This window comes from Bradyrhizobium sp. SRS-191, from assembly GCF_024586915.1.
GTDB lineage: Bacteria > Pseudomonadota > Alphaproteobacteria > Rhizobiales > Xanthobacteraceae > Bradyrhizobium.
Genome location: NZ_JANBVS010000008.1, coordinates 168,204 through 224,677, shown reverse-complemented (window position 1 = coordinate 224,677; position 56,474 = coordinate 168,204). Strand labels below are relative to the sequence as shown.

The 56,474-nt window shown below is 66.0% G+C and carries 50 protein-coding genes and 1 tRNA gene (2 of these 51 cut by a window edge); 24 read left to right on the top strand and 27 right to left on the bottom strand.

Going from position 1 to position 56,474, the window contains the following annotated elements:
• Positions 1-216, top strand: the 3' end of a protein-coding gene (locus NLR35_RS16960) for an SDR family oxidoreductase (RefSeq protein ID WP_257167668.1). It extends 564 nt beyond the left edge of the window; only the last 216 of its 780 coding nucleotides appear in the window; its start codon lies beyond the left edge, outside the window; it ends in the stop codon at positions 214-216.
• A gap of 255 nt (positions 217-471) precedes the next feature.
• Entirely contained in the window at positions 472-1,281 is an 810-nt protein-coding gene (locus NLR35_RS16955) for a glutamine amidotransferase (RefSeq protein WP_257167667.1), read from the top strand.
• Positions 1,282-1,402: 121 nt separating this feature from the next.
• Here NLR35_RS16955 and NLR35_RS16950 read toward each other — a convergent pair.
• A tRNA-Ala gene (locus NLR35_RS16950) sits at positions 1,403-1,478 on the bottom strand.
• A gap of 209 nt (positions 1,479-1,687) precedes the next feature.
• Here NLR35_RS16950 and NLR35_RS16945 point away from each other — a divergent pair.
• The 3 genes from NLR35_RS16945 to folD all read left to right on the top strand — a co-directional run bounded on the left by NLR35_RS16945 (position 1,688) and on the right by folD (position 3,500).
• Entirely contained in the window at positions 1,688-1,978 is a 291-nt protein-coding gene (locus NLR35_RS16945; protein WP_006615376.1) for a YggT family protein, read from the top strand.
• A 25-nt stretch (positions 1,979-2,003) separates the two neighbouring features.
• Complete coding sequence (locus NLR35_RS16940; protein ID WP_257167666.1) at positions 2,004-2,333, top strand: DUF167 domain-containing protein; 330 nt, start codon at positions 2,004-2,006, stop codon at positions 2,331-2,333.
• A gap of 282 nt (positions 2,334-2,615) precedes the next feature.
• Entirely contained in the window at positions 2,616-3,500 is an 885-nt protein-coding gene (gene folD / locus NLR35_RS16935) for a bifunctional methylenetetrahydrofolate dehydrogenase/methenyltetrahydrofolate cyclohydrolase FolD (protein ID WP_257167665.1), read from the top strand.
• A 140-nt stretch (positions 3,501-3,640) separates the two neighbouring features.
• Here folD and ppa read toward each other — a convergent pair whose 3' ends face one another.
• Positions 3,641-4,177 carry an inorganic diphosphatase gene (ppa, locus tag NLR35_RS16930; RefSeq protein ID WP_006611903.1) on the bottom strand — a complete coding sequence of 179 codons (537 nt, stop codon included), beginning with the start codon at positions 4,175-4,177 and terminating at the stop codon, positions 3,641-3,643.
• A gap of 183 nt (positions 4,178-4,360) precedes the next feature.
• On the bottom strand, positions 4,361-4,870 hold the full coding sequence (locus tag NLR35_RS16925; RefSeq protein ID WP_006611902.1) for a GNAT family N-acetyltransferase: 510 nt from the start codon (positions 4,868-4,870) through the stop codon (positions 4,361-4,363).
• Between the two features lie 241 nt (positions 4,871-5,111).
• Here NLR35_RS16925 and NLR35_RS16920 point away from each other — a divergent pair, with 241 nt between their 5' ends.
• From NLR35_RS16920 to NLR35_RS16895, 6 genes are all read left to right on the top strand, one after another.
• Positions 5,112-6,017, top strand: a complete 906-nt coding sequence (locus NLR35_RS16920) for a S9 family peptidase (protein ID WP_257167664.1) — start codon at positions 5,112-5,114, stop codon at positions 6,015-6,017.
• Between the two features lie 10 nt (positions 6,018-6,027).
• Positions 6,028-6,495 (top strand): DUF2269 domain-containing protein, encoded by a 468-nt coding sequence (locus tag NLR35_RS16915; RefSeq protein WP_257167768.1) that lies wholly within the window; start codon positions 6,028-6,030, stop codon positions 6,493-6,495.
• A gap of 10 nt (positions 6,496-6,505) precedes the next feature.
• Positions 6,506-7,834 carry an SDR family oxidoreductase gene (locus tag NLR35_RS16910; RefSeq protein ID WP_257167663.1) on the top strand — a complete coding sequence of 443 codons (1,329 nt, stop codon included), beginning with the start codon at positions 6,506-6,508 and terminating at the stop codon, positions 7,832-7,834.
• Positions 7,834-8,253: a thiol-disulfide oxidoreductase DCC family protein gene (locus NLR35_RS16905; RefSeq protein WP_257167662.1), complete on the top strand. Its 420-nt coding sequence runs from the start codon at positions 7,834-7,836 to the stop codon at positions 8,251-8,253. Before NLR35_RS16910 ends, NLR35_RS16905 begins: the two co-directional genes overlap by 1 nt.
• 222 nt (positions 8,254-8,475) lie before the next feature.
• Positions 8,476-9,450: a YeiH family protein gene (locus NLR35_RS16900; RefSeq protein WP_257167767.1), complete on the top strand. Its 975-nt coding sequence runs from the start codon at positions 8,476-8,478 to the stop codon at positions 9,448-9,450.
• 8 nt (positions 9,451-9,458) lie between these two features.
• Positions 9,459-10,346, top strand: a complete 888-nt coding sequence (locus NLR35_RS16895) for a LysR family transcriptional regulator (RefSeq protein ID WP_257167661.1) — start codon at positions 9,459-9,461, stop codon at positions 10,344-10,346.
• Positions 10,347-10,436: 90 nt separating this feature from the next.
• Here NLR35_RS16895 and NLR35_RS16890 read toward each other — a convergent pair whose 3' ends face one another.
• The 7 genes from NLR35_RS16890 to NLR35_RS16860 all read right to left on the bottom strand — a co-directional run bounded on the left by NLR35_RS16890 (position 10,437) and on the right by NLR35_RS16860 (position 17,438).
• Positions 10,437-11,681 carry an NAD(P)/FAD-dependent oxidoreductase gene (locus NLR35_RS16890; RefSeq protein ID WP_257167660.1) on the bottom strand — a complete coding sequence of 415 codons (1,245 nt, stop codon included), beginning with the start codon at positions 11,679-11,681 and terminating at the stop codon, positions 10,437-10,439.
• Between the two features lie 126 nt (positions 11,682-11,807).
• Entirely contained in the window at positions 11,808-13,634 is a 1,827-nt protein-coding gene (typA, locus tag NLR35_RS16885) for a translational GTPase TypA (protein WP_257167659.1), read from the bottom strand.
• A 287-nt stretch (positions 13,635-13,921) separates the two neighbouring features.
• Positions 13,922-14,107 (bottom strand): hypothetical protein, encoded by a 186-nt coding sequence (locus NLR35_RS16880; RefSeq protein ID WP_257167658.1) that lies wholly within the window; start codon positions 14,105-14,107, stop codon positions 13,922-13,924.
• Positions 14,108-14,240: 133 nt separating this feature from the next.
• On the bottom strand, positions 14,241-14,498 hold the full coding sequence (locus tag NLR35_RS16875) for a hypothetical protein (RefSeq protein WP_257167657.1): 258 nt from the start codon (positions 14,496-14,498) through the stop codon (positions 14,241-14,243).
• Positions 14,495-15,907 (bottom strand): radical SAM protein, encoded by a 1,413-nt coding sequence (locus tag NLR35_RS16870; RefSeq protein ID WP_257167656.1) that lies wholly within the window; start codon positions 15,905-15,907, stop codon positions 14,495-14,497. The genes NLR35_RS16875 and NLR35_RS16870 overlap by 4 nt, the downstream gene beginning before the upstream one ends.
• The gene (locus NLR35_RS16865) at positions 15,888-16,607 is read right to left on the bottom strand and encodes a prolipoprotein diacylglyceryl transferase (RefSeq protein ID WP_257167655.1); all 720 of its coding nucleotides are present in this window, start codon (positions 16,605-16,607) and stop codon (positions 15,888-15,890) included. The genes NLR35_RS16870 and NLR35_RS16865 overlap by 20 nt, the downstream gene beginning before the upstream one ends.
• Before the next feature lie 69 nt (positions 16,608-16,676).
• A complete protein-coding gene (locus NLR35_RS16860) occupies positions 16,677-17,438 on the bottom strand; it encodes a Crp/Fnr family transcriptional regulator (protein ID WP_257167654.1) in 762 nt (253 codons plus the stop codon).
• Positions 17,439-17,604: 166 nt separating this feature from the next.
• Between NLR35_RS16860 and NLR35_RS16855 the strand changes: the two genes are divergently transcribed.
• Positions 17,605-17,979: a response regulator gene (locus tag NLR35_RS16855; protein WP_257167653.1), complete on the top strand. Its 375-nt coding sequence runs from the start codon at positions 17,605-17,607 to the stop codon at positions 17,977-17,979.
• An 18-nt stretch (positions 17,980-17,997) separates the two neighbouring features.
• On the opposite strand, the gene NLR35_RS16850 is transcribed toward NLR35_RS16855, so the two are convergent.
• Together NLR35_RS16850 and NLR35_RS16845 are read right to left on the bottom strand one after the other, a co-directional pair.
• On the bottom strand, positions 17,998-19,569 hold the full coding sequence (locus tag NLR35_RS16850) for an alkaline phosphatase (RefSeq protein WP_257167652.1): 1,572 nt from the start codon (positions 19,567-19,569) through the stop codon (positions 17,998-18,000).
• 159 nt (positions 19,570-19,728) lie between these two features.
• Complete coding sequence (locus NLR35_RS16845; RefSeq protein ID WP_257167651.1) at positions 19,729-21,087, bottom strand: TAXI family TRAP transporter solute-binding subunit; 1,359 nt, start codon at positions 21,085-21,087, stop codon at positions 19,729-19,731.
• 365 nt (positions 21,088-21,452) lie between these two features.
• Here NLR35_RS16845 and NLR35_RS16840 point away from each other — a divergent pair, with 365 nt between their 5' ends.
• The gene (locus NLR35_RS16840; protein WP_257167649.1) at positions 21,453-21,755 is read left to right on the top strand and encodes a 4a-hydroxytetrahydrobiopterin dehydratase; all 303 of its coding nucleotides are present in this window, start codon (positions 21,453-21,455) and stop codon (positions 21,753-21,755) included.
• A 108-nt stretch (positions 21,756-21,863) separates the two neighbouring features.
• Positions 21,864-22,280, top strand: a complete 417-nt coding sequence (locus NLR35_RS16835; protein WP_257167648.1) for a YkvA family protein — start codon at positions 21,864-21,866, stop codon at positions 22,278-22,280.
• A 107-nt stretch (positions 22,281-22,387) separates the two neighbouring features.
• Here the strand turns inward: NLR35_RS16835 and NLR35_RS16830 are convergent, their stop codons facing one another.
• From NLR35_RS16830 to NLR35_RS16820, 3 genes are all read right to left on the bottom strand, one after another.
• Positions 22,388-23,563, bottom strand: coding sequence for a TAXI family TRAP transporter solute-binding subunit (locus tag NLR35_RS16830; protein ID WP_257167647.1), 1,176 nt, complete (start codon positions 23,561-23,563; stop codon positions 22,388-22,390).
• 145 nt (positions 23,564-23,708) lie between these two features.
• Positions 23,709-24,716, bottom strand: coding sequence for a hypothetical protein (locus tag NLR35_RS16825; RefSeq protein ID WP_257167646.1), 1,008 nt, complete (start codon positions 24,714-24,716; stop codon positions 23,709-23,711).
• Between the two features lie 500 nt (positions 24,717-25,216).
• Positions 25,217-26,191, bottom strand: a complete 975-nt coding sequence (locus NLR35_RS16820; RefSeq protein WP_257167645.1) for an NADPH:quinone oxidoreductase family protein — start codon at positions 26,189-26,191, stop codon at positions 25,217-25,219.
• Positions 26,192-26,485: 294 nt separating this feature from the next.
• Between NLR35_RS16820 and NLR35_RS16815 the strand changes: the two genes are divergently transcribed.
• The 5 genes from NLR35_RS16815 (at position 26,486) to argG (ending at position 31,358) form a co-directional block, all read left to right on the top strand.
• The gene (locus tag NLR35_RS16815) at positions 26,486-27,112 is read left to right on the top strand and encodes an invasion associated locus B family protein (protein ID WP_257167644.1); all 627 of its coding nucleotides are present in this window, start codon (positions 26,486-26,488) and stop codon (positions 27,110-27,112) included.
• Between the two features lie 111 nt (positions 27,113-27,223).
• On the top strand, positions 27,224-28,435 hold the full coding sequence (rlmN, locus tag NLR35_RS16810; RefSeq protein WP_257167643.1) for a 23S rRNA (adenine(2503)-C(2))-methyltransferase RlmN: 1,212 nt from the start codon (positions 27,224-27,226) through the stop codon (positions 28,433-28,435).
• A 164-nt stretch (positions 28,436-28,599) separates the two neighbouring features.
• On the top strand, positions 28,600-29,085 hold the full coding sequence (locus tag NLR35_RS16805; RefSeq protein WP_257167642.1) for a hypothetical protein: 486 nt from the start codon (positions 28,600-28,602) through the stop codon (positions 29,083-29,085).
• 39 nt (positions 29,086-29,124) lie between these two features.
• Complete coding sequence (locus NLR35_RS16800; protein ID WP_257167641.1) at positions 29,125-29,904, top strand: phosphatase PAP2 family protein; 780 nt, start codon at positions 29,125-29,127, stop codon at positions 29,902-29,904.
• A 116-nt stretch (positions 29,905-30,020) separates the two neighbouring features.
• Complete coding sequence (gene argG / locus NLR35_RS16795) at positions 30,021-31,358, top strand: argininosuccinate synthase (RefSeq protein ID WP_257167640.1); 1,338 nt, start codon at positions 30,021-30,023, stop codon at positions 31,356-31,358.
• Positions 31,359-31,598: 240 nt separating this feature from the next.
• Here argG and NLR35_RS16790 read toward each other — a convergent pair whose 3' ends face one another.
• From NLR35_RS16790 to sdhC, 10 genes are all read right to left on the bottom strand, one after another.
• Positions 31,599-33,734, bottom strand: coding sequence for an OmpA family protein (locus tag NLR35_RS16790; protein WP_257167639.1), 2,136 nt, complete (start codon positions 33,732-33,734; stop codon positions 31,599-31,601).
• Between the two features lie 244 nt (positions 33,735-33,978).
• Entirely contained in the window at positions 33,979-34,197 is a 219-nt protein-coding gene (locus NLR35_RS16785; RefSeq protein ID WP_257167638.1) for a hypothetical protein, read from the bottom strand.
• Positions 34,197-34,682: a pyridoxamine 5'-phosphate oxidase family protein gene (locus tag NLR35_RS16780; RefSeq protein ID WP_257167637.1), complete on the bottom strand. Its 486-nt coding sequence runs from the start codon at positions 34,680-34,682 to the stop codon at positions 34,197-34,199. Before NLR35_RS16780 ends, NLR35_RS16785 begins: the two co-directional genes overlap by 1 nt.
• Positions 34,683-34,769: 87 nt before the next feature.
• Entirely contained in the window at positions 34,770-35,597 is an 828-nt protein-coding gene (locus NLR35_RS16775) for an FkbM family methyltransferase (protein WP_257167636.1), read from the bottom strand.
• Positions 35,598-35,739: 142 nt separating this feature from the next.
• The gene (locus NLR35_RS16770; RefSeq protein WP_257167635.1) at positions 35,740-37,695 is read right to left on the bottom strand and encodes an ABC transporter ATP-binding protein/permease; all 1,956 of its coding nucleotides are present in this window, start codon (positions 37,693-37,695) and stop codon (positions 35,740-35,742) included.
• 63 nt (positions 37,696-37,758) lie between these two features.
• Complete coding sequence (locus tag NLR35_RS16765) at positions 37,759-39,909, bottom strand: hybrid sensor histidine kinase/response regulator (RefSeq protein ID WP_257167634.1); 2,151 nt, start codon at positions 39,907-39,909, stop codon at positions 37,759-37,761.
• A 113-nt stretch (positions 39,910-40,022) separates the two neighbouring features.
• Positions 40,023-40,805 carry a succinate dehydrogenase iron-sulfur subunit gene (locus NLR35_RS16760; protein WP_257167633.1) on the bottom strand — a complete coding sequence of 261 codons (783 nt, stop codon included), beginning with the start codon at positions 40,803-40,805 and terminating at the stop codon, positions 40,023-40,025.
• Positions 40,806-40,838: 33 nt separating this feature from the next.
• Positions 40,839-42,677: a succinate dehydrogenase flavoprotein subunit gene (sdhA, locus tag NLR35_RS16755; protein WP_257167632.1), complete on the bottom strand. Its 1,839-nt coding sequence runs from the start codon at positions 42,675-42,677 to the stop codon at positions 40,839-40,841.
• Positions 42,678-42,680: 3 nt separating this feature from the next.
• Complete coding sequence (sdhD, locus tag NLR35_RS16750) at positions 42,681-43,055, bottom strand: succinate dehydrogenase, hydrophobic membrane anchor protein (protein WP_008965546.1); 375 nt, start codon at positions 43,053-43,055, stop codon at positions 42,681-42,683.
• Between the two features lie 20 nt (positions 43,056-43,075).
• On the bottom strand, positions 43,076-43,474 hold the full coding sequence (sdhC, locus tag NLR35_RS16745; RefSeq protein WP_011923483.1) for a succinate dehydrogenase, cytochrome b556 subunit: 399 nt from the start codon (positions 43,472-43,474) through the stop codon (positions 43,076-43,078).
• Positions 43,475-44,033: 559 nt separating this feature from the next.
• Between sdhC and NLR35_RS16740 the strand changes: the two genes are divergently transcribed.
• Positions 44,034-44,291, top strand: coding sequence for a hypothetical protein (locus NLR35_RS16740; protein ID WP_257167631.1), 258 nt, complete (start codon positions 44,034-44,036; stop codon positions 44,289-44,291).
• A 7-nt stretch (positions 44,292-44,298) separates the two neighbouring features.
• Here the strand turns inward: NLR35_RS16740 and NLR35_RS16735 are convergent, their stop codons facing one another.
• On the bottom strand, positions 44,299-45,825 hold the full coding sequence (locus NLR35_RS16735; protein WP_257167630.1) for a malonyl-CoA synthase: 1,527 nt from the start codon (positions 45,823-45,825) through the stop codon (positions 44,299-44,301).
• Positions 45,826-46,004: 179 nt separating this feature from the next.
• On the opposite strand from NLR35_RS16735, the gene NLR35_RS16730 reads away from it, so the two are divergent.
• Together NLR35_RS16730 and NLR35_RS16725 are read left to right on the top strand one after the other, a co-directional pair.
• Positions 46,005-46,763 carry an SDR family oxidoreductase gene (locus NLR35_RS16730; protein ID WP_257167629.1) on the top strand — a complete coding sequence of 253 codons (759 nt, stop codon included), beginning with the start codon at positions 46,005-46,007 and terminating at the stop codon, positions 46,761-46,763.
• A gap of 1,435 nt (positions 46,764-48,198) precedes the next feature.
• Positions 48,199-48,741, top strand: a complete 543-nt coding sequence (locus NLR35_RS16725; protein ID WP_257167628.1) for a hypothetical protein — start codon at positions 48,199-48,201, stop codon at positions 48,739-48,741.
• Between the two features lie 736 nt (positions 48,742-49,477).
• Here the strand turns inward: NLR35_RS16725 and bamA are convergent.
• Positions 49,478-51,988, bottom strand: a complete 2,511-nt coding sequence (bamA, locus tag NLR35_RS16720) for an outer membrane protein assembly factor BamA (protein WP_257167627.1) — start codon at positions 51,986-51,988, stop codon at positions 49,478-49,480.
• Between the two features lie 887 nt (positions 51,989-52,875).
• On the opposite strand from bamA, the gene NLR35_RS16715 reads away from it, so the two are divergent.
• Positions 52,876-54,090: an aminotransferase class I/II-fold pyridoxal phosphate-dependent enzyme gene (locus tag NLR35_RS16715; protein WP_257167626.1), complete on the top strand. Its 1,215-nt coding sequence runs from the start codon at positions 52,876-52,878 to the stop codon at positions 54,088-54,090.
• Positions 54,091-54,101: 11 nt separating this feature from the next.
• Positions 54,102-56,474, top strand: the 5' portion of a protein-coding gene (locus NLR35_RS16710) for a DNA translocase FtsK (protein ID WP_257167625.1). 102 nt of this gene lie beyond the right edge of the window; only the first 2,373 of its 2,475 coding nucleotides appear in the window; the start codon lies at positions 54,102-54,104; its stop codon lies off the right edge, out of view.

The window sequence follows — 56,474 nt, the reverse complement described above, 5'->3', positions numbered from 1 at the left end:
TTCCAGGATCGCGCCGGCTTCAAGCCGGGGGTCGATTCAGTGATCCTCAACGTCTCGCCGAAGGCGGTCGCAGAGGCCGGCTATCGCGGCCTGATGGCCGACAAGCGGGTCGTGCTGCCGGGGATCGGCATCAAGATCGTGCCGTTCCTGCTGCGCTGGTTCCCGCGCGGATTCATCCTCGACGCCGTGGGCCGGCTGCAGCTGAAGCGGAGTTGATCGGCGCCGCGGTCGCGGATCCGACATTCCGCCCGCGCGATCCGGGCCTTGCCTCCGGGCCAGCATCGGGCCGGAAACCACACGAGATAATCGTTCTGCACTTTTTGCCCTGACCAGTAGCCTTCGGCTATTGCGAAACGGCTTGCAGATGCTTCCTTGCGCGCGCCGAATCGGCCCGTGCTGGCCCGGTGCTTGCTTGGAAACGTGGACTTGCTCACCCCCCGTTAACCTTCGCTTAGCTACGATTGCCAGGTGATGCTCAGGCCAGACCCTTCGCTTCCTTCGAACGGGACCGCCAATGCGGACGTTCGGCCCCTGTCCTCGAAGCCGGCTGCGGCAGCTGCGCCGCATCGGCCCGTCCTCATCATCCTGCACCAGGAAACCTCGAGCCCCGGCCGCATCGGCAATGCGCTGCGGGCGCGGGGCTACCGGCTCGATATCCGACGGCCGCGCTTCGGCGATCCCTTGCCGGAGACGCTCGATGGGCACTCCGGTGCCGTGATTTTCGGCGGTCCGATGAGCGCGAACGATCCCGATGATTTCGTCCGGCGCGAGATCGACTGGATCGAGGTGCCGCTGCGCGAGCAGCGCCCGTTCCTCGGGATCTGCCTGGGGGCGCAGATGCTGGCAATGCAGCTCGGCGCGCGCGTGGCGCCGCACCCGCAGGGCCGCGCCGAGATCGGCTATTACCCGATCCGCCCGACGCGCGCCGGCAAGAAGCTATGCCCGCATTGGCCTGACCATGTCTATCACTGGCACCGTGAAGGCTTCGACCTGCCCGCCGGCGCGGACCTGCTGGCCGAAGGCGGCGACTTCCCGGTTCAGGCCTATCAATACGAGAACGCCACCGGGCTGCAATTCCACCCCGACGTCACCTACGCGATGATGTGCCGCTGGACCACGCGCGGCCATGCCCGGCTGGACACGCCGGGCGCCTGCCCGCGCCAGCATCATTTCGAAGGCCGCGCGGTCCACGATGCCGCCGAGCGGGCGTGGCTCAAGCATTTCCTGGATGGGTGGCTGACGCGGCAGCCGGTGGCCGCCATGGCCGAGGCGGCGGAGTAAAGGCCGTGCTTTCAGATTACTGGGCTTTTGAGATCTAAGTCAGCCCGGCTTCGCCGGGCACCACGCTTCGCCCTTCAGGCTCTTGCGTGGCTGCGCCACGCGCAGCCCGAAGGGCGAAGCGTGGTGGAGCCAGGCGGGATCGAACCGCCGACCTCGTCATTGCGAACGACGCGCTCTCCCAGCTGAGCTATGGCCCCGAAACACGATCGCTTCGTCGCGGCCACACGAGATTGGGAAGGCGGCCGCCGGATCGGGCGCCATTTACAGTCGGTGCCCTGGTCAAGTCAAGAACACTCACATCGCCCGTTAGCCTTGACGGCCAGCTTCCCTTGTTTGGACGGGGGGGAACCGATATCTACCGAACAATCCAGGTCGAATCCGCGACCTCGCCCCCGAGTGGACCCGCATGCGTGCCGTTCTCGACATCGTTCTGATCGTTCTCGACCTCTATGTCTGGCTGCTCATCGCCTCGGCGATCCTGTCGTGGCTGATCGCCTTCAACGTCGTCAACACGCGCAATCAGTTCGTCTCCGCGGTCGCCGAATTCCTGTACCGAATCACCGAGCCGGTGCTGGCCCCGATCCGGCGCATGCTGCCCAATCTCGGCGGCCTCGACATCTCGCCGATCATCCTGATCCTGATCATCATGCTGATCCAGCGGGTCATCGGCTACTACATCTATCCCTACGTGTTCTGACGCGCTGCTCGCGATGGGACCCGCGATGGGACCCTGGCGTCCTGCCGCGGGCGGCCTGACGGTCGCACTCCGCGTGACGCCGCGCGGCGGCCGCGACGCCATCGACGGCATCGAGACCCTGTCCGACGGCCGCAGCGTGCTCAAGGTTCGAGTGCGCGCGGTCGCCGATGGCGGCGAGGCGAATCGCGCCGTCACCGAGCTCCTGGCCAAGGCCATCGGCGTGACCAAGAAGGCGGTGCGGATCACCTCCGGCACGACGTCCCGGCTGAAGCAGGTGGCGATCGACGGCGATGCGGCCAAGCTGGATCAGGCCTTGCGCGACCTCATCGCAGCCCATAAGCCGACCGATAAATAACGAGAGCAGATCAACGCCGACTTTCGGCAGAGCGACTCAATCCGTCCTCGCAATGCCGCCAGCCGGCGAGCTTTTGCTGCCCGTGACGAAGCTGCGGGCGTGGTGTTGAGCCGGACCTCAGGGTGAGGAGCGCGGAAAGCGCGTCTCGAACCATGAGGCCCGAGCTGGGGCCTCGCCCTTCGAGACGCCCGCCTTCGGCGGGCTCCTCAGGGTGGGGGGTGGAAGAAAGCCCGGGCGTCTTGCTCGAAACGACTTGGGTGAACAAAGAGGCAGGGACCAGCCATGACCGCACGCATCATCGACGGGAAACTCATCGCAGCCGATCTGCGCGCGCAGGTGGCGCGCGAGGTCGAGCGGGTCAGGCGCGACCACGGCCTGACGCCGGGCCTCGCGGTGGTGCTGGTCGGCAACGATCCGGCCTCCGAGGTCTATGTCCGCAGCAAGCATACCCAGACTCAGGCCGCCGGCATGGCCTCGTTCGAGCACAGGCTGCCGGCGGACGTCTCGCAGGCGGAGCTGCTGGCGCTGATCGGCAAGCTCAACCAGGATCCCGCCGTGCACGGCATCCTGGTGCAGCTGCCGCTGCCGAAGGGGCTGGAGACCGAAGTCGTCATCAACGCAATCGACCCCGCCAAGGACGTCGACGGGCTGCATCCGCACAATGCCGGCCGCCTCGCGGGCGGCCAGCCGGCGCTGGCGCCGTGCACGCCGCTCGGCTGCATCATTCTCAGCAAGACGGTGCATGGCTCACTGGAGGGCATGAATGCGATCGTGATCGGCCGCTCCAACCTGGTGGGACGTCCGCTGGTGCAGCTGCTGCTGAACGAGAACGCCACGGTGACGATCGCGCATTCGCGCTCGCGCGACTTGGCCGGGCTGACCGCGCGCGCCGATCTGGTCTACGCGGCCGTCGGCCGTCCGGAGATGGTGAAGCGCGACTGGATCAAGCCGGGCGCGACCGTGATCGATGTCGGCATCAACCGCATCCCCACGGCGGAGGGCAAGACGAAGCTGGTCGGCGATGTCGCCTATGCCGAGGTGGCTGAAGTGGCCGGCGCGATCACGCCGGTGCCGGGCGGCGTCGGCCAGATGACGGTGGCCTGCCTGCTGGTGAACACGCTGCGCGCCGCCTGCGCCATCGCCGGGCTGCCGAAGCCGGCGGTGTGATTTGCACAGTCATTCCGGGACAGCCGCGCAGCGGCTGAGCTCAGGTGCGCGGTTGCGCACCCGAGAATCTCGAGATTCCGGGTCTGCGCTTCGCGCATCCCGGAATGATCTTGTGCGCGTTGAACCCAACGCGCCCAAGATCACTTCTTCGCCGCCTTGGCGCGCGCGATGCCCTCGGCGATCAGCTGGTGGGCGTCGTCGGCATTGCCCCAGCGCAGCACCTTGACCCACTTGCCGGGCTCGAGATCCTTGTAGTGCTCGTAGAAGTGCTGGATCTGCTGCAGCGTGATGTCCGGCAGGTCGCTGTAGGTGCGGACCTTGTCGTAGCGCTGCGTCAGCTTCGACGAGGGCACCGCGATGATCTTTTCATCGCCGCCGGCCTCGTCCTCCATGATCAGCACGCCGACCGGGCGCACGCTCATGACCGCGCCGGGCACGATCGCGCGGGTGTTGGCCACCAGCACGTCGCACGGATCGCCATCGTTCGACAGCGTGTGCGGGATGAAGCCGTAATTGCCGGGGTAGCGCATCGCCGTATAGAGGAAGCGGTCGACGAACAGCGTGCCGGCTTCCTTGTCGAGTTCGTACTTGATCGGCTCGCCGCCGACCGGCACTTCGATGACGACGTTGACCTCGCGCGGCGGATCTTTCCCGATCGGGATGGCGTCGATGCGCATGGATGCTCCGTTGAACTTGAACGAACTTGAACGTTTGAGGGTCGGACGCTCGGCAGATGAGCGCTCGCATTCGCAGTCGCAAAAAAATCGCGGCTGCGCAACAGCTACCTCAAATCCAGACCTTCAGTTCAATTCACCGACGCGTTAACGCTTAACGCGTCTCAGAGCTCAGCCGGCCAGGACTCAGTTGGTCCAGGCAAAGGCGACCTTGTCGAGCGACTTCGGTCCGAAGCGCTCCGACGACCGCGCGACCATGCGGCCGCCCAACGCGCGGTAGAACTCGGTGGCGGGGTCGTTGTCTGACAACGCCCACACCACCATGCTCTTCAGGCCGCTCTGCGCGAGATCGCGCTTCGCGGACTGAAAGAGCCGGCGACCGAACCCCAGCCCCTGAAATTCCGGTCGCAGATAAAGCTCGTAGACTTCGCCGTCGAAGTGCAGGCTGCGGGCGCGGTTGCGGCCGTAATTCGCATAGCCGGCGACTTTGTCGTTGAACACCAGCACGCTGACGCGGCTGCCTTTGCGGATTGCGCTGTCCCACCATTGGGGGCCGCGCCGATTGATCAGCTTCTCCAGCTCTGCGCCGGGGATGATCCCCTGATAGGCAGAACGCCAAGCTTCATCGTGGGCTGACGCCACCGCAGCCGCATCTGCAGCCTTGGCCGGACGGACTTCGATCAGGGTTGTGCTCATGACCGGATCAAAGCAAGTCGGCGGTCCGCCTTCAAGGTGCCACGTTAAAGATCGGTTAACCTGTGGACTTTCGGCATCACAGTGGCGGAAACCTGTGCCGAAAAGGGACAAATTCGCAACATTGTTGGGAGGTAGCGGTGCCCTGTCACCGCAGGTTCACAGGCTGAACGAAAAACTGCAACTGACTCGCGCCGGCCTCGGCTAGTGTGGCGCCGGCTCAACAATCTTCCCGTCCGGCTGAATGGTGCTGCTTCGCTGCGTCTCATGGTTGATCGTGCTCGTCCTGACAGGGCCGAATGCATCGGCGCAGACGTTGGGCGCGGCCGCACCGGAAGGCGAGCCGGCCCGGCAGCAACGCTGGATCGTGCCGTCGACGGAGGCGGGATTCCCCGCCCATGCGCTGCTCTATCGCCCTGAAGGCGACGGGCCGTTTCCCTTGGCCTTGATCGCACACGCCTCGACGCAGAATCCGCTGCGCCGGGCGCAGATGCCGCAGCCGAGCTACACGGCGCTTGCGCGCGAGCTGGTCGCGCGCGGCTATGCGGTGCTGGTCCCGGAGCGTCTCGGGCATGGCCGCACAGGCGGGCCTTACGTCGAAGACCAAGGCGACTGCGCTGATCCAAACTACGAGAAGGCAGGACGCGCGACGGCGGCGCAGATCCTGCGCGCGCTCAACTACATGCGCGATCAGCCGTTCATTGCGAAAGTCGGCGCTGTCGTCATCGGCCATTCAGCCGGCGGCTGGGGCGCGCTCGCCCTCGCAGATCGGCCTGATCAGCTCATCTCGAGGGTCGTCGCCTTCGCGCCCGGCCGTGGCGGTCATGCCGACGACGTGCCGGGTCGCGTGTGCGCCGCGGACCGTCTGCACGCGGCAGCGAGCGCCTTCGGCCGCAGGGCGCGCGCTCCCGTCACCTGGCTGATCGCCGCAAACGATAGCTACTTTCCGCCCGCCTTGTCGCGGCAGCTTGCCGATGCCTTCCTATCAGCCGGCGGCCATGTCGAGTTCCATCTGCTGCCGCAATGTGGCACTGACGGACACTGGCTCATCGAGCACGACGACGGCGTCGAAGCGGTTTCAGACGCACTCGGGCGAGCGTCGACCAAGCCCCTGGCGCGGCGGTCGGCCCGGCCGATGCCAGCGAACTGACGGGACCATGATGGCGCTGTATTTCCTGGTCAAATATCTCCACGTGCTCGGCGCCATCGTGATCCTCGGCACCGGTACGGGAATCGCGTTCTTCATGCTGATGGCGCATCTCAGCGGCGAGGCGGCGTTCATCTCGCGCACGGCGGGCGTGGTGGTGATCGCGGACATGATCTTCACGCTCTCGGCGGTGCTGCTGCAGCCGGTCACCGGCGGCACCTTGATGTGGCTGTCGTCGACCGCGGTGACCGACGGCTGGCTGCTGACCTCGCTCGTGCTGTACGCCATCGCCGGGCTGTTCTGGGTGCCCGTGATCTTCATGCAGATCGAGCTGCGCGATCTCTCGCGCGCCGCCGATCGCGGCGGAGAGAAACTGCCGGCGCGCTACTTCACCGTCTTCCGCCGCTGGTTCCTGTGCGGCATCCCCGGCTTCGGCTCGGTCATGGCCATTCTCTGGCTGATGATCGCCAAGCCGTACTAACTGGATTTGCATGATCGCTTCTCCGACGTCACGCGTCCTCGTGCTCGGCGCCTCCGGACTGATCGGCCGCTTCGTCACCGACGACCTGCGCCGGCGCGGGTTTTCGACGATTGGCGTGGCGCGCGCGTTCTCGGCCTCACAACGGATCTCGTCGCTCGATATCGAGCTGCCGATCATGGCGCTCGATGCATCGGCATTGGCGGGGTTCATCCGTGCGCATCAGATCGACGTCGTGGTCAATTGCCTCGGCGTGCTGCAGGATGGACCGGGGAGCGACACCAAGGCCGTGCACCGCGAGTTCGTCGCGCGGCTGCTCGCCGCGATCCCGGCGAGCGGCCGCGGCGTGCGGCTGATTCACATCTCGATTCCCGGCACGGCGGACGAGGATCACACCGCTTTCGCCACGACCAAGCGCGAAGCGGAGCGGCTGATTGCAGCCTCAGGCATTCCGCATGCGATCCTGCGGCCGGGCTTCGTGATCGCACCATCGGCCTATGGCGGCAGCGCGATGCTGCGCGCGCTTGCGGCGTTTCCGGTCGATCTGCCGGCCAAGGATGCGGCGACACCGTTCCAGCCGGTGGACGTTGCCGACATTGCCGCGACCATCGCCTGGCTCGCCGCGCGGCGACTCGATGAGGACGCGACGCGGGCGGTGAGCTGGGATCTGATGCAGCCCGAGCCGGTGACGTTGGGGGACGTCATCGCGGCCTTCCGGCGCAGCTTCGGCACGACCAAATGGCCACGCATCACCGTTCCGGAGCCACTGGTCGATCTCGGCGCCGTCGCCGGTGACCTCTCCAGCCTGCTCGGCTGGATGCCGCCGATGCGCCGCACGGCGATCGCCGAGCTACGCCGCGGCGTGCGCGGCGATCCCGCGCCGTGGATCGCGGCCACCGGCATTGCGCCGACGCAGCTGTGCGAAGCCGTGAGCGCGCAGGGCGCCACGATCCAGGACAAATGGTTCGCGCGGCTGTTCCTGATCAAGGCGCTGATCATCGCGAGCCTCGTGCTGTTCTGGGTCGCCTCCGGCAGCATCGCGCTGTTCATCTCGTTCCCGGCGACCACGGCGATCCTGACCACGCGCGGCTGGCCGGAGGGATTTGCGATCTCGTTCGCGGCGATCACCAGCATGATGGACATCTCTGTCGGCGTGTTGATCGCATTCCGCAAAACGGCGGTTTTCGGCCTCGCTGCCGGCATCTTCGTCTCGCTCGGCTACATGCTGGGATGCGCGGTGCTGACGCCCGATCTCTGGCTCGAGCCGCTCGGCGCGCTGGTGAAGACGGGTCCTGCGATCGTCTTGATGCTGGTCGCGCTGATGATGATGGACAATCGCTGATGACGAAGGTGACGACGAGCTGGCCCGATGACGATGTGATCCTCTATGACGGCGTCTGCGTGTTCTGCTCGCGCTGGGTGCAGTTCGTGATTGCGCGCGACACCGCCAATCGCTTCCGCTTCACGCCGATCCAGTCGGCCTACGGCATCCGGCTGGCGCAGACGTTCGGGATCGATCCCGATGAGCCGGACACCAACGCCGTCGTGCATCGCGGCATGGTGCATCTGAAATCCGATGCGGCGCTGACCGTGCTGTCGAACCTGCCGGGCTGGAGTTGGACCCGCGCGCTGTTCGGAGTGCCCAAGCCGCTGCGCGACGCGGTTTACAGCGTGGTCGCGCGCAACCGCTATCGCATCTGCGGCAAATACGATTCGTGCTTCGTGCCGGACGCCGAATTGCGCCGACGGGTGCTGGAGTAGGATACCAGCGATTGATCGATTGAGGCGAATGGAATATCCGATATAATTCGTTAGATCGATTGATTTGAGCATGAAATTCTCTTCCAAACTGCTGGTTTGGGAGAGTTTTCCATGGCTGCCCCCTCGCACGATCTCACCGCCGATGCGCCCGTTGTCGCTCATCCTGTCCATGTCCACCCCGTTCATGTCCACGCGCCCGCGGCGGCCGGGCTGCCGGCGCTGCTGCCCGGACTGGCACTCTCGGCCGCCATTGCGGCCGGCGCCTTCGGACTGCGTCAGTTGCCGGGGCTTGGGATGTTCAGCCCGATGATCCTGGCGATCGTGGCAGGCATGGCGCTGCATAACGTCGTCGGCACACCATTGCGGGCGAAGCCCGGCGTGGCTTTCGCGATGCGCCGTGTGCTGCGGTTCGCGATCATCCTGCTCGGGCTGCAGCTGACGGCCACCCAGATCGTCGACGTCGGCGCGCGCGGCCTGCTCGTCATCGCCCTGAGCCTGACCGGCACCTTCCTGTTCACGGTGTGGATGGGCCGGCTGCTCGGCGTCGACCGCAAGCTGGCCGAGCTGATCGCCGCGGGCACTTCGATCTGCGGCGCCTCCGCCGCGATCGCGACCAACACGGTGACGCGCGCGCATGACGAGGACGTCGCCTATGCGGTTGCCTGCGTCACCGTGTTCGGCTCGATCGCGATGGTCGCCTATCCGCTGCTGCCCGGGCTGCTGCATCTCGATGCCCACGCCTTCGGGCTTTGGAGTGGCGCCTCGATCCACGAGATCGCCCAGGTGGTCGCGGCGGCCTTTCAGCAAGGGCAGCAGGCCGGCGAGTTCGGCACCATCGCCAAGCTGGCGCGGGTGATGCTGCTGGCCCCGGTGGTGCTCACGCTCGGCCTGCTGGCGACGCGCCGCGCCCGCCATGGCGACCACGGTCATGCCGGCGCGCAGCCGCCGCTGCCCTGGTTCGTGTTCGGCTTCATCGCGATGGTCGGGATCAACAGCGTCATCACGGTGCCGGCCGAGGCGAAGACGGTCATCGTCACCGCGACGACGTTCCTGTTGTCGATGGCGCTCGCCGCGATGGGACTGGAGACGGATTTCACCAAGCTCAAGGCCAAGGGCCTGCGGCCGGCGGCGCTGGGCTTCGCAGCCTTCCTGTTCATCGCGAGCTTCAGCCTGGCGCTGGTGAAGCTGACCACCTAGGAGACGACGTGACGCTCGAGCAGCTCCGGATCTTCGTGGCCGTCGCGACGCGCGAGCACGTCACCCAGGCGGCGCGCGAGCTCAATCTGACGCAGTCGGCGACATCGGCGGCCGTCGCCGCGCTCGAGGCGCGCTACCAGACCAAATTGTTCGACCGGGTTGGCCGCCGCATCGTGCTCACGGCGGCCGGCCGCGCGTTTCTGGTCGAAGCCCGCGCGGTGCTCGCGCGTGCGGCTGCCGCGGAGACCGTGCTCGATGATCTCGCCGGGCTGAAGCGGGGCCAGCTCGCGCTGGCGGCGAGCCAGACCATCTCGGGCTATTGGCTGCCGGCCTTCATTCACCGCTTCAACGCGGCGCATCCGGCGATCAGGCTGGAGCTGTCGATTGGCAATACCGAGCAGGTCGCCGAACGGGTGCGGGAGGGCTCCGCCGATCTCGGCTTCGTCGAAGGCGACGTCGACGACCCCGTGCTCGCGGCGCAGCCGGTCGCGGAGGACGAGATGGTGCTGGTCGGGCCGGTCGGTCACCCGCTGTGCGGGGGAGCAGCGGTGAAGGTCGGGGATCTCAAGGCGGCGCGCTGGGTGTTGCGCGAGCAAGGCTCGGGAACGCGCGCCGTTCTCGAAGCGGCGGTAGGTCGGTTCGGCATCTCTCCCTCCGAACTCGACGTGGTGTTCGATCTGCCCTCCAACGAGGCCGTGCGCGGCGCGGTGGAGGCCGGCGCGGGGGTCACGGTGCTGTCGCGGCTGGTGGTGATGCGGGCGGTGAAGGCGGGACTGCTCGCCGTTGCCAATCTCGAACTCCCGAAGCGGCAGTTCTACAGCCTGCGGCACCGGGAGCATCACCAGACGCAGGCGGCGCGCGAGTTCTTGCGGATGGTGGGAGAGAGCCGGGGTTAGTTTGGGGCTCGTCACTCCGGGGCGGCCTCATCTCGGGATTCCGGGTTCGATGCTTGCGCATCGCCCCGGAATGACGGCGGAGGGGCTAAGTCAGTGCGGATCTAGTGCCGCCAACGCCTCCTTTGCCGCCCGCTCACCTGAGTCGCGAGCGCCGTGAGCCGTCGAGAAGAAATCCGGTGGCGTCGCCTCTCCCGCAAAGAACAGCCGCCCATCGACCGGGGCGGCCAGCACGGCGCGCTTGTCGGCGTGGCCAGGCAGCGCATGCGAATAGGCGCCGCGCGCGAACGGGTCGGCGCCCCAGCGCGACTCGGCGAGCGGCTTGAGGCTCTTGCGGATGTCGCTGCCGAGCAGCGCCACGACATCGTCGATCGCCTGCGCCGTGAGTGCCCCCTCGCCCGCCGCCTCGATTTCGCGGGCGAAGCTGCCGCCGTAAAAGCCCTCGATGCAGGGCTGGCCGAACGGGCGCAGCTGAAAACTGCCGACGCGGGCGGTGCTGCTGCGGCCGCGCATGCCGGAATCCCTAGGCAGATGCGCCCAGCCCTCGAGCGCCAGCGTCACCTTGTTGTCGAGGCCGAGCGGCAGGCCGGCAGCGGCATCGACCTTCTCGGGCAGAGCCGGCGTGAAGCGGAGCGCTTCGTCGGCGATGAGATTGGTGGGGACGGTGATGATGACCTTGTCGGCGGTCAATGTGCCTTGCGATGTCGTGAGCCCGATGCGCTTGCCACTGTGATCGATCAGCGTGACATTGCAGCTGAGCGCGACCGGCAGTTCCGCGCCGTAGGCCGAGACCAGCGCGCCATAACCACGGCGGACGCGCCAGTTCAGCTCGGTGTCCTCATAGGCCTCGAAGTCGAGCAGCGACATCTGGTCGAGCTCGCAGCCGTTGAGATAGGTGCAGATCGCATCGATCATGCCGTTCCAGCGATTGCCGGGCTCCAGGCAGATGCTCGCTGGCGCATCGCGGCCACTTGTCGCGGCGTCTGCGGTACGGGTGAAAAAGGCTTCTAGAGCGCGCAGGAAATCCTCGCGTTCGGCACGCGGGAATGCCGCCTGATAGGCCTGATCACGCCACGGCGGGCGCGACTTGTCGATGGCGAAGGAAAGCTGCTCGGCGACGGGGACGAAGGAGTTGCGGTCGGCGGAGTGCAACCAGCCGCAGCCGAGATCGAACGTCACATCGGGCGAGGCCATGATGGTGTGGGCCCGGCCGCCGATGCGGTCACGGGCTTCGAGCACGATGAAGGAGACGCCGTTGTCGCGCAGCGTATGCGCGGCGCCGAGGCCGGCCGCGCCGGCCCCGATGATTGCGATGTCGACGGAGGATGGGAAGGACATCGGGTCATCCAACTCCGTCGTCATGCCCGGGCTTGCCCCGGGCATCCATCTGCGTTCTCGCAAGCATCAAGACGTGGATGGCCGGGTCAAGCCCGGGCCATGACGACAGAGAGAACGGAGAGCGGCTTACGCCACCGCTTCCTTCTGCTTCTCGGCGCGCTTGCGCTCGTTCGGGTCGAGGTGCTTCTTGCGCAGCCGGATCGACTTCGGGGTGATCTCGACCAGCTCGTCGTCCTCGATATAGGCCAGCGCCTTTTCCAGGGTCATCCGGATCGGCGGCGTGAGGCGGACGGCCTCGTCCTTCGAGGTGGTGCGGATGTTGGTGAGCTGCTTGCCCTTCAAGACGTTGATCTCGAGATCGTTGTCGCGGGTGTGCTCGCCGACGATCATGCCCTTGTAGACCTTCCAGCCCGGCTCGATCATCATCGGGCCGCGGTCCTCCAGCTTGAACATGGCATAGGCCACGGCCTCGCCCTGGTCGTTGGAGATCAGGACGCCGTTGCGGCGGCCCTGGATCGCGCCCTTGTAGGGCAGGTAGTTGTGGAACAGGCGGTTCATGATCGCCGTGCCCTTGGTGTCGGTCATCAGCTCGCCCTGGTAGCCGATCAGGCCGCGGGTCGGCGCGTAGAACACCAGGCGCAGGCGGTTGCCGCCGGACGGGCGCATCTCGATCAGCTCGGCCTTGCGCTCGCTCATCTTCTGCACGACGACGCCGGAATGCTCCTCGTCGACGTCGATCACGACCTCCTCGATCGGCTCCAGCGTCTGCCCGGTGGCCGGGTCCTTCTCGAACACGACGCGCGGACGCGACACCGAGAGCTCAAAACCCTCGCGGCGCATGGTCTCGATCAGGATCGCGAGCTGTAATTCGCCGCGGCCCGACACTTCCATCGCGTCCTTGTCCTGGGACTCGACCACGCGCAGCGCGACGTTGCCCTCGGCCTCGCGCATCAGGCGGTCGCGAATCAGGCGGCTGGTGACCTTGTCGCCCTCGGTGCCGGCGAGCGGCGAGTTGTTGACGATGAACGACATCGACACGGTCGGCGGATCGATCGGCTGCGCCTGCAGCGGCGTCTCGACCGAGGGATCGCAGAAGGTGTCGGCCACGGTGCCCTTGGTGAGGCCCGCGATGGCGACGATGTCGCCGGCCTCGGCGTAGTCGAGCGGCTGGCGCTCGAGGCCGCGGAACGCCAGGATCTTGGTGATGCGGCCGGTCTCGATCAGCTTGCCGTCACGCGACAGCACCTTCACGGCCTGGTTCGGCTTCACCGAGCCCGACGCGATGCGGCCGGTGATGATGCGGCCGAGATAGTTGTTGGCCTCGATGATGGTGCCGAGCAGCCGGAACGGGCCTTCCTCGACCACCGGCGGCGCCACGTGCTTGAGCACGAGGTCGAACAGCGGCTTCATGCCGTCCTCATGCGAGCCGTCGGGCGAGGTCGCCATCCAGCCGTTCTTGCCCGAGCCGTACAGGATCGGGAAATCGAGCTGCTCGTCGGTGGCGTCCAGCGCTGCGAACAGGTCGAACACCTCGTTGACGACCTCGGTGATGCGGGCGTCCGGGCGGTCGACCTTGTTGATGGCCACGATCGGCTTCAGGCCGAGCTTGAGCGCCTTGCCGACCACGAACTTGGTCTGCGGCATCGGGCCTTCAGCGGCGTCCACCAGCACGATCACGCCGTCGACCATCGACAGGATGCGCTCGACCTCGCCGCCGAAATCGGCGTGGCCGGGGGTGTCGACGATGTTGATCTGCGTGTCTTCCCACTGCACCGAGGTGCACTTGGCGAGAATGGTGATGCCGCGCTCGCGTTCCAGGTCGTTGGAATCCATCGCGCGCTCAACCTGGCGCTGGTTCTCGCGATAGGTACCGGACTGCTGCAGCAGCTTGTCGACGAGGGTGGTCTTGCCGTGGTCGACGTGGGCGATGATGGCGATGTTACGGAGGTTCATGATCGGTATCTTCTAAGCTTTCTCAAGAGCCCGTGCTCTGTCCCCTGCGGGGCGCGCGCATTGTTATAGTCGAATCAAGCTGTTAGCTTTGCGACGCGCGCTCGCGAAACTCGTTCGGCGGCAGGGGCCGGCAACCCCAAAAAGGAAACCCGGCCAATCGACCGGGCAGACCTAGCGCGTTGCGGCGCAATATAGGCAAAAAATGCCAAAAAACAATGACTGCTTTCAGGAATGAGGAGCGGCTTTCGAGGATCTGGCTAACGCCTCCCACCGCCTGAACGGGCCGTTCAGCCCCAGCGGCGGCGCACGGCCAGCACGATCACCACGAGTCCCGCGACGGCCATGCCGGCCAGGATGGCTCCGGGACCGAACAAGCCGCCGAACTCGTTCCACTCGCGGCGCATGAAGGCCATGGTGCAGCCGAACGGAAACATCAAGGCGAGACCGCCGAGGATGGCCCCCAGGGTCGCCATGAGACGTGCCGGCGGCTCGCGGACCCGACGCACCTCCTGTAGGAAAGGCGATAGCGACGGGCGGTGATCGTCTGGATCATTCATGGCCGGGTGGACCCCGCGCGATGGGATGAGGAAGGACCCCCGGCAGTCGTCATCGGCGCCACGCCCTGATGATCAGCCAGATCCCGCCGGCGCCGACCGCCAGGCCCGCGACGACCCACGAGGTCAATTCCGCCGGCCAGTTTTTCTCCTGCAAGCCGAGATAGCCGAAGACCACGGCGCAGGCGCCGGGCAGCAGCAGGATGACACCAATCACGAACAGGAACGCCGACATGCAGCCGCTGCGCAGCTGCCGCTCTTGGTCGGGTCCGGCTGGCCAGGACGGAATCTTGTCCTCCGGATCGCTCATGGGCTTCCCCTCCCCAGCCGCGCGCGGATGCCGTCGATGGCGCCGTTGCGATAAAACAGATTGTAGGTGTCGAACGGGATGATTTCGCCGCGCTCGGTGACGAAGTGGATGCAGGAGCGCTTGACGTTGGCGACACAGAAATTGAAGCGGTCGAGAAACTGCACGATGGTGACGCGGAAGACGTGCTCATAACCGAGACTGTCCGGCACCTGAACTGACGGCAGGCAGCAGAGGAATTCGGCGACGCGCTCGCCGGTATTGAGCGGCCCCGAGGACAGCGAGAACAGCTCGACGAATTTGTCCCGCAGCACCGGGTATTTCTCCGGGCTGATCGTGTTCGGCATCACCGACAGCAGCTCCGCCTCGGGCACCATCGCCGTCAGCGGCAGCACGGTGGCGCCGTGGCGCAGGCCGTAGCCGATCGAGATGCTCTCGGGATTGCAGGGCAGCGGGATCATGTCCTGTTCGCCGAACACGCCGGTCTCGATCACGCGGCGGCGGATCTCCGACAGCATGATGCGATCGGTGTCCTTGTTGAAGCTGTCGTTGCGGCCGACGTCCTGCACCGGCTGCAGGGTGACGCCGCGCACGCATGTCCATTGCAGCGCATGACGGACGATGTCGCCGATCTCGTCGTCGTTGACGCCGCGCTTGATGGTCGCGACCAAGGTCGTCGAGATGCCGTGCCGCTCGAGGTTTTCCAGCGCCTGCTGGCGGATACGGCGCAGATCGGCGCCGCGGATGTTGGTGAGGCCGGCGCGTGATAGCGAGTCGAACTGCAGATAGACCTCCAACCCACGCTTGTTCTCGGCGAGCCGCGCGACAAAGTCCGGCTCGCGGGCGATGCGCAGGCCGTTGGTGTTGATCATCACGTGACGAATGGGCCGGGCCCGCACGGCGGCGAGGATGTCGAAGAACTGGGGATGCAGGGTCGGCTCGCCGCCGGAGATCTGCACCAGGTCCGGCTCGCCCTCGCTTGTCACCAGCGCATCCAGCATCCGCTCGGCGGTCGCGAGCGGGGTGAAATGCGCGCGTTGCGGCGACGATTCGGCGAAGCACACCGGGCAAGTGAGGTTGCAGTGGTCGGTGATCTCGATCAGCGCCAGGCAGGAATGCTGCTCGTGGTCCGGACACAGGCCGCAATCATAGGGACAGCCGTATTCGGTACGGCGCTGGAAGCTCAGCGGCGTGTCGCCCGGCTTGATGAACGATTTGCAGCGCCGCCAATAATCCGCATCGTCCGAGACCAGCGTCGACTGCACGCCATGCTCCTTGCAGCGCTTCTCGTACCAGACCTCATTGCCCAGGATCTGGATCTTGGTCGGCACAAGCGCGAGGCAGGTCTCGCAAAGAGATTGCGTCTGCCCCCAGAACACATAGGGACGTGACTTACGCAGCGGCGCGTTCATGCAGGACCTTCGCGTGCGGCTCCGTCGCGAGCATGGCCGCGGCGTAGGCGGCGATCGCAAGCGACAGCAGATGGAAGAGCGTGAACGGACCGATGACGGGCCCGTAGGGCTTGAGGAATTCCCAGCCGAAGCGCTGCAGGCCGTAGGCGAGCAGCGCGAGATAGAAGCCGTTGGTGATGATGGCTTCGTTCCGCCGGAGCACCGCGACCACATACAAGATGGCGAAGCATGCCATCGCGAGGCTCTCATAGAGCTGGACCGGATGGCGCAGAACACCGTCGCCGAAATCGTGCCCCCACGGCAAGGTGGTCGGCGTACCATAGGTGAAATCATCGAGCCCGGCCGCATAGCAGCCGATCCGGCCGACCGCGATGCCGACCGCCAGCGGCAGCGCGAAGCGGGCGCCGGTTCGCAGGGCGATGCCGTGCCGCCATTTGTACAGTTCGACCGCGACGATGCCGCCGGCGAGCGCGCCCTCGACCGAGCGCGCCAGTCCGGTCATGCCGGACAGCCACAGATTCAGCGTCCCGAACAGGTAGGCGCCCAGGCCGGCACCAAACACCAGCACGGCGACATAGGGCCATTCGGTCGACTGTCTCGGAAAGCTGATGCCCACGCGACGCGTGAGCCACCAGCCCGCGGCGGCCGCGCTGAGCCAGGCAGCGACGTCGAAGATGGCATGAAGAGCGGCGCCGTCCATGGCTCCCATCGTCCGGTTGCACCCGGACTATGGCAAGTTCCCAGCGCGAAAGGCAATGACGGGTTCGTATCAGCCCGTGGCGGCTTGCTCGGTCGGATAGACGCCGCGCAGCACCTCCTCGAAATGGCCCTTCACCGCCTCGTTGCACAGGCAGGAGCGGTGCTTCAAGGCATCGAAGTCGCGCACCATGAAGGCACCCCGTCTCGTATCGAGAATACCTTCAGCCCTGAATGTCTGGACGACACGGCTGACATAGGAGCGACCAACCCCAAGCAGGGTGGCGAGCTGCTCATGCGTCAAGGGCACGATCGGCTCGCCGTCGGTGCGGTCCATCGCCGCGACGATCCATTTCGCGGTGCGCTGCTCGATCGAGTGGATGGCGTTGCAGGCGGTCGACTGGAACATCTGCGCCAGCATGCAGTCTGCATAGCGCGCGAACACGTTGCGCAGCGTCTTGGATTGCAGCTTGGCGGCGGCCAGCCGTGACAGCGGGAGCCGCGCGAGCGGGCCGCCGAACTTGACGACGATGCGCGTATAGGCCGGCAGGAAGCCTTCGCTGACGATGCCGCCGACGGCACCCTCGCGGCCGACCAGGATGGTCTCGACATCACGGCCATCCTCGTTGGGAACGAGATAGGACGCGAGGGCCGGGCCACAGGGAAAATGCACGACCTGCACGTCGTCCCCTGGACGATACAGCAGCTCGTTCGGCGCGGCCTGGTCCTCGACCAGATGCGGCGCGATCAGCGCATAGTCGGCGGGGCTGAGCCGCCTCAACAGATTGTTGTAGGGCCGCTCCCGCGCGAGTGTCGTCACACCTTGGCTCAGCATCGTTGTCCCCCGCGCTACGCATGTGCGTGATCCGTGCCCCTTGTGTTCACAAGTGCACCGACACAGGAACTCGGATATGATGGCTTCGGTTCCAGGAACCCGCCAGCGTGCTTGAGACGAGGCGCCGGCTGCGGGAGCCATCTTTACCTTGGAACCCGCAGATCACATGACCAGCTCGCAACCCAGCGTGCCCGAGCTCTATCAGCATGTGCTGGTCGTCGAAGACGACCCGATCATTGCGCTCGGCTTGGAAGACACCATCACCGACCTTGGCGTCGCCGACGTCAGGGTCGCCGCAAATGTCGCCAGCGCGCTGGCCATGATCGAGGAGCGCCCGCCGGAATTCGCGCTGCTCGACGTCGGGCTCGTGCGCGAAAAGAGCTTTGCGATCGCCGAGCGGCTGAACACGCTCGGCATCCCCTTCGCGTTCTCGACCGGCTATGGCGCCGACGGCGTGCCATCGGCATTTTCCGACCGGCCGCGTCTGCCGAAGCCATGTCCGACCGACGCATTGGAGGCGGTGCTGCGGCGGCGCGATTAGCGCCGCCGCAGCACGGCGTCAGCCGAGCTTGGGATCCAGCGTGGTCGACCAGAGCGCGACGTCGGCACGATCGCGCAGGGTCACCGTCATCTGGCCGCTGGCGCCGTCGATCTTGACGTGGCCGAAGAACTGCATCCCGGCGGACGGCGGCAGGTTCTGCTTGTCGAGGCCGGGCGCCTTGATGAAGCGCACCTCGGGGCCGAACGTATTGTCGAGCTCGTTCGGACCGAACGTGCCGGCATGCAGCGGGCCCGAGACGAACTCCCAGAACGGCTCGAAGTCCTGGAATTGCGCCTTGTTCGGGTCGTAGTAGTGCGCGGCGGCGTAGTGCACGTCGGCCGTCAGCCACACCGTGTTCTGGATCGGCGCCGCCTTGATGAAGCGCAGGATCTCGGCGATCTCCAGCTCGCGGCCGCGTGCTGGACCGTCGCCCTGCGCGATCGCCTCGGAGCCGCGTCTGTTGGTGGCATCGTCATACACGATGATGCTGAGCGGCATGTCGGAGGCGATCACCTTCCAGGTCGCGTGCGAGTTGAGCAGGGCCTGCTTCAGCCAGCGCATCTGCTCCGGGCCGATGAAGTAGGACGCCGGGCCATATTTGTCCTCGAGGTTCGGACCGTTGGCGCCGCGATAGCTGCGCTCGTCGAGCACGAACACGTCGAGATGCGGGCCGTAATTGATGGTGCGATAGACCCGGCCCGGCTCATTGATGCTCTCGCGCATCGGATACATTTCATGGAAGGCGCGGGCCGCGCGCGCGGCGAGCAGCTGGATGTTGCGCTCCTTGTAGACCGCCGGCAGATCCTTCGAGGCCGACCAGTTGTTGGTCACCTCGTGGTCGTCCCACTGCACGAAGATCGGCACCTCGGCATTGAAGCCGCGGACATTCTCGTCGAGGAAATTGTATTTGTGAGCGGCGCGGAATTCGTCGAGCGTCTCGGCGACCTTGGCCTTCTCCTCGATCGTCAGGTTCTTCCAGACCTTGTTGTCCGGCAGCTTGACCTCGGACTTGATCGGGCCGTCGGCATAGATGGTGTCGCCGGAATGCAGGAAGAAGTCCGGACGATGCTTCTTCATCGTGGCGAAGGTGAACATGCCGCCATCGTCCGGGTTGATGCCCCAGCCCTGGCCGGCGACGTCGCCGCCCCACACGAACGAGACGTCGCGCTTGTTGCCGGGCGCGGTTCGGAAGCGGCCGACGACCGGCTCGCTCTCGACGGCGGTGTGCGACAGGTCGCGAAACTTGACGCGGTAGAAGATGTCCTGGCCGCTCGGCAGGCCGTCGACCAGCATCTTGGCCGTGAAATCGCTTTCCGGAAGCGCCGCGATCGGCGGCAGGCTGCGTGCGTCCTTGAACGATTCGGTGGTCGCGACCTCGACCAGCATCTGCGACGGCCGGTCGGCCCGCGCCCACACCACGCCGCCATCCATGCCGACGTCGCCGGACTGCACGCCATGGGTGATCTGCGGCCGGTCGGCGGCGCGGCTCAGACGCGGCATCGCCAAGGTCGCGGCGCCGGCGGCAGCCGTCGACAGGAAACGGCGGCGGGTCAGCCTGTGCAGCTTCGGGCGGGGAATGTGAACGGTCATGCGGATCTCCTGGGCGAATGGCGCGCGGAACGAGCGCTGCCACAGGACCGCAGACCTAGAAAACTTCGATGACGCTGGAATTACAGGACGTGCCCGGCACGCCCGAATACCGGCAGGCCCCCGCCGAGACACAAATCCCAAGGACGAGCTGAGATCGCCTCAGGTGCCGGCAGCGCGCAACTGCGCGCCGGTGCGCTGCAGGTTGGCCGGCATGCTCATCAGGATCAGCTTACGATCGGCGACCGCGTTGTGAAACTGCTCGAGCGCGATGTTGAACGCCGTCAGCGCGGCGTGCTCGATCGCGCCGTCCTCGAAGCAGGTCAGCGTGTTGCGCAGGATCTCGTCCGCCTCGGCCTGGAGCTGGTCGAGCTCCTCGGTCGAGTCGCTCTTGCGGGCGATCGGGATCATCTCCAGCAGGCGGTCACGCAGCGACGTGTTGATCGTGCGCTCGTCCCGCTTGAGATAACCGGCGAACCAGGCGCCGGCCGAGCCCATCGCCGACAGCGCCATCAGGCCCCACCAGATGTAGTCGCTGTAGCGATCGAGGAAGGTCTTCTCCTCGCCGTCGACGAAGGCCGCCGCGCCGGGATGGGCGGGGATGGCGGCATCCTTGTCGGTGTCGGGCGTCTCGATCTTGGCCGCCAGCGGGAATTCCGACAGCAATTGCTGGCGCACCGAGAACAGCTGGTGCGTGAATGCGGAGACGGTGGAGTCGGCGAGACCTTTGCGCGCAACGATGTGGTGGTTGAAGCTGATCGTCTTGACTTCGTCTTCCGGACGATCGGGCGAGCCGCCGAAGGCACCGGCGGGAATTTCCGCGGCCTCGTATTCGGGGTGGTTCTGCGCGATGGCTTCCGCCGAATCGATCGCCAGGAAGGTCGGCACGCCGCCCTCCTTGGTCGCGGCCGCGATCGCGTCGCCGGTGATCTTGCTGTTGACCGGCCCGGCGGCAAGAAAGACGTCCGCCTTCTGGCTGCGAACGGCTTCGGCGGCCTCGGTGATCGGAAATTGCACGATCTCCACCTTGCCGGCATCGACACCGTATTGGTGCAGGATCACCTTCAAGAGGTTGGCGTTGGCCGGCGTCCGGCCGATGATGCCGACCTTGTGGCCGGCGAGCTGCGAGATCTTGGTGATCTTGGCGGCGCCCTTCTTGCCCTTGCCTTTGCCGGACGCGGGCACCCAGAGCACGGCAACGTTCTTGCGCAAGGTCGCGACGGCCTGCGCGTTCTTCGGGACCTCGAGGTCGCCGCGCACGATCGCAAGGTCGACCTTTCCAGCCGCCAAGGCCTGCGCGCTCTCGCCGGCGCCCTCGGTCGGCACCGGCCGCAGCCGGACATAGGCATGAGACTGCGAGAAGGCCTGGGTCAGCGCCTGGACGACCTTCAGGTCATCGCTGTTCGGCGGACCGACGGCAATCTTCAAGACCACCGGACGCATGGCAAAATAATAGGCGCCCGCCAGAGCGCCGACGATCGCGAGGATCCCGGCGATGACGATGAACACGGCAGGGCGCATCTGCGAGCGCTGCGCTGGCGTGGTCTGAGGGTCTGCCAGGTCCGATCCTCCGCTGATCCGATGACTGGGGAGCGGCGCCACGTGCAGCTCCGTCCGGCCTCGTTCTTCGCTAGGGCGAAACTGTAGCAAATTTATTGTCCATCCGGAGTGACATCTGCGTCATGGTTACCGGAGCGCAGTCGCCGACCAACCCGGCGGTTCCGTGACCCAGCCGCGCCGATCCTGTCGCAAGACTCTGACCGGGATGCTGTTTCTGCTAGTCTCGCCGGGCAGCGGGGAGTGCTTGGCGTGCTGCGGACCCCCGTAGATTTTCGGCTGCGCGCGGGTCTGCCGATGCGCCAGCTTGATGAATGGGAGGTTCAGAGATGGTGGAGCGATTGTCGTCCGAGGCCCGCGTCGCGGCCCTGCAGGCCCTTCCCGGCTGGTCGGCGCTCGATGGCCGCGATGCCATCACCCGCACCTTCACCTTTCGCGATTTCAACGAGGCGTTCGGCTTCATGACCCGCGTCGCGCTGGTGGCCGAAAAGCATGATCATCATCCGGAGTGGCGCAACGTCTACCGCACCGTCGAGGTGGTGCTATCGACGCATGACGCGGGCGGGCTGACGGAACGCGACATCGCGCTGGCGCGGGCGATGGACGCGATCGCGTCGGGGATCGGCGGCTGACGCCACGCTGAGCGTCGAGACCTCCGCGTCTTGCAGCGGAGGCGGCCATCCCCACATGAGCGGAAGAGGACCGCGACCGGCGGCGCCTCGCTTTTTGGGGAGACCGATATGGCATCGGACACCACCGATTACAGCGTCGGCTTCGAGCCGGCCGACCGGCTGGCGCGGGATCGCGACAGCGTGCGCCGACGCTTCTGGACCAAGTTCAAGCAGGTGGTGGCCCGGATCCCGTTCGCCGAGGATCTGCTCGCGGCCTATTACTGCGCCTTCGACAAGGAGACGCCGCGGCATGTGCAGGTCGCGCTGCTCGGCGCGCTGGCTTATTTCATCCTGCCGTTCGATTTCCTGCCGGACGTCATGCCGGTTCTCGGCTTCACCGATGACGCTGCCGTGCTGGCCACCGCCCTCCGGATGGTGGCATCGAACATCACGCCCGACCATCGCGCGGCCGCGAAGGCCGCGCTCGCGCGGCTTCATGCGGACGAGAACGCCGACCTGGACCAGACGGGTGAGAAGGCCGCCTGACGGCGCACGCGACGCGCGGGTCGCGGTCATCTCCATTGCGCGCACACAAAAAAGCCCTGCTCACGCAGGGCTTTTTTCTTTGGCCTGAGACGGCCGCGATCGTCAGCTCAGCGCTGCGGGCGTGCCTGGGCGCGGGCGCTGCCGGTCTTCTCGGCCTCCCAGGCCTGGTACTGCTTGAACAGGGCTTCGCGATCGGCCTCGCTCGGCAACGCCTTGCCGGTGCTGCTCTGCTTCAGGAAGTCGTCGAAGCGGTCGCGCTGGGCGCCTTCCATCGCATGCGTCTCCAGCCATTTGCTGGCGGACGGCAGCCGCTGCCAGCCGGCGAGCGGCGCCGACAGCGAGACTTCCTTCCACTTCGGATGGAAGGGCGGGTTCTGGAACGCGGGGAATTTGGTGAAGAACGCATCGACGAAGGTCGCGAGCTTGCGATAGCGATCGGTGTTCGGCGCCCAATTATAGGCCGCGAGCACCGCCGGCACCGCGATCGTATCGACCTTCTCGCCCTCGGCGATCAGGTTCGGATAGTCCTTGGCCGTCAGCGTCGCCGGCAGATAGTCGGTCTGCAGCGGGCGGTCGTAGTCGACATTGACGAGATGGAAGCGGCCGTCATTCACGAAGGTCGAGACCGACTTGTAGGGCTTGCCGCCGACCACGATGACGGCATCGAGCTCGCCCCGCTTCAGCTTCTCCATCGCGATGCGCTGCTCGATGTAGAGGAAGTTGGCGCGCAGGCCGAGGCGCTCGAACACGGTCAACGCCGTCACGAAGGTGCCGCCGTTGGGCAGGTCGACGCTCACCCGGCGGCCCTCGAGATCGCGCAGATTGCGGATGGCGCGCGGCGCGATGACCTGCATTTCCTCGTTGTAGAGCTTGGTGACGTAGGTGAACTGCTTCTTGATGTCCTTGGCGAAGCCCTTGCGCTCGAGATAGTCCAGCGTGTCGGCGCGCACGACGCCGAGATCGACGCCCTGCAGGAACAGAATGTCGGCGACGCTCTGCACCGAGCCGCGGCCGACGATCGGCAGGACGCGCAAGCTGTTGCCGTCGTCGAGCAGCGAAGCGAGGTCGGCGCCGAACTGCACATAGGTGCCGCCGATGGTGCCGGTGATCAGCGTCACCGTGTTGGCGTTGAGCGCCTGCTTGGTCTGCACCGACCCGAACTGGAAGATCGCTTTCAGGCTGTCACTGACCTTGGCCGGATCGAACTCGCCCTCTTCGGCGTGGGCGGAAAAACCGCACGCCAGCATCATTGCCGCAATGGCCGCTCCAACAAGACGTCGCATGTATCCCCTCGATCTAAAGCTGTTGCACGATCGCCGGCCAGGCCACAGGCGCGCCCTGCACGAAGGCGTCGCCGGGGAACAGCTCGAGCATCATGCGCAAAGTGCGAAAATCGAACGCGGCGGCATCAAGGACCGTCGCGACGGCTCAATTCTGCAGCTGATCCAGCCGGCGCTGCGCTTCCGACGAACCGAGTTGGGCGGCGCGGCGATACCAGTTGCGAGCCGCGGCCGGATCGGCGTTGATGTTGCGGATGTCCTTGGTCCCCAGCACGTGCGGATCATAGGTCTGGGCCAGCATCAGCGCAGCCGCCGGCTCCTGAGCTTCGGCGGCACGCTCCAGCAGCAGGCGGGCCGAGGGGATGTCACCGGCGGCGAGCAGTCCCTTGGCGCGCTTCATGATGCCGGCCAGCTCATCCGGATCCAGCCGGCGGGCCTGGGCGGCAGGCGGCGGCGCTGCGGTCACCGAGCCGAGGCCGGGGGCGACGATCGCAGCTCCCGCGCCCGGCGAGTTGATCGAGGACGGCGCCATCGCGGAGGGCGCGACAGGCGCGGCCGCAGCGCTCGGCGCCGGCGGACTGGGAACCCGGTTCTGCAAGGCCGTCTGGTAGGCGTTGGCGATATCGTCGCGCGTCGGAGCAACGGCGGCCGTCTGCATCGGCGTCGCAGCCGCCGGCGGCTCGGGCGGCAACCGCACCGGGTCGTTCAGCTGCATGTCGCGCGCGGTGAGCTGCGTGCCGCTGTCCTGCGGAGGCGCGGTCGGATCCGGCGCCGAGCCGACCATCGAGGCCTTGGCACTGGCGATCAGGTCGCGCGTCGCGTCCGAGGTCACCAGCGCAAACAGCACGGCAACACCTGCCGCCGCCACCACAGCGAGCAGAATGCGCGAGGAGATCGAAGCCTTGCGGGTCCGCACCGGCCACTGGTCGTCGAACTCGGTGCTCTCGATCTGATTGCCGCTCTCATATTCGGAGAGGAACATCGGCATCGATTCGTCGTTGGGATAGTGATGATCCTGGGCGGACCGGCCGAATCGGTAATTCGGCGGACGCTCCTGATGGGAATCGTCCGGGAAAGACCTGAAGTCAGGACTGGGTGGAGATCTGTCGTTGAACTTTCCGCGTGTCGTCCGCTCAGCCATGGCCTTCATCCCCATCTCACTTCACGCAACATACATTTTTGTCCCGAGCCCGTCAGAAGCTCGAGACACGTCACGATTGCTAGAGGCACCCCACTGCCGACAACTAATTGACTAATTGAATCCGACTAAAAGTGGACGAGAGCTGGCGTGATTCTGGAAATATTTTGATCTGATTGTGACGACGCACGCGCGAATTCGCGTGGCAGCAAACCGAGAAGCATCGAGATAACAACGAGCAAGCTCGGGAATTAACCTTGCCACAATGCGACTGAGTTGCGTTAACCAAGAAACGCTCGTTTTCGGATTTTCTGCCGCAGGTTGCATCGGCGGGGAAGCTGACCACGACATTTTCCGCCGAACGTGCGACTTCCTCGCAACATCTTTTCGAGCCCGGGGCTCGGCATCCCACCATCCAGGGCACGCGCCATGATTGCGCGAAAGCCTTAGAAGAACCGCAGGCTGAAGGCCTCGGAACGGGCAACCGTCCGAGGCTTCGGCTTCTCGGGCAAACCTCGTCAGGGGTGCAGGATCACCTTGCCCATGGCCTGGCGGCCGGCGAGCACCTTGAGCGCGTCGGCGGTCTGCGCCAGCGGGAAGGTGCGGTCGACATGCGACGACAGCTTGCCTTCGGCGGTCCACTGCACGAGCTTCTCGAGATTGGCGCGGTTCTTGGCCGGGTTGAGCCGGGTCCAGGCGCCCCAGAACACGCCGCGGATATCGCAGCCCTTCAGCAGCGCCAGATTGAGCGGCATCTTCGGGATGTCACCCGCGGCAAAGCCGATCACCAGGAAGCGGCCTTCCCAGGCGATCGAGCGCAGCGCCTGCTCTGCGTAAGAACCGCCGACCGGATCGAAGATGATGTCGGCGCCCTTGCCGTCGGTCAGCCGGCGCAGGCCTTCCTTCAGATCTTCCTTGGCGTAGTTGAGCGTCAGGCTGGCGCCATGCTGCCTGGCAAATTCGAGCTTCTCGTCGGACGAGGCGCAGGCAATCACCTTCAGCCCCATCAGCTTGCCGAGTTCGCACGCCGCAAGTCCGGTGCCGCCGGCGGCGCCGAGCACGGCCAGCGTCTCGCCCGGCTTCGGGCTGGCGCGATCCTCAAGTGCGTGCAGCGCCGTGCCGTAGATGATGATGATGCCGGCGGCGCGGTCGAAATCGAGATTGTCCGGAATCTTGACGATCGATGCTGCCGGCAGCGCGATCTTCTGGCGCGCGCCATTGTGCCCGCAGGAGGCGACCACGCGATCGCCGACCTTCAGATCCGTGACGCCGTCGCCGACGCTCTCGATGACACCTGCGACCTCCGCGCCCGGCGAGAACGGGAACGGCGGCTTGATCTGGTACTTACCCTGGATCATCAGGATGTCGAAGAAATTCAGCGCCGCAGCCTTGATCGCAATCACGGCCTCCCCCGGACCGGCCACCGGATCGGGCAAGTCGGCGAACACGAGATCGTCGGGCTGGCAATATTGCGAACAGAGAATGGCTTTCATGGGCGCTCCTTCAGATTTTGTCCGGATCATGCCGGGCTTTTGGAACGTCATGCCGGATTTGCCGACGCCCGACAATTGCCAACACGCGAGCTGCGGCGAAGAGGTCCTCGGCGAATACCGTCTCTCGGAACAGCGAGCGCGATCAACCGGCGGCGGAGCGGTTCACGAGGCCCGTCGATCCGCTTTGCAAGGGAGCCGCGAAGCCGCTATCCCTCGCCCGGACGGTCTGCGAATCCGGGCCATTTTCCAGTCACAATGTTGGTGGAACGAGATCGCGGGGGACTTAGCTTAATCATGTTGTTTTTGCGATTGTCGACTGCGCTGGCCACCGGCGCGCTCGTGCTCGGAGGCCCGAGCCTTGCCGCCGCTCAGACGGCTGCGCCGAAGGCGCCACCCAAGGGTGCGCCCGCCCCACAACCGAAGGCGGCGCCGAAGTCCGAGGCGAAACCTGCGGTCCCGAACATCGGCGGCGCGGAGCCGACATTGATCGGCCAGTTCGGCGGCTGGGGGGCGTACACCGCCGCTCCCGGCGGCAAGAAGGTCTGCTTCGCGCTGGCCAAGCCGGCCTCGTCGAAGACCACCCCCGCCAATCGCCCGCGTGATCCCGCCTACGCCTTCGTCTCGACCCGCCCCTCCGAGAAGGTGTTCAACGAGGTGTCGATCATGATCGGCTATGCGCTGAAGCCCGGCGCCGACGGATCGCTCGATGTCGGTGGCGCGTCCTATGCGATGTACGCCCAGGGCGACGGGCTCTGGATCAAGAACGCGGCCGAGGAGGAGCGCATGGTCGAGGCCATGCGCAAGGCGCCGGAGGCGGTGGTCAAGGGTGTCTCGGCCAAGGGCACGGAGACCACCGACGTGTTCTCGCTCAAGGGGCTCTCCCAGGCTCTCGATCGCATCGCCCAGGATTGCCGACGCTAGCCGGCCTTCGATACCGCTCGTCGGCGGGTCGCATTTGCCGGCCGGATCGTTATATAACGCCCGACAACGCCTTCGGCCGCAGCGGCCGGGCAGCATTTTGGGCCCCTGGACATGGCAACGACTGCCGGGCTGCGCGAAGCCGCCGCGCCCCTCGAAAAGACTCCGCTTGAAACCTACGTGCCGCCGGCGAAGCCGTCGCTGATCGGCCAGTCGCGCGCGGAGTTGGCTGCAACGCTCGGCGAGATCGGCGTGCCCGAGCGCCAGCAGAAGATGCGGGTGCAGCAGCTCTGGCACTGGCTGTATTTCCGCGGCGCCAAATCGTTCGACGAGATGAGCTCGGTGTCCAAGGACACCCGCATTGCGCTGGCCGAGCGCTTCACGGTCGACCGCCCCGAGGTCGTCGCCGAGCAGATCTCCAATGACGGCACCCGCAAATGGCTGCTGCGGCTGCCGAGCGGCGACGGCTTGCAGAAGGCGCACGAGGTCGAATGCGTCTACATCCCCGAAACCGATCGCGGCACGCTGTGCGTCTCCTCCCAGGTCGGCTGCACGCTGAACTGCTCGTTCTGCCATACCGGCACGCAGCGGCTGGTGCGCAACCTCACTGCCGGCGAGATCGTCGGCCAGATCATGGTGGCGCGCGACCGCCTGAACGACTGGGCCGACCGCGAGACGCCGCACGGCAACCGCCTCGTCACCAACATCGTGATGATGGGCATGGGCGAGCCGTTGTACAATTTCGACGCGGTGCGCGATGCGCTGCTGATCGTCTCCGACAATGAGGGCATCGGCATCTCCCGCCGCCGCATCACGCTGTCGACGTCCGGCGTGGTGCCGAACATCAAGCGCGCCGGCGAGGAGATCGGCGTGGCCCTGGCGATCTCGCTGCACGCGGTCCGCGACGAGCTGCGCAACGAGCTCGTGCCGCTGAATCGGAAATATCCGATCGCCGAGCTGTTGCAGGCCTGCCGCGACTATCCCGGCGCATCGAATGCCCGCCGCATCACCTTCGAATATGTGATGCTCAAGGGCGTCAACGATTCGCTCGATGATGCCCGGCTGCTGGTCAAGCTGCTCAAGGGGATTCCGGCCAAGATCAATCTCATTCCGTTCAATCCGTGGCCGGGCTCGGTCTATGAATGCTCGGACTGGGAGCAGATCGAGAAATTCTCCGAATACGTCTTCAACGCCGGCTACTCCTCGCCGGTGCGCACGCCGCGTGGCCGCGACATCCTCGCCGCCTGCGGCCAGCTGAAGTCGGAGACCGAGAAGCTGTCGGCCCGCGAGCGCCAGGCGCTGCGCGCGATGGCGATGACGGATTGAGGATCGTGCGTGCCTGCATCTCCGAACACGATCGTCATGCCCGGGCTTGACCCGGGCATCCATCACCTCGACAGAGATTGATTGAGCGATGGATGGCCGGGTCAAGCCCGGCCATGACGAATGGGGGCGATAGGGCCTTGATTGCGTAGAATGGGGACTCCGCCATGGCGCTGATCGGACGGCTGATCGTGATCGCGTTCGCGTTTCTCCTCGCGAGCTTCGTCGCCGGTCTGGTCGTGGTCACCGCGATCCTGATCCCGGAATTCTCCGACATCGGCATCGGCCCGATCGACCAGAGCGCGCTCCAGGTCGTCATCGGCTTCGGCTTCATCTTCGTGTCGGGCTTCGCGCTGATTCCGGCGCTGCTGATCGCGCTCATCACCGAGGCGTTTTCGATCCGCAGCGTGCTCGCTTACGCCATCGGCGGCGGCGTGGTCGGCGCCGCCTGCTATCTCGGCCTGATCCCGTTCGATCCGGAGACGTTCCACTTCGAGGGCATCGTCCGCCGCCAGCTCGAGATCCTGACCGGCGCAGGCATTCTCGGCGGGCTCATCTACTGGCTGATCGCCGGCCGCAATGCTGGCCGCTGGCGGGGAACGCCGCGCCTCATGCCTCCGCCGCCGCCGCTTCCGTCGGGCTCGCCGCGCTGAGCCTTTCCATCGCCATCCGCTTTCGCTAAACCGCGCGCCATGAACCGCAACGGCCTCTTCATCGCATTGTCGCTCGCGCTCGTCATCGGCGTGCTGTTCGGCGTCTATCCCGAGCTCGACCTCAAGCTCGCCGCGCTGTTCTATGATCCGCATACGCGCAGCTTCCCCTTGAAGCTCGACGGCTACGCGTCGTTTGCGCGCGATGCGGCGATGTGGATCGCCTGGGGCCTTGCGCTGCCCTCGATCGTTGCGCTGGTGGTGAAGCTGATCCGCCCGGACCGGCCGCTGCTGATCAAGGGCCGCACCATCGCCTTCCTGCTGCTGACGCTGTCGCTGTCGGCCGGGGTGCTCACCAACTTCACCTTCAAATCCTATTGGGGCCGGCCGCGCCCGGTCGTCGTGACCGAGTTCGGCGGCGACATGCAATTCGTGCCGTATTGGGATCCGCGCGGCGGCTGCGGCCGCAACTGCTCGTTCTTCTCCGGCGAGGGCGCCACCGCTTTCTGGACCCTGGCGCCGGCCGCGCTGACCCCGCCGGCCATTCGTCCCGTCGCCTATGCCGCCGCCGTGCTGTTCGGCCTGGCCACCTCGGTCCTGCGCATGGCGTTCGGCGGCCATTTCTTCACCGACATCTCCGCCGCCGGGCTCGTCACCTTCCTCGTGATCTGGCTGGCCCATGGCTACATCTACCGCTGGCCGTCGACGCGCCTGACCGATGCCGGCGTCGATGCCGCGCTGACCCGCTTCGCCATGCCGGGCTTCCGCCTGATGCGCCGCCTGTTCGGCCGCCGCCAGCCGGACACCAGCCCCGCGGGCTGAGCGCGGCCCAGGCTCCGGTTATCAGGGGCCAATAATCGCGTGCCCAGCGGGGCGAAATCTGCTATCCGCGCGCGAATTTCCGAATATTGCGGCCATCAACACCGGTTGGACTCCCCATGACCACGATCCTCAAAGGCCTTCCCAAGGGCGAGAAAGTCGGCATTGCCTTCTCCGGCGGCCTCGACACCAGCGCGGCGCTGCTCTGGATGAAGCAGAAGGGCGCGCGCTGCTTCGCCTACACCGCCAATCTCGGCCAGCCCGACGAGTCCGACTATGACGAGATCCCGCGCAAGGCGATGAGCTTCGGCGCCGAGAAGGCGCGCCTGGTCGATTGCCGCACCCAGCTGGTGCATGAGGGCATCGCCGCGATCCAGTCCGGCGCCTTCCACATCTCGACCGGCGGGGCGACCTACTTCAACACCACGCCGCTCGGCCGCGCCGTCACCGGCACCATGCTGGTCGCCGCGATGAAGGAGGACGGCGTCAACATCTGGGGCGACGGCTCGACCTACAAGGGCAACGACATCGAGCGGTTCTACCGCTACGGCCTGCTGACCAACCCGAACCTCAAGATCTACAAGCCCTGGCTCGACCAGCAGTTCATCGACGAGCTCGGCGGCCGCGCCGAGATGTCGGCATTCCTGACCGCCAACGGCTTCAACTACAAAATGAGCGCCGAGAAGGCGTATTCGACCGACAGCAACCTGCTCGGCGCCACCCACGAGGCCAAGGATCTCGAGAGCCTCTCCAGCGGCATCCGCATCGTCACCCCGATCATGGGCGTGCCGTTCTGGCGCGAGGACTGCGCGGTGAAGCCCGAGACCGTCGTGGTGCGCTTCGAGGAGGGCCAGCCGGTCGCGCTCAACGGCCAGACCTTCACCGATCCCGTGGCGCTGTTCCTGGAGGCCAATGCGATCGGCGGCCGCCACGGCCTGGGGATGTGCGACCAGATCGAGAACCGCATCATCGAGGCGAAGAGCCGCGGCATCTACGAGGCGCCGGGCATGGCGCTGCTGCACATCGCCTATGAGCGGCTCGTCACCGGCATCCACAACGAGGATACGATCGAGCAGTACCGCATGAGCGGCATGAAGCTCGGCCGCCTACTCTATCAGGGCCGCTGGTTCGATTCGCAGGCCCTGATGCTGCGCGAGACCGCCCAGCGCTGGGTCGCGCGCGCCATCACCGGCGAGGTGACGCTGGAGCTGCGCCGCGGCAACGACTACTCGCTGCTCAACACCGAGAGCCCGAACCTGACCTATCAGCCGGAGCGGCTGAGCATGGAGAAGGTCGAGGACGCCGCCTTCACACCCGCTGACCGCATCGGCCAGCTGACCATGCGCAACCTCGACATCACCGACACCCGCACCAAGCTGAAGCTCTATTCCGACACCGGCCTGCTGTCAGGCGCGGACGGCGCGCAGATCTTCCAGCTCGGCCACGACAAGGGCTGAGGGAAGCCTAAAGCAAGATACGGCGCCGTCTCCACCGCTGTCGTCCCTGCGAACGCAGGGACCCATACCGCGGACGCTCTCGGGGAACGTGACTATCAGTTGCCCACCTCATGACGGCCGGTGGTTATGGGTCCCGGCTCAAGGCCGGGACGACACCGGTTATGAGGCGGCAGCCTGCCACCAAACAAAAATGGCCGGGATTGCTCCCGGCCATTTTCATTTTCGATCGCTCGCAGCGCCTCAGCGCGGCGGGGCCGTGCCCGGAGGCGGCGGCGGCAATGCCGCCTGGCCGCCGTTCAGCAGCGGCGTGATGCGGCGGACCGTGACGCGGCGGTTGATGCGGCTCGGGCCTTGGGTCTGCTCCTTCAGGTACTGCTCACCATAGCCCTGCGAGGTCAGGTTCTCGGCGGGCACGCCGAACTGCTGCGTCATCAGCGTTGCAACCGATTCGGCGCGGCGATCCGACAGCGACAGATTGTCGGTCTCGTTGCCGACCGCGTCGGTGTGGCCCTCGATCAGGAAGACCTCGCGCGGATTGCGCTGGATCGCCTGGTTGAGACCGTCCGCGATGACCTGCAGCTTCGCAACCTGATCAGGCCCGATCTCCCACGATCCCGTCTCGAAGGTGATCGTGTTGAGATCGATCGACGGCATCAGCTGACGCACCGAAGGTGAGTAGCGGACCTCGTCGAGCGAGTAGCGGCGCTGCACGCGCTCGACCGGCGGAGCGACGAGCGTGTCGTAGATGACATCCGGCGGCGCCTCCTCGGCGTCGACGATGTAGCGGTTGTAGGGGATGCGGATCTCCGGCGGCGGCAGATCGACATAGAAGCCGCCGACCGCCTGGGGATCGCGATAGGTGTTGTCGATGATGATGATCTCGCGTCCGCCGATGTCGCGGCGGATGCGGCGCAGCAGCCGGCCATCCGGCGCGGTGACCGTGACGATCTGGCTGCCATCGGGACGGATCACGACGGTGCGCGTCTCGCCCCGCTCCTGCTGCACGCGAATGTCGCGGGCACCATAGCGGAAGCGCTCGAGCTCATCGTGGCGCACGAACTCCTGGCCGCTCGGATCGCGCACGATGACGCGGCCCGGCTCGTAGATCACGGTCCGGCCGCCCTCCTGCACCTCGCGACGCTGGGCGCGGAAATCGTCGAGCCGCTGCGGTCCCGGCATCGGCGCACCCGGAGCGATCGGCGTGAGCTGCTGCGGGGTCGGCGGCGGCGGCGCGGGAATCGGCGCAGCCACCTGCGGCGGCGGCCGGGTAGCCATGGCAGGGGGTCCGGCGGGCGGCACGGCGCCAGGTCCAGCATTGGGGCCCGGACCCGGGCCGGCTGGTCCAGGACCGGCGGCGCCAGGAGCAGGAGCAGGACCGGGTCCCGCGGCCGGCGGCGGTGCTCCAGGGGCGCCCGGAGGCGTACCCGGTCGGCCGCCGGGCGGCGGATTGCCGGGCGCAGGCGGGGTGGCCGGTGCAGGCGTCTGAGCCGCGGGCGGCGTCGCGGGAGCAGGCGGCGTTCCCGGCGCAGGTGCCGTCGTTCCGGACGGCGGGGTCGGTGCGCCGCGGGGCGGGGGTCCCCCCTGCGGACCGCCCGGAGGCGGGCCGCCGGCGCCCGGCCGGCCGGCCGGAGGCTGCCCCGCATTTGGCGGCGGGGTTTGTCCCGGGGACGGCTGCGGAGCAGGTGCAGCGGTCGGCGGCGGTGAATGCGGTGGGGTCGTCGCACCCGGAGGCGGCGGCGGAGAGCCAGGCCTCGCGCCCGGTCCTGCGTTGGGCGCAGGAGGCGGCACCGGCGTGGCTGCCGGAGGTACGGGCGGCGTGGGACGTGCAGGCGCGGGCGGCGCCGCAGCCGGAGGCGGAGGGGGCGGTGGCGTCGGACGTGCCGGCTCACGCGGCGCCACGGGAGGTGGCGCCGGGGTATGCACCGGGGGAGCGGCAGCAGGCGGCGGCGGAGGCGTCGGACGTGGAGGAGCAGCCGGCGGTTCAGCGCGCGGCGGCGGCGGAGCCGGGCGCGGTGGCTCAGCACGCGGCGGAGGCGGCGGCGGGGGTGCAGGCGCCGGACGCGGCGCTGCGGCCGGCGGCGGGGCAGGCGGAGGCGGTGCCGGGCGTGGCGCTGCTGCGGGGGGCGGCGGGGGCGGAGGCGGCGCCTGATGCGGAGCTGCGGCCGGAGGACCGCCCGGCCCCGGACGCTGCGGCTGGCCCGGCGGTTGGGCGTGCGGCGGCTGCTTCGGTCGGCCGTCGGGGCCGACTTCACCGCCCGGCCCGCCTGGCCCCTGGGCCACGATCATCGGCGCGCTCTGCGCGTGGGCTGCGGAGTTCGTCAGTTGCATCGCCGACAGCGCGGTCGTCGCAAGCAGCAGAACGCGAAGTTTGCTCATGTGTCTTTGTTTCCCGAAACGTTCTTTTTCAAGCACGGAGTGATCAACGTTTATGCGTTAGGCTGGATTGTGGCGTAGTTCAAATCCGGGCGCGGATTTATTTCGGCACGATGCAGCCGCCGGATTGCCGCCATTCATGTTTCATTCAGTCTTGAATTTCAAAGGCTTGCCGGAACTTCACGACGAGAGAGCCGGCGCGGACGCCAGCTCTCTTCTGTCCATCACGATCAAGGTACAATGGCGGTCAATCCGTGACCGGACTGGGCGTCGTCGGACCGAGCGGTCCCCGCCCCGGCACCTCGTCAGGCGTTTGCCCCGGTAGCTCGCGCGGCGGCTCGGGCGCATCGGGCTCGTACACCGGCGGAGGAATGTCGGGCTGAGGATTGCCGACCGGATCTTCCGGCGGTGGCTCGGCCGGATGGCCCGGCGTCGCCGGCGGGATCTCGGGTGGTTCGATCGGCATCACATCGCCACCTTGCGATTGTCGCCGATGTCGGGCCGCGTGTTGGTCACGGCCGCGGCCGCCATCTTGATGTAGCTGACCACCGTGCCCGGCGAATCCCAATATTCGGCGTCATCGGGCGTGATCTTCAGCAGGCGGATGTTCGGATCCTCGGCGCTGTCCCACCACGCCTTGGCCGTGGTCGTAAACAGCTCGCGGATCTTGGCCCGGTCGTTGGAAATCGCTGCGGTGCCGGTCAAGGACACGTATTTCTGGTTGCCGGCATCGGCAAAGGACAGGTTGACCTGCGGCGATCGCGCGATCTCCTCATCCTTGTGGTGGCGCGCGTCCGTGAGAAAATAGATCAGGCCTTCGTCGCGTTCGAGATAGGCGCTCATCGGCCGCGCCCGCAGCTTGTCACCGTCGCGCGTGACCAGCATGGCGAAGGTGATCTTCTTCATCAGCTCCCAGACGCGATCTTGATCGCGCGTATCGTCATTGCTCATGGTGCGCTCCTTGGATGTCAGGGGCGCTAACGCCGCGTCATAGGCGATGTTCCGGAACAGAGGGATGAAAGCGAGCGGCGCGTTGTCTCAATTGCGCAGCAGCAGCGTGTTGCTGCGTGTGCGGCCGGTCTCGCGATAGCCGCGCTTGATCATGTCGGCGAGGCAGTCGCTCTGCCATTCGTCGCGCGACAGGTGCTCGATCACGATCGCGCGCGGCCACAGCGTCTCCGGCGCCTCGCGGAAGAAGCAGGTCAGCACGCGATCCTCGAACCCCTCGATATCGATCTTCAGCACGTCGACCTTGGTTGCGCCGGCCTGATCGAGGATGGTCTGCAACCGCAGCGACGGGACCTTGAAGGCCTCGCCACCGGCGGTGCCGGTCACGATATGACTGGCACCGAGATTTTCGCCATCGGTTTCGATCATCACCTCGCCGTCGCTGTCGCCCGCGGCGGCGGCAACCAGCGTGACCTGCGACAGCGCCGATGCATCGCGATTGAACCGAAGGCGCGCATGCGTCACCGGGTGCGGCTCGACCGCGATCACCAGTCCGGATGGCCCCACATGGCGCGCGAGCGGCAACGCAAACGTTCCGACATTGGCACCAACGTCGACCGCGACACCGCCGGCCGGGAGATGGCTGCGCAGGAAATCCAGCTCCTCACGATTGTAGTCGGGATTGAACAGCGCGCCCCGCTCGGTGGCGCTGACCTGGTGATGGAAGCGAAAGCTGGCGCCCTGATAGTCCACGTCCAGCGGACCCTCGCGCAGCAGGTTGACGAGCCGCGTCAACATCGGCCGGAAGGCACCCCGCTTCAGCCCGGATCCGTGCGCCAGGCGGATCACCAGGGCCTGCGCGGCGTTCGGAGCGAAAGCCCCGAAGGGCGGGGGAGAGGGATCGTTGTCGGGCGTCAAGGTCGGGTCCTGGCAGTCGAGGCGCGGCAATCGTGTGCTGGCGTGAGGGCGCCGAGTGATAGCCGGTTTCGCGCAGGACTCCAATGCAGGGGGCGTGGCCGCAATGTGGTCTCACTGCGACGGCCCGCGGGCCTTGCAGTCGTCAGACCGCCTTGCGCTGGCGCAGGAAGCGGCCGATCAGGCGGCGCTTGCCCTTGCGGGGGATGAGATCGATGTCGCTGACGAGCTTGGCGCCGCCCTTGCGACGCTCCAGCACGATCTTGCGGCTGTGAAACGCCTCGAGCTCGGCCCGATGCGCGACGCTGACGATGGTGGCCTTCGGCAGCTCGCTCGTCACCATCTGCATCATCTTGTCCTGGCTCTTCTCATCGAGCGCGGACGTCGCCTCGTCGAGCACGACGATGTCCGGGCTATGCAGCAGCAGCCGCGCGAAGGCGAGCCGCTGCTTCTCGCCGCCGGAGAGCGTCTGATCCCATGGCGCTTCCTCCTCGATGCGGTCCTTGAGATGATCGAGGCCGACCTTGTGCAGGGCTTCGCCGACCTGCTCGACGCTCCAGTCCTCGGCGGCGCCGGGATAGGCCACCGCGCGACGCAGGCTGCCCGAGGGCACGTAAGGCCGCTGCGGCAGCATGAACAGCCGGCGGTCGGGATGGAAGTTGATGCTGCCGCCACCCCAGGGCCAAAGGCCCGCGATGGCGCGGACCAGCGTGCTCTTGCCCGTCCCCGATTCGCCGGCGACGAGCAGCCGCTCGCCGGGATCGACCACGACCTCGGTCTCGCCAACGACGGCGGTGCCGTCGTCGAGCGTGACCGAGAGATCGTTCAGGCTCAGCATCGCCTCGCCCGCCGTCTCGCCGCGCTTGATACGGCCGATGCCGTCGCCGCGCTCGGCGCGCTCCAGCGCATCCAGCGACATCATCAGCGAGGCAATGCGGCGCGCGCAAGCGTTCCAATCGGCGAGGCGCGGATAGTTGTCGACCAGCCAGCCGAAGGCCGTCTGCACGATCGTGAACGCGCTCGCCGCCTGCATCACCTGACCGAGCGTCATGCTGCCGTCGAGAAATTTCGGCGCGCACAACAACAGCGGGATGACGGGCGCGATGAGGCTCGAACCCTGCGACACCAGGGTGGTGCGCATGTGCTGGCCGGCGAGCCTGGCCCATTGCTGCAGCACATTGCCGAACGTCCGGTCGATGCCGGCCCGTTCCTCGGTCTCGCCGCCGAGCAGCGCGATGCTCTCGCCGTTCTCGCGGACGCGGGTCAGGGTGTAGCGGAAATCGGCCTCCGCCTGATTCTTGTCTTCCGAGGTCTGCACGAAGCGGCGGCCGATCGTCATGATCGAGCCGGAAGCGATGGCGGCGTAGACGATGGCTGCGATCACCAGGAAACCTGGGATGGTCAGCTCGGTGCCGCCGAGATGCAAGGTCAGCGCGCCACCGATGGTCCAGAGCACCACGATGAAGGTCGCTGCGGACAGCAGCGCCGAGGTCACACCGGCGACGAAGTCGACCGGCGAGTCCGTGGCGATGCGCAAATCCTCTGCGATGCGGTATTCGGGGTTCTTGTGATCGCCGCTGACCAGGTTGAGCTGGTAGTAGCGGCCGCTGGTGAGCCAGCGCGTGATGACGCTGTTGGTCAACCACGCCCGCCAGCGCCGCTGGATCGCCATCCGCGCATAGACCTGCGCGACGGCGAGGATGACACTGCCGATCGCGAGCGGGAAGAAGATCGCGGTGAGATGAAACACCGTCGCGGCGTCGCGCTTCTCGATCGCATCGAAGATCGAGCGATTCCAGACGTTGATGCCGTATTGAAAGACGACGGTGCCGATGATCAGGACGAGCAGTCCGAGGGTGAAGGGCCAAGCGAGGCGATCGCCGGACTTGCCCCAAAAGCCGCGGGCGCTGATCCAGAACCGCGTCAGCAGATAGCGCTTGCGGACCTGCTCGGCTTCTTCCGGCGTCAGCTCGGGGTCCGCCTCCACCACCTCGGGCGGCGGCGGCTCCACGTGGTCTCCGTTCTCGGCGGCGATCTCGATGATCGGCGCCTTCGTAGGCGCCGACGCAACGGGCCGCTCGATGTCCTGGATCTGTCCCATGGGGCGATAACCGGAACCCAAGTCCAAGGTTCCGCGGCGAGTTCCCTGGCCGCAATGTTGGTGTCAGCGCACCTCCGAATTCGGCGCCACCGGCGGCGCGCGATAGAGCGGCACAGGCACGACCTTGTGCAGCACGCGCGACAATTCCTCGATCGAATAGGGCTTTCTCAGGAGCTCGAATCCGTTGGTGCCCTGTTGGGCGAGCACGTGGCTATAACCGCTGGCGAGCACGACGGGGATGTTGAGCTCGAGCCGGCGGATCTCCTCGGCGAGCTCGAGACCCGTCATCCCGGGCATGACCACATCGGTGAACACGACGTCGAACCGGCTGGCGCCGTCGATCAGCTCCTCCAGGGCGTCGCGCGCGTTGTCCACCAGCGTGGTGAGATAGCCGAGTTCGGCCAGCGCTTCGGTGGCGGACCGGCCGACATCGATATTGTCCTCGACCACCAGCACCGCCATGCCGCGGCCGCTGATCGGCACGGCGTGGCCACTCGTCTCGCCGAGCTGATCCTGCGCCGGAGCCACGCGGGGCAGATACAGCGTGAAGGTGGCGCCCCGGCCGACCTCGCTGACCACTCCGATCTCGCCTCCGGACTGCTTGGCAAAGCCGAACACCTGGGACAGGCCGAGGCCGGTGCCCTGCCCGATCGTCTTGGTGGTGAAGAACGGCTCGAAGATCCGGCCGAACTGCTCCTGGGGAATACCGACGCCGGTGTCCTGCACCGCGATCGCGACATAGCCGAGCGGGGGACGATCGTGGGGGGCGACCGGGGTCGGCAGGTCGGGCGCGGGGGTCACCGTGATGCTGAGCAGGCCCTGGCCGGCCATGGCGTCGCGGGCATTGACGGCCATGTTGATCAGCGCGGTCTCGAACTGGCCGGCGTCGGCATTGGCGTAGCACGGCGCATCAGGCACCGCGGTGACGACCTCGATGCGCGAGCCGACCAGCGTCTTGGTCATGTCACGCAGCGTGACGACGGTGCGGCCGATGTCGAACACCTCCGGCTTCAGCGCCTGTCGCCGCGCGAAGGCCAGCAGCTGCGACGTCAGCTTGGACGCGCGCGCAACGGTGTCGGAGATCGCATCGATGTAGCGCTGGCGCCGTTCATCCGGAAGGTTGGGCCGGCGCAACAGGTCGGCCGAGGCGCGGATCACCGTGAGCAGGTTGTTGAAGTCGTGCGCGACGCCGCCGGTGAGCTGGCCCAGCGCCTCCATGCGCTGGCCGTGCTTGAGCGCATCCTCCGCCTCGAGGCGGCGCGCGGCCTCGACATAGAAGTGTTCGGTCCGCCGCCTAGCGAGCGTGAGGAACACGATCAGCAGGGCGGTGGCCGGAATGCCGAAGATCAGGTGCCGGCCCATCGTCGCGAGCCAGCGGTCGCGGATGGTGGCGGTGTCCATGCCGGCGGAGACATAGACCGGATAACCGGCGAGACGCTGGTAGCCGACCCGGCGCGCGACGCCGTCGATCGGCGAGGTCTCGGTGACCAACTGCTCGGTATCCGCCGCGCCCGCGGGAATGTCGCGCGCTGCCGGACCGGCGCTTCGCTCGGCCACAGGGAAGCGCGCGAGCGTCACGCCGTCGAACCGACGCAGAGCGAAGTAGCTGCCGGGGGTGCGGCCGATCCGGGCGTAGAAGTGCTCGAAATAGTCGGGCAGCACCGAGGCCTGGATGATGCCGGTGAAGCTGCCGTCGTCGGATTGGCGGCGGCGGCTGATGCTGAAGAACGCCGCGCCCTGATACGGCGTACGCGGCGTCAAGGTCGCGCCGATGAAGGTGCCGATGCTGTCCTTGACGTGGGCATTGAAGTAGTCGCGGTCCATGAACGACATGTCCGGCGCCGGGTAGATCATGCTGTTGACCAGCGGCCGGCCATAGGCATCGAACACCCAGGCGGACTTCATCTGCGGCAGCGAGTCCGACAATTGCCGAAGCCGGGCATGCAGCGTCTGTTCGCGCAGCTTGATGTCGGCATCCGAGAGATCGCGGACGATCTCGTCGATCTCCGACAGGCTGCGGTCGATCGTCTCGAACACCTTGAGCGCATGCTCATGGACGATTTCGAGGGAGCGGCGGATTTCGCGATCGGCTTCCTCGGTGGTCGTGCCGTAGGACACGTAGGCCGCGACCAGGAACAGCGCGACGGGCAGCGCCAGCGAGGCGACCATCATCCAGCGCAGCATCGTCAGCGATTTGCGTTGTGCGGTCTGCACGGTCGCTCCGGCCCAAAGGGCTCGGAGCTTAACGCAATCGGCGTCGGCTACAAAGTAGCTGCGCCCGGAACCTCTGCCGGTTCCGGGCGCACTGATATATCACTATCGCCCGGTCAGATCTGCCGCTCGACCAGCTTGAGCTTCAGCTCGGCGATCGCCTCGGCCGGGTTCAGCCCCTTCGGGCAGGCCTTGGCGCAGTTCATGATGGTGTGGCAGCGATACAGCCGGAACGGATCCTCGAGATTGTCGAGCCGCTCACCGGTGGCCTCGTCGCGGCTGTCCTTGACCCAGCGCGTCGCCTGCAGCAGCGCGGCCGGCCCGAGATAGCGTTCGCTGTTCCACCAGTAGCTCGGGCACGAGGTCGAGCAGCAGGCGCACAGGATGCACTCGTAGAGGCCGTCGAGCTTCTCGCGGTCCTCGTGAGTCTGCTTCCATTCCTTCTGCGGCGTCGGCGTGGTCGTCTTCAGCCACGGCTCGATCGAGGCATACTGCGCGTAGAAATTGGTGAGGTCAGGCACCAGGTCCTTGACCACCGGCTGGTGCGGCAGCGGGTTGATCTTGACCGCGCCGTCCTTCACGTCGTGCATCGAGCGGGTGCAGGCCAGCGTGTTCTGGCCGTCGATGTTCATCGCGCAGGAGCCGCACACGCCCTCGCGGCAGGAGCGGCGGAAGGTCAGCGACGGATCGATGTGGTTCTTGATCCAGATCAGGCCGTCGAGAACCATCGGACCGCAATCGTTGACGTCGACATAATAGGTGTCGACGCTCGGATTCTTGCCGTCGTCCGGATTCCAGCGATAGACCCTGAACTCGCGGAGTTCGGTGGCGCCTGCCGGCTTCGGCCAGGTCTTGCCGCCGGTGATCTGCGAATTCTTCGGAAGTGCGAACTCAGCCATTTCGGTAGGCCTTCTTGGTTATGACTGCAGGACTCAGTACACGCGTGCCTTGGGCGGGATGTACTGCACGTCGTTGGTCATGGTGTAGTTGTGCACCGGGCGGAAATCGATCGTGGTCTTGCCGTCCTTGTTGTCGATCCACGCCAGCGTGTGCTTCATCCAGTTCTTGTCGTCGCGATCCGGAAAATCCTCGCGGGCATGGGCGCCGCGGCTTTCGGTGCGGTTGTTAGCCGAGTCCATCGTCACCACCGCCTGGGCGATGAGGTTGTCGAACTCCAGCGTCTCGATGAGATCGGAATTCCACACCAGCGAGCGGTCGGAGACCGCGATGTCACCGATGCCGCCATACACCTTGTGGATCAGGTTATGGCCTTCCTGCAGCACCTCGCCGGTGCGGAACACGGCGCAGTTGGTCTGCATGACGTGCTGCATGCTCTCGCGCAGCTTCGCGGTCGGCGTGCCGCCCGAGGCGTAGCGATAATGGTCGAGCCGGCCGAGCGCCTTGTCGGCGGAGTCCTTCGGCAGGTCGGGCTGCTTGCCGTTCGGCGTCAGCTTCTCGGCCAGCCGCAGCGCGGCAGCGCGGCCGAACACCACGAGGTCGATCAGCGAGTTTGAGCCCAGCCGGTTGGCGCCGTGAACGGAAACGCAGGCCGCCTCGCCCACCGCCATCAGGCCCGGGACGATCGCGTTGTCGTCGCCGTCCTTCTTGGTCAGGACCTCGGCATGATAGTTCGTCGGGATGCCGCCCATGTTGTAGTGCACCGTCGGCACGATCGGGATCGGCTCGCGGGTGACGTCGACATTGGCGAAGATCTTGGCCGATTCGGAGATGCCCGGCAGACGCTCGGCCAGCACCTTCGGATCGAGATGGTCGAGATGCAGGAAGATGTGGTCCTTCTTCTTGCCGACGCCGCGGCCCTCGCGGATCTCGATGGTCATCGCGCGCGAGACGACGTCGCGCGAGGCGAGGTCCTTCGCCGACGGCGCATAGCGCTCCATGAAGCGCTCGCCCTCGGAATTGACGAGATAGCCGCCTTCGCCGCGCGCGCCCTCGGTGACCAGACAGCCCGAGCCGTAGATGCCGGTCGGGTGGAACTGCACGAACTCCATGTCCTGGAGCGGCAGGCCGGCGCGCAGCGCCATGCCGCCGCCATCGCCGGTGCAGGTGTGCGCCGAGGTGCAGGAGGCGTAGGCGCGGCCATAGCCGCCGGTCGCCAGGATCGTGGTCTGGGCGCGGAAGCGATGCAAGGTGCCGTCATCCATGCGCAGCGCGATCACGCCGCGGCAGGTACCCTGATCGTCCATGATGAGGTCGATGGCGAAGTACTCGATGAAGAACTCCGCGGCATGGCGCAGCGACTGGCCATACATCGTGTGCAGCATCGCGTGACCGGTACGATCGGCGGCGGCGCAGGTGCGCTGCGCCTGGCCCTTGCCGTAGTCCATGGTCATGCCGCCGAACGGGCGCTGATAGATCTTGCCGTCTTCGGTGCGCGAGAACGGGACACCCCAATGCTCGAGCTCGTAGACGGCGTCAGGCGCGTTGCGCACCATGTACTCGATGGCATCCTGGTCGCCGAGCCAGTCCGACCCCTTGACGGTGTCGTACATGTGCCAGCGCCAGTCGTCCTGGTGCATGTTGCCGAGCGAGGCCGAGATGCCGCCCTGCGCCGCCACGGTGTGCGAGCGTGTCGGGAACACCTTGGTGATGCAGGCGGTGCGCAGGCCCGCCTCGCTGCAGCCGACCACCGCGCGCAGGCCCGCGCCGCCAGCGCCGACCACGACGACGTCGTAGGTGTGGTCCTCGATCGGATAGGCTTTTCCGTTCGTCGCGGGCGCGCCGTTCGCGCTGCCATTTGCTCCGCCGGCCATTCGCTAGACTCCAGTGGACAGTTTGATGAGAGCGTAGATCGAGGCGATCGCCACGGTCACGGCAAAGAAGTTGTTGGCCATGATCGCGATGAGCTTGAGCGACTCGGTGTGCACGTAGTCCTCGATGATCACCTGCATGCCGATCTTCATGTGCCAGCAGCTGGCGACCACGAACAGCAGCATGATCAGGGCGATCGGCAGCGAGCCGAGGATCTGCGCAGCACCTGCCTGGTTGCGGCCGAGCAGCATGATCACGACGACGACGACGGGAACGATCAGCAAGGTCATGGCGACGGCGGTGATGCGCTGACGCCAGAAGTCACCGGTGCCGGAGTGGGCGGCACCGAGATTGCGGACGCGGCCCAGCGGAGTCCGCATCGATTTTGCGCGTGCGTTGCTCATCGGCCGCCTCCGACTGCGTAGGCCACGATCCACACCAGAACGGTCAGGCTGATGCCGCCGATCAGTGCGCCCCAGGTCAAAGTCTCGCGCTCGTTCGGCTTGAAGCCGTAGCCGAGATCCCAGACGAAGTGACGGATGCCCGACAGCAGGTGATGCAGCAGCGCCCAGGTGTAGCCGAACACGATCAGGCGGCCGAGGAAGCTGCCCATGAAGCCCTGGACATAGGAGTAGGCGCTGGGACCGGACGCGGCGGCGATCAACCACCAGGCCAGCAGCAGCGTCCCGAAATACAGTGCAACACCCGTGGCGCGATGGACGATCGACAGGATCATCGTCAGCGTCCAACGGTAGGTTTGCAGATGCGGCGAAAGCGGTCGTTCGATCCTGGCTGTCATTGGTTGCTTTGATGATTTCTTGTGGGCCGTGAACGGAAGGGCTTGCGGCCGTGTGGGATCGGCAGGCGGGCTTTATTTACGGAGAAGGAACAGGTGTTGCAACGGACAAATGTCCCGAATCCGAACGACGATTCAGTACTACGGCGTCGGTGAAAAAAGGATCAATGGTCGCCGTGGTATACCAGAACCCAGGGTCGGCCGTGAAACAAGAATTACGGTTCACTTCTAGCTCCTCCCGATGATCGGTTCAGCCGACAAGCCTAGTAAATAACGCAGGTCGTAGAGCATTGATTCACCGCTTAACTACGGACCGGGACCAGCCGGTTTCGTAGAGAACGGCGTGCCCAAGGCGTCGATTCTGCAAACCTGCCCGGAAAGATTCGCGGGACGAACGCCCTCGCCCCCGGCCCCATGGCAAGTCATCGCGGTGACTGCAGGTTCGTTGCAAAGCAGACGCCCGTATCTTGCCCGTGGTTGATTTTGCCGCATGTCCGGTCCTCCCCGCGTGGCCTAGGCTGCGGCCAAGTCCCGTCAAAAAGGCGCGCTGCAGGGAGGTCCGATGCCCGTTCCAACGGTCCGGCCGACAACCACCGAACGCCCGGCTGCGCTGCCAGCCCGCAACGCGTCGTCGCGGGAGCCTGCGGAGGAGCCGCTGACCTGCGTGCTCGGCTTTACGGCCGCCGGACTGTTCGCGGCATGCCTCGCCATCGCGATCCAGCACGAAATCGCTTCGCTTGCCGTGCTGGAGTTCGTGCTGATCTGCGCCGCGCCGCCGCTGGCCGCGCTCGCGGGCCTGGCCATCGGACGACGGCGCTGAGTCGCCGTCACTTGCTGTAGATGTCCTTGTACTGGTCACGCAGCACGTTCTTCTGCACCTTGCCCATGGTGTTGCGCGGCAGCTCGTCGACCACGAACACGCGTTTGGGCATCTTGAATTTGGCGAGCCGGCCATCGAGGCCCTTCAGCACGCCGGCCTCGCTGACATCGGCGCCGGGATGTCGCACGACCACGGCCGTGACGCCCTCGCCGAAATCGGCATGGGGCACGCCGATCACGGCCGACTCCACCACGCCCGGCATGGCGTCGATCTCGCTTTCGATCTCCTTCGGATAGACGTTGAAGCCGCCGGAGATCACGAGGTCCTTGCCGCGCCCGACGATGTGGACGTAGCCTTGGCCATCGATCTTGCCGAGGTCGCCGGTGATGAAGAAACCGTCGTCGCGGAATTCCGACTTGGTCTTCTCCGGCATCCGCCAATAGCCCTTAAACACGTTCGGGCCCTTCACCTCGATCATGCCGATGTCGTCGCGCGCGAGCTCCTTGCCGGTCTCCGGATCGGTGACGCGCACGGCCACGCCGGGCAGCGGGAAGCCGACCGCGCCGGGCACGCGCTCGCCCTCATAGGGATTCGACGTGTTCATGTTGGTCTCGGTCATGCCGTAACGCTCGAGCACGGCGTGGCCGGTGCGCGCGAACCATTCGCGATGGGTGTCGGCGAGCAGCGGCGCCGAGCCGGAGATGAAGAGACGCATGTGGCTGGTGGTCTCTTTGCTCAGCCGGGGATTCTGCAACAGCCGCGTGTAGAAGGTCGGCACGCCCATCAGCACGGTGGCCCTCGCCATCAGGTTGATGATCAGGTCCGGATCGAGCTTCGGCAGGAAGATCATCGACGCCCGCGCGAACAGCGTCACGTTGCTGGCCACGAACAGGCCATGCGTATGATAGATCGGCAGCGCGTGGATCAGGACATCGTCCTTGGTGAAGCGCCAGTAGTCGATCAGGGTCAGCGAGTTCGAGGCGAGATTGTCGTGGCTCAGCATCGCCCCCTTGGAGCGGCCGGTGGTGCCCGACGTATAGAGAATGGCGGCGAGATCGTCCGACGTCCGCGGCACGGTGGTGAACGCGGTCTCCGCCTTGTCGGCAGCGTCGGTCAAAGAGCCCTTGCCCGACGCATCCAGCGTTTCCACCTTGGCGCCGACCTTGGCCGCGAGCGCGCCGATGCCCTCGGCTTTCGACGGATCGCACACCACGACGGTCGGCTCGGCATCGCCGATGAAATAGTCGAGCTCGTTGAGCGTATAGGCGGTGTTGAGCGGCAGATAGACGCCGCCGGCCCGCACGGTGGCGAGATAGAGCACCAGGCCCGACACCGATTTCTCGGTCTGCGCCGCGACGCGATCGCCCGGCTTCACGCCGCGGGCCACCAGCACATTCGCCATCCGGCCCGCACGCGCGATCAAATCGCCATAGGTGATGCGCTGGCCGTCATGGGTCTCGATCGCAAGGCGGCTGGGATCGTCGAGACCGTCGAACAGGCGGGCGAACAGATTGGCGTTGGCGGACTGGTTCATGCAACATTCCCCTGGAGCGGTGGCCGGCCGGCAGTGCCAGCCGGCGGAACATCGTGCTCGACGAAGACGAAAAGGGCCCGGACGGCGGATGGCGGCGGCTGAAAGGCCGGGGCTGCCGTCTCTGATCGAGGCTGCCTTAGCAAAAACGCCCTTTCGAAGGCAACGGGAGACGCCAGGAAATGACCAGGGGGAAACGAATCGCGTGGATCACCGGCGGCGGCACGGGCATCGGCGAGGCCGGCGCACTGGCGCTCGCCGCCGAGGGCTGGACCGTCGTGGTGTCGGGCCGGCGCAAGACGGCGCTCGATGCCGTGGTGGCCAAGGTCGCGGCCGATGGCGGCACGGCGGAAGCGGTGGTGATCGACGTCGCCCAGGCGGCCGACGTGCAGGCCGCGGCCGATGCGATCCTGATGCGGCACGGCCGGATCGATCTGCTGGTCAACTCGGCCGGCGTGAACGTGCCGCGGCGGCGCTGGGACGACATGACGCTCGACGGCTGGAACCAGCTGGTCGAGATCAATCTCAACGGCGTGTTGTATTGCATGAAGGCGGTACTGCCGGCGATGCGCAAGCAACAGGACGGCACCATCATCAACGTCTCTTCCTGGGCCGGCCGCCACGTCTCGAAAATGCCGGGGCCGGCCTACACCGCGACCAAGCACGCGGTGCTGGCGCTGACGCATTCCTTCAACATGGAGGAATGTGTGAATGGCTTGCGCGCCTGCTGCCTGATGCCAGGCGAGGTTGCAACGCCGATCTTGGAGCAGCGCCCGGTGGTGCCGAGCGCCGAGGAGCAGGCGCGGATGCTGCAGCCGGAAGATCTCGGCCGCACCATCGCGTTCGTGGCCAGCATGCCGCCGCGGGTGTGCGTCAACGAGATCCTGATCAGCCCGACCTGGAACCGGGGATTTGTTCAGACGCCGGCGAACAGGGAGTGAGCTTGGCCGGAGATCGGTCACGGTATCGGTGTCGCCACGGGTGATGAAGATCGAGCTGACGCCCAGCAAACAGTGTCGTCCCTGCGAACGCAGGGACCCATACCGCGTGATCTCCGAAACAGGCACGCTGCTAGTCCCGTGCAAGATAACTGCACCCTGGGGTTATGGGTCCCTGCGTTCGCAGGGACGACAGCGGAGGGGCGCGCTGGCAGCGTTGCCTCCGAAAGGCTGATGCGCGACCCCTTCATGGCGGCCGGTCGCGCGCCAAGCCAACCGGTGTCGTCCCTGCGAATGCAGCGACTCATACCGAGTGATCTTTGAAGCATGCACACTGCTAGTCCCGTGCAAGACAACTGCACCCTGTGGTTATGGGTCCCTGCGTTCGCAGGGACGACAGCGGAGGTTGGCGTTGGCGGCGTTGCCTCCGAGACAGAGTTGAATGCGCGCACCTTCGTCCTCGCGGCACGATGCGCCCGAGCTGTGCTGAAACTCACCGCCCTCGACAAATAGAGGGCGCGGGGAAGGCCGGGCGCTGGCCGCGCCCGTGGCCCGCCTGCAGAAAAGAAAGCAGGCGGCAGTCACCACAGGTCTGGCCGAGAACGCCCGGCCTTCCCCGCGCAACGGTTTTAACGGCTGCTTCGCGTTCTCCCTGGTGCGCCGGCTTGCTGGCCACCATGCCGCGACAATGCGCTGACGCGCATTGCACGGGTGATATCAGCGTCGGGATATCAGGACCGCGCGACTTGACCGTGCGTGCCTCGCCGTTCGTCCGCGCGGACTGATCCACGCTGCGTCGACACACGCCCATCGCATCCCACTGCCAACGTCTCGTGACGGTCGCGACACGCCCCTCATGCGGCAGCAGGGACGCGCGGAAATGTGCAGCTGATTTGCCCGACGGCGCAAGGGGAGATGCTGCGGCAAACTAACACGACGGGCAATATGCGCGTGCCTTGAATATGAGCTATGTTAGTTTTACGCCCCGCCGCAATACAGCCTCAGCCCGCCGCTGATACCTTCTTCCGCTTGTTCAAATTTGTCCGTTTCATCGGATTTTTGGTCCATGGCAAAAGTCTTCCGGCGATACAAAAAACGATATAGGCGCGCGACTATACACGCGCAGGAAGCTTCTCGATGCATCTTCCGCGGCTTTCAAGGACCGCTCACGCTGGAACATGTATTTTCTAGATGGACTCATAGATTTCTCCCTCCGCGTCGCATGCGCAATTACCAATCAGTTCACATAGAAGCGCATATCGATAGATCTGACCGAACTCTTATTATAAGTCCGGGAGATATCCGTGATTGGCAAGTCAGGTGCGTATGCGCCAACACGTGTAACAATGGGTGGATGCGAGAGGGAGTCGAAAATCCTGCCCGTACAATCATGGCTCCTTTGATCGATGGTGGTGACTTTCTCAAAGGTGAAACATGCATGATCACGCCTGAGCACCAGCGGATTATTGCAACATGGGCATCGCTCAAAGCGATGGTTGCAGAGTTCACTGAAAGTGGACGAGTAACGACACATCATTCCCAGCGCAAATATTTAAAGGATCACCTCTCCCCGCCTCAGACGTGGGCCATATGGATTGGTCCATATCTGCGCGGCAGTTGGGCGGGTCACTGGTTGTCAACGCCCTTTCTCTATCACTCGCCGAAACAAGAGTTACGATGGGGAACGAATGTAAGAGCTACGCACTACAACGGTCACATCTCGACCCAGGTCGTCGGCCAGCTTTTCATTCACGTCATTCGTTCGCCGGCACGCCGCTTCGTCCAGGGATGGCGATTTTCCGCTCCAGATAAGGGCTCGCTCTTCCGTATCTGGCCGCCGACTGACACCATCATTAAGTGGCCTGGTCAGTTCATGTCAGACCGTGATGCCGACTACGTTGCCACAGCCATGCATAACTTTCTAATCGAGAGAATTGGACCGACCCTCGCGAAGGCAGTTAGCGATCTCAACTCTTCATAGATTATCCCGTCAGCTCAGCGAGTTGGATCCGAAGGATATCAATCCCCAACTTGCACACCTTTTGATGAGATGCGTCGTTTCCTTCACTCGAAGGAACAAAACAAGAACATTCACGGCTGGCTTGGGAAATGGGGATAACCGCGAGCTGAAGCGGCAGATCTGTCTGCTCCCGTGATAAGCAGAACATGTCGGCAACTAGGATTCGGCGAGTCGACGATCAGAGCGGGCATCGAGCGCTAACGGCGGCGCGATGGTGCGGCCGGGGACCCGAGGCCCAATCCTCGCGGGATCGTCAAGATGATCCGGATCTCTTGCCCGATCTATCGACCCGTGTCGGTGCGCGACTATGTCCGCACGCGATTTGGGAAGGTGGAATACGTCAGAGCACATTGCCGGAGCCTCCCTCGCCGTTAGGCGGAGAAGTCTCCAGCAAGGCTTGTCACGAAGGCTCCCTAACGGGGCCGTTTGGGGTCGCTTCGCGCCACGGAGCGACCCCCTTTTCATTCCGCGAGAGCGAAACGACGATCCTCGTTAAAGAACTGAGTTGACCGTACGCTGATTTGCCCATTTCGTGCAATGACGCCCTTCCTGGCTAAACGATTGGGCTTCCAGGCGTTTCCATTTCAGCCTCTTTAAACGTCCACAGAATTTCTCTGCTTCTGTGCAAAAGCGGTCTCACGCCGCTTTGAGCAAACCACTCGCGAAAGAACCAAGAAGCAAAAGGAGGGTTCGCACCTCAGAACGACGTGCCGCCGCCGAACCGGAACTCCTGCGTCACGTCGTATTTGCCCTTCGACAGCGGCACCGCGTAGTCGAAGCGGAGGGGACCGAACGGGGAGGCCCAGATCAGGCCGACGCCGACGGAGGAGCGGACGACCTTGCTGTCGTCGTACTGCATCGCGCATTTGCAGGTGGATGTGTTGACCTCGCCGGTGGCGGCCCAGGAGGTCGGGCCCTGGTAGCCCCACAGCGAGCCGGCATCGGCATAGACCGAGCCTTTCAGGCCGACTTCCTTGGGCAGGAACCAGAACGGCATCTGCAGCTCGGCGGAGGCGCCCCAATATTTGGTGCCGCCGAGCGCATCGCCGGTGACGCCGAAGCTGCGATAGGTGATGTCGCGCGGGCCGATGCCGTTGGTGGCGAAGCCGCGGACCAGCGTCGGCCCCATCTGGTAGTGATCGAGCATGCGCAGGTCCTTGTCGCCGACCTTGTTCAGGACGCCGCCCTGCATATGGATCACGCTGACGATATCGGCGACCAGCGGCGTGAAGTACTTCGCATCCACGGCGGTCTTGAGATAGCTGACATTGCCGCCGACCCCCGCGAGATCCTGGCGCCAATCGATCAGCAGGCCGTCGTTCGGGTTCTTGGTGTTGTCGAGCGTATTGTAGCTCAAGGTGTAGCCGAGCGCCGAGGTCAGCGCCGCGCCGTCGTTCAGCTCCTTGCGCACCGCAAGGCTCGATTCGCCGTCGCCGTAGCAGCCGTAGCCATACACGCCTGACGTGGTCGAATTGGTCGGATCGACGCCGCCGAGCACGCTCTGGATATAGGTCGGGGTCGGATTGAAGGCGAGCAGGCCGTTGGCGGCGTTGTTGTTGCAGTTCGCCAGATAGGACGGCAGCGTAATCTCCTGGCGATACAGCGAGTAGCGCAGCTGCAGCGAGAGGTCCTCGCGGAGCTGGAAGCCGAGCCGCGGGCTGAAGCCGATCGTCCGCGTGCCGTAGCTGGTGTAGCTGTTGGCGAGCTGCTGGCGGTAGGAGACGTCGAGGCCGAGCGCGATGCGGTAGTCCAGAAGATAGGGCTCGACGAAGGACAGGGACACGCCGCGGGTGTACTGGCCATAGGTCACCGAGGCCTTGGCGAACAGGCCGCGGCCGAGGAAATTGCGCTCGGAGATCGAGACCTCGGCCAGCGCGCCGTCGGTGGTCGAATAGCCGCCGGAGATCGAGAAGTCGCCGGTCGACTTCTCCTCGAGAGTGACCACGAGGATCACGCGATCGCTCGACGAGCCCGGCTCGGTCGTGATCTTCACCTCCTTGAAGAAGTCGAGGTTCTTCAGCCGCCGCTCGGCGCGGTCGACCAGGGCGCGATTGTAGGCGTCGCCCTCGGAGAGGTCGAATTCGCGGCGGATCACGTAGTCGCGGGTGCGGGTGTTGCCGCGGATCGAGATGCGTTCGATATAGGTGCGCGGGCCCTCGTCGACGGAGAACACGATCGCCACCGTGTGGGCCTCCATATTGCGATCGCCGCGCGGACGCACGACGGCGAAGGCGAAGCCGCGGCGCGAGGCCTCGATCTGCATCTCCTCGACCGACTTCTCGAGCTGCTCGACATTGTACAGCGCGCCGACATTGACCCGCGAATAGCCGCGCAGGCTGGTGGCGTCGAGCGATGCGACCGTCGACTGGAAGTCGACCGAGCCGACCCTGTATTGCTGGCCCTCCTCGATCTGGAAGGTGACCAGGAAGCCCTTCTGCTCCGGATCATATTCGCTGAGCGCGGCGACCACCTGGACGTCGGCATAGCCGTTCTTGAGGTAGAAGCGGCGGATGAGGTCGCGGTCGGCCTCGACGCGGTCGGGATCGTAGACGTCGTTGTTGCCGAGGAAGCTCAGCCAGTTCGTCGCGCGGGTCTTGATGATGTCGCGCAGCCGCGCGGCCGAATAGGCGTTGTTGCCGACGAACTCGACCGACTTGACGCCGGTCTTGACGCCCTCGACGACGGTGAAGATGAGATCGACGCGGTTGTTGGGCTGCTCGATGATCTCCGGCGTGACACGGACGTCGTAGCGGCCGGAGCGGCGGTAGATCTCAGCGATGCGCTGCGCGTCGGACTGCACCATCGGCCGGGACAGCGTGCCGCGCGGCTTCGACTGCACCTCCCCCTGAAGCTGCTCGTCCTTGACTTTCTTGTTGCCCTCGAACGCGACGCGGCCGATCACCGGGTTCTCGACGACGCGCACGATCAGCCGGCCGCCCTGGCGGTCGATCTTGACGTCGGCGAACAGGCCGGTCTCGATCAGCGCCTTCAAGCCGTCATCGACCTGGCCGGCATCGAGCGTGCCGGATGGGCCGGGCTTGAAGTAGGAGCGGATGGTGTCGGCCTCGATGCGCCGGTTGCCCTCGATCGTGATCGAACTCGCAGTCGCAGTCGCAGCGGGGGCAGCCGCGGCCATGCGGGGCAGCGAGGTCACCGGCAGGGCCAGCAGCATCAGGGCAAGCATGCCTGGCAGTCTCAGACGCATCATCGACGCTCTTTCGAAAAGGTCATTCCCTGGCGCGACGCAGATGCCGGCACGCCCATGGGAATCGCTGATGCCCGTCAAAGATGGTCGTGATGCGCCATTCTCGTTTCGTGAAATGTCAGATGATGCTGGGTGTGACGGAGTGTTTCCAGTCAGACAAATTCGCCGGTCGGACCGAGCGGCGGAGGTCGCGGTCTAATAAGAAGTCAAACTCGCGCACTGCGGCCGGAAGGCAACGGAAGCAGCGGACATCTCCGTTAAGCAATTCGTCCGCTTGCGCCGCATTCGACGGCTTCCGACATCAAATTCTACAAATCTCAGGATGTTGGCAACACCAGGGAAAAATCACGGTGCTATCTGATCGTCACCCGAACTAAGCCCCCAAGTAGTTCGGCCAAGGCCCGGTGCGCAAAGATTCCCATTCTTATTCCGGCGCACCGGGCCGCCCGTTTTTTTCAAGCTGACACAATGCCAGTGACTGCGCCCTCTCCCCTTGCGGGAGAGGGCATGTAGGACAGTCCGGCGAACTCGGTTAGGTGAGGGGTATCTCTCCTGGCGCACCGCTCGCGGATGGATACCCCTCACCCAACCGCATTCGTGGATGGGTCGTAAATGCCCTCTCCCGCAAGGGGAGAGGGCGCTGTATCGGACAGCGCGCTCGCGGTGCCGGCCAGCCGGCGCCCTACGGTTCCCTCCCCGCCCGCCCGAATCACCACAATGTCGGCCGCTGTTGCGAAATTGCCTCTGGATCGGGTTGGGAAAAACGATCAAAACGGGCGCCAGCGCCGATGGTTAATCGCGTCTTAACCTCGCCCCACCTATGGTGACCGCAAAAGGCACCGGTTCATGGGCGATCGGCGGCTTCCACTGGTTTGGCGCGCGTTTTACGTATGGCAATGACCGCTTCATCCCCCGCGCCCGCTGGCGCCAGCCATTCGGAGAGCGAACGCTCGCCGTTTGCGCGGCTCAACGAGCTGCTCGCTCCTTATCAACCGGGCAAGCCGATGATCACGCTCGCCGTCGGCGAGCCGCAGCACCCGGTGCCGGATTTCGTCGGCCCGGTGCTGGCGCAGCACATCGCCGATTTCGGCCGCTACCCCGCCGCCAAGGGCATCGAGCCGTTTCGAAAGGCCGCCGCCGGCTGGCTGGCGCGCCGATTCGCGCTGCCGCGCCCGATCGATCCCGAACATGAAATTCTGGTGCTGAACGGCAGCCGCGAGGGCCTGTTCTTCGCCGCGCATGCCGCGCTTCGCCATGTCGGCCCGCGCCGCGGCAAGCCCGCGATCCTGATGCCGAACCCGTTCTACCCGGTGTATGGCGTCGGCGCCCGCACCGCGGGCTGCGAGCAGGTCTATCTGCCGACGATTCGCGACAACGGCTTCCTGCCGGACCTCGATGCAATCGATGAGGCGACCTTGGCGCGCACCGTCGCGTTCTACCTGGCGACGCCGGCCAATCCGCAAGGCTCGGTGGCCTCAGCCGACTACATGCGCAAGCTGGTCCGGCTCGCCAACGCCTACGGCTTCCTGATCTTCAGCGACGAATGCTATTCGGAGATCTACACGCGTCAGGCGCCGGGCAGCATGCTGGAGCATGCCGGTCCGGACTACACCAACGTGGTCGCGTTCCAGTCACTGTCGAAGCGCTCCAACGTGCCGGGCATGCGCATCGGCTTCGCCGCCGGAGACCGCCGCTTCCTGGCTGCGTTCCATGAGCTGCGCAATGTCGCCGCGCCGCAGGTGCCGGTGCCGCTGCAGCACGTCGCGGTCGCCGCCTATACCGACGAGGCGCATGTCGAGGAGAACCGGAGGCTGTACCGCGCCAAGTTCGAGCTCGCCGACCAGATCATCGGCAACCGCTACGGCTACACGCGGCCCGACGGCGGCTTCTGCGTCTGGCTCGACGTCGCGGACCGCGGCGGCGATGACGAGGTCGCGCTGCGGCTGTATCGCGACGCCGGCGTGCGCGTGGTTCCCGGCAGCTATCTGGCGCGGCCGCAGCCCGATGGCTTCAATCCGGGTGCCGGTTATATCCGGCTGGCGCTGGTGGCCGATGCGGCCTCGACCGGCGAGGCGCTGCACCGGCTGGTCGAGACTCTCGGATAATCGCGGGGCGGATGCGGATGCCGGCGATCGAACGAGTCATTCCCCTGGTCAACCACCTGCCGACCTCGCTGCGCGAGGCGCTGGTGCGGCGGCTGCGCGAGCTCGCGGGCCTCGGCCTGATCGCGCTGTGCGGGGTTGCCGCCGCGGCGCTGATGACCTGGTCGGTGCAGGACCCGAGCCTCAGCCACGCCACCTCGCGCGCGATCCGCAACATCCTCGGCTATCCCGGCGCGATCAGCGCCGACCTGCTGATGCAGATCCTCGGCCTCGGCTCGATCATGGCGATCCTGCCGCTGTCGATCCGCGGCTGGCGGATGATGACGCACCGGCCGTTCGACCGCGAGGCGCTGCGCTTCGGCGCCTGGGTGCTCGCCGCGGTCATCGCCGCCGGCTTCGCCAGCTGCTGGCCGCGCTCGCATGCCTGGCCGCTGCCGACCGGCTTGGGCGGCGTCGTCGGCGATGCGCTGGTGCGCGCGCCGGCCGTGGTGTTCGGACCGCCCGGCGTGATCTATCGGATGGTGCTCGGCACGCTGCTGCTGGTCGCGACGATCGGCTGCCTGCTGGTCGCCGGCGGCATGGGCGCGAAGGAAGCCGATCCGAGCCTGCTCGACGAGGAGGAAGACGACACGCCGCTCGCCGATCCCGAGGATGACGACGACCGCAAGGCGATTCGCCTCGGCTGGATCTTCCACGCCATCATGAGCGCCAAGGCGCAAATCGGCTGGTTCCTCTCGACCGCCTATCGCGCGCTGGTCTCCTCCGGCCCGCAGCCGCGTTCAGCCGCGGCCGGACGGCAGGAGCCGAGCCTCGCCCGCGGCCAGAAGAAGCCGACGCTCGCGCCCGAGATGGACGAGGACGAGGGCGAAGAGGAAGAGGCCGGCGAGGACGACGAAGAAGAGGAGGAGGAGCCGGCTCCGAAGGCGCGCAAGAAGCCGGCGCCGAAGACGCCGCCGAAGAAGTCCAGCGACAAATACGACCTGCCGTCGGTCTCGATGCTGGCGGCGCCCAAATCCTCCGACCGCCAGCCGCTGTCGAAGAGCGAGCTGGAGGCCAATTCGCGCGCGCTGGAAGGCGTGCTGCAGGATTTCGGCGTGCGCGGCGAGATCGTGAAGGCGCATCCGGGCCCCGTCGTCACACTGTACGAGCTGGAGCCCGCGCCCGGCATCAAGTCGTCGCGCGTGATCGGCCTCGCCGACGACATCGCGCGCTCGATGAGCGCGCTGTCGGCGCGCGTCGCCGTCGTGCCCGGCCGCAACGCCATCGGCATCGAGCTGCCCAACGTGCATCGCGAGAAGGTCTACCTGCGCGAGCTGCTGGTGGCCAAGGAGGCGACCGAGAGCGTCGCCAAGCTGCCGCTCTGCCTCGGCAAGAACATCGGCGGCGAATCCATCATCATCGATCTCGCCCGCACCCCGCACATGCTGATCGCCGGTACCACCGGCTCGGGCAAGTCGGTCGCGATCAACACCATGATCCTCAGCCTGGTCTATCGCCTGCGGCCCGACCAGTGCCGGCTGATCATGGTCGACCCCAAGATGCTCGAACTCTCGGTCTATGACGGCATCCCGCATCTCCTCACGCCCGTCGTGACCGACCCGAAGAAGGCCGTCGTCGCGCTGAAATGGGCCGTGCGCGAGATGGAGGAGCGCTACAAGAAGATGGCCAAGCTCGGCGTGCGCAACATCGACGGCTACAACGCCCGCGTCGCCGAAGCCCGCGGCAAGGGCGAGGAGCTGACGCGCACCGTCCACACCGGCTTCGACAAGGAGACCGGCAAGGCGATCTACGAGGAGGAGAAGCTCGACCTCGATCCCCTGCCCTACATCGTCATCATCGTCGACGAGATGGCCGACCTGATGATGGTCGCCGGCAAGGACATCGAAGGCACCGTGCAGCGCCTCGCGCAAATGGCGCGCGCCGCCGGCCTGCACGTCATCCTGGCGACGCAGCGTCCGTCGGTCGACGTCATCACCGGCACCATCAAGGCCAACTTCCCGACCCGCATCTCCTTCCAGGTGACGTCGAAGATCGACAGCCGCACCATCCTCGGCGAGATGGGCGCCGAGCAGCTGCTCGGCCAGGGCGACATGCTGTACATGGCCGGCGGCGGCCGCATCAGCCGCGTCCACGGCCCGTTCTGCTCCGACGAGGAGGTCGAGAAGGTCGTCCGTCATCTCAAGGCCCAGGGCTCGCCGGAATATCTCGAGGCGGTCACCGCCGAGGAGCCGAGCGAAGAGGACGGCGCGGTGTTCGACGCCACCGGCATGGGCGGCGGTGGCGGGGGCGACGACCTGTTCTCCCAGGCGGTCGCCGTGGTCAAACGCGACCGCAAGGCCTCCACCAGCTACATTCAACGGCGGCTGCAGATCGGCTATAACAAGGCC

What these genes read in the sequence shown, in the direction of transcription:
- NLR35_RS16955 (WP_257167667.1), top strand. Translation starts at nt 472, where the DNA reads ATGCTCAGGCCAGACCCTTCGCTTCCTTCGAACGGGACCGCCAATGCG.
- NLR35_RS16945 (WP_006615376.1), top strand. Translation starts at nt 1,688, where the DNA reads ATGCGTGCCGTTCTCGACATCGTTCTGATCGTTCTCGACCTCTATGTC.
- NLR35_RS16940 (WP_257167666.1), top strand. Translation starts at nt 2,004, where the DNA reads ATGGGACCCTGGCGTCCTGCCGCGGGCGGCCTGACGGTCGCACTCCGC.
- folD (WP_257167665.1), top strand. Translation starts at nt 2,616, where the DNA reads ATGACCGCACGCATCATCGACGGGAAACTCATCGCAGCCGATCTGCGC.
- ppa (WP_006611903.1), bottom strand. Translation starts at nt 4,177, where the DNA reads ATGCGCATCGACGCCATCCCGATCGGGAAAGATCCGCCGCGCGAGGTC.
- NLR35_RS16925 (WP_006611902.1), bottom strand. Translation starts at nt 4,870, where the DNA reads ATGAGCACAACCCTGATCGAAGTCCGTCCGGCCAAGGCTGCAGATGCG.
- NLR35_RS16920 (WP_257167664.1), top strand. Translation starts at nt 5,112, where the DNA reads ATGGTGCTGCTTCGCTGCGTCTCATGGTTGATCGTGCTCGTCCTGACA.
- NLR35_RS16915 (WP_257167768.1), top strand. Translation starts at nt 6,028, where the DNA reads ATGGCGCTGTATTTCCTGGTCAAATATCTCCACGTGCTCGGCGCCATC.
- NLR35_RS16910 (WP_257167663.1), top strand. Translation starts at nt 6,506, where the DNA reads ATGATCGCTTCTCCGACGTCACGCGTCCTCGTGCTCGGCGCCTCCGGA.
- NLR35_RS16905 (WP_257167662.1), top strand. Translation starts at nt 7,834, where the DNA reads ATGACGAAGGTGACGACGAGCTGGCCCGATGACGATGTGATCCTCTAT.
- NLR35_RS16890 (WP_257167660.1), bottom strand. Translation starts at nt 11,681, where the DNA reads ATGTCCTTCCCATCCTCCGTCGACATCGCAATCATCGGGGCCGGCGCG.
- typA (WP_257167659.1), bottom strand. Translation starts at nt 13,634, where the DNA reads ATGAACCTCCGTAACATCGCCATCATCGCCCACGTCGACCACGGCAAG.
- NLR35_RS16880 (WP_257167658.1), bottom strand. Translation starts at nt 14,107, where the DNA reads ATGGCGACCCTGGGGGCCATCCTCGGCGGTCTCGCCTTGATGTTTCCG.
- NLR35_RS16875 (WP_257167657.1), bottom strand. Translation starts at nt 14,498, where the DNA reads ATGAGCGATCCGGAGGACAAGATTCCGTCCTGGCCAGCCGGACCCGAC.
- NLR35_RS16870 (WP_257167656.1), bottom strand. Translation starts at nt 15,907, where the DNA reads ATGAACGCGCCGCTGCGTAAGTCACGTCCCTATGTGTTCTGGGGGCAG.
- NLR35_RS16865 (WP_257167655.1), bottom strand. Translation starts at nt 16,607, where the DNA reads ATGGACGGCGCCGCTCTTCATGCCATCTTCGACGTCGCTGCCTGGCTC.
- NLR35_RS16860 (WP_257167654.1), bottom strand. Translation starts at nt 17,438, where the DNA reads ATGCTGAGCCAAGGTGTGACGACACTCGCGCGGGAGCGGCCCTACAAC.
- NLR35_RS16855 (WP_257167653.1), top strand. Translation starts at nt 17,605, where the DNA reads ATGACCAGCTCGCAACCCAGCGTGCCCGAGCTCTATCAGCATGTGCTG.
- NLR35_RS16850 (WP_257167652.1), bottom strand. Translation starts at nt 19,569, where the DNA reads ATGACCGTTCACATTCCCCGCCCGAAGCTGCACAGGCTGACCCGCCGC.
- NLR35_RS16845 (WP_257167651.1), bottom strand. Translation starts at nt 21,087, where the DNA reads ATGCGCCCTGCCGTGTTCATCGTCATCGCCGGGATCCTCGCGATCGTC.
- NLR35_RS16840 (WP_257167649.1), top strand. Translation starts at nt 21,453, where the DNA reads ATGGTGGAGCGATTGTCGTCCGAGGCCCGCGTCGCGGCCCTGCAGGCC.
- NLR35_RS16835 (WP_257167648.1), top strand. Translation starts at nt 21,864, where the DNA reads ATGGCATCGGACACCACCGATTACAGCGTCGGCTTCGAGCCGGCCGAC.
- NLR35_RS16830 (WP_257167647.1), bottom strand. Translation starts at nt 23,563, where the DNA reads ATGCGACGTCTTGTTGGAGCGGCCATTGCGGCAATGATGCTGGCGTGC.
- NLR35_RS16825 (WP_257167646.1), bottom strand. Translation starts at nt 24,716, where the DNA reads ATGGGGATGAAGGCCATGGCTGAGCGGACGACACGCGGAAAGTTCAAC.
- NLR35_RS16820 (WP_257167645.1), bottom strand. Translation starts at nt 26,191, where the DNA reads ATGAAAGCCATTCTCTGTTCGCAATATTGCCAGCCCGACGATCTCGTG.
- NLR35_RS16815 (WP_257167644.1), top strand. Translation starts at nt 26,486, where the DNA reads ATGTTGTTTTTGCGATTGTCGACTGCGCTGGCCACCGGCGCGCTCGTG.
- rlmN (WP_257167643.1), top strand. Translation starts at nt 27,224, where the DNA reads ATGGCAACGACTGCCGGGCTGCGCGAAGCCGCCGCGCCCCTCGAAAAG.
- NLR35_RS16805 (WP_257167642.1), top strand. Translation starts at nt 28,600, where the DNA reads ATGGCGCTGATCGGACGGCTGATCGTGATCGCGTTCGCGTTTCTCCTC.
- NLR35_RS16800 (WP_257167641.1), top strand. Translation starts at nt 29,125, where the DNA reads ATGAACCGCAACGGCCTCTTCATCGCATTGTCGCTCGCGCTCGTCATC.
- argG (WP_257167640.1), top strand. Translation starts at nt 30,021, where the DNA reads ATGACCACGATCCTCAAAGGCCTTCCCAAGGGCGAGAAAGTCGGCATT.
- NLR35_RS16790 (WP_257167639.1), bottom strand. Translation starts at nt 33,734, where the DNA reads ATGAGCAAACTTCGCGTTCTGCTGCTTGCGACGACCGCGCTGTCGGCG.
- NLR35_RS16785 (WP_257167638.1), bottom strand. Translation starts at nt 34,197, where the DNA reads ATGCCGATCGAACCACCCGAGATCCCGCCGGCGACGCCGGGCCATCCG.
- NLR35_RS16780 (WP_257167637.1), bottom strand. Translation starts at nt 34,682, where the DNA reads ATGAGCAATGACGATACGCGCGATCAAGATCGCGTCTGGGAGCTGATG.
- NLR35_RS16770 (WP_257167635.1), bottom strand. Translation starts at nt 37,695, where the DNA reads ATGGGACAGATCCAGGACATCGAGCGGCCCGTTGCGTCGGCGCCTACG.
- NLR35_RS16760 (WP_257167633.1), bottom strand. Translation starts at nt 40,805, where the DNA reads ATGGCTGAGTTCGCACTTCCGAAGAATTCGCAGATCACCGGCGGCAAG.
- sdhA (WP_257167632.1), bottom strand. Translation starts at nt 42,677, where the DNA reads ATGGCCGGCGGAGCAAATGGCAGCGCGAACGGCGCGCCCGCGACGAAC.
- sdhD (WP_008965546.1), bottom strand. Translation starts at nt 43,055, where the DNA reads ATGCGGACTCCGCTGGGCCGCGTCCGCAATCTCGGTGCCGCCCACTCC.
- sdhC (WP_011923483.1), bottom strand. Translation starts at nt 43,474, where the DNA reads ATGACAGCCAGGATCGAACGACCGCTTTCGCCGCATCTGCAAACCTAC.
- NLR35_RS16740 (WP_257167631.1), top strand. Translation starts at nt 44,034, where the DNA reads ATGCCCGTTCCAACGGTCCGGCCGACAACCACCGAACGCCCGGCTGCG.
- NLR35_RS16735 (WP_257167630.1), bottom strand. Translation starts at nt 45,825, where the DNA reads ATGAACCAGTCCGCCAACGCCAATCTGTTCGCCCGCCTGTTCGACGGT.
- NLR35_RS16730 (WP_257167629.1), top strand. Translation starts at nt 46,005, where the DNA reads ATGACCAGGGGGAAACGAATCGCGTGGATCACCGGCGGCGGCACGGGC.
- NLR35_RS16725 (WP_257167628.1), top strand. Translation starts at nt 48,199, where the DNA reads ATGATCACGCCTGAGCACCAGCGGATTATTGCAACATGGGCATCGCTC.
- bamA (WP_257167627.1), bottom strand. Translation starts at nt 51,988, where the DNA reads ATGATGCGTCTGAGACTGCCAGGCATGCTTGCCCTGATGCTGCTGGCC.
- NLR35_RS16715 (WP_257167626.1), top strand. Translation starts at nt 52,876, where the DNA reads ATGGCAATGACCGCTTCATCCCCCGCGCCCGCTGGCGCCAGCCATTCG.